This window comes from Paenibacillus sp. J31R109 (assembly GCF_059692055.1).
In genome coordinates this window covers 519,042-574,881 of sequence record NZ_JCAUAR010000002.1, presented here as the reverse complement: position 1 = coordinate 574,881, position 55,840 = coordinate 519,042, and the positions used below count along the sequence as shown (strand labels likewise).

64 protein-coding genes, 1 pseudogene, 1 riboswitch and 1 other annotated feature (2 of these 67 only partly in view) are annotated in these 55,840 nt (G+C 45.1%); of the genes and pseudogenes, 55 read left to right on the top strand and 10 right to left on the bottom strand.

The genetic code is table 11. The features are described from left to right. Positions 1-19, top strand: partial view of a hypothetical protein gene (locus tag AC58QT_RS08335; RefSeq protein WP_497408511.1) — the 3' portion only. It extends 236 nt beyond the left edge of the window; the window shows 19 of its 255 coding nt (coding positions 237-255); its start codon lies off the left edge, out of view; it ends in the stop codon at positions 17-19. On the opposite strand, the gene brfA is transcribed toward AC58QT_RS08335, so the two are convergent. After that, on the bottom strand, positions 1-216 hold the 5' portion of the coding sequence (brfA, locus tag AC58QT_RS08330) for a ribosome rescue factor BrfA (protein WP_497408510.1). Its footprint begins 3 nt before the window's first position; the window shows 216 of its 219 coding nt (coding positions 1-216); the start codon lies at positions 214-216; its stop codon lies off the left edge, out of view. The two genes, AC58QT_RS08335 and brfA, sit on opposite strands and share 22 nt — an antisense overlap. Positions 217-321: 105 nt before the next feature. Between brfA and AC58QT_RS08325 the strand changes: the two genes are divergently transcribed. Next, complete coding sequence (locus tag AC58QT_RS08325; protein ID WP_310223310.1) at positions 322-504, top strand: hypothetical protein; 183 nt, start codon at positions 322-324, stop codon at positions 502-504. Between the two features lie 60 nt (positions 505-564). Here the strand turns inward: AC58QT_RS08325 and AC58QT_RS08320 are convergent, their stop codons facing one another. Continuing rightward, complete coding sequence (locus tag AC58QT_RS08320; protein WP_310223313.1) at positions 565-750, bottom strand: hypothetical protein; 186 nt, start codon at positions 748-750, stop codon at positions 565-567. 132 nt (positions 751-882) lie between these two features. On the opposite strand from AC58QT_RS08320, the gene steA reads away from it, so the two are divergent. Continuing rightward, positions 883-2,022, top strand: a complete 1,140-nt coding sequence (gene steA / locus AC58QT_RS08315) for a putative cytokinetic ring protein SteA (RefSeq protein ID WP_497408509.1) — start codon at positions 883-885, stop codon at positions 2,020-2,022. 40 nt (positions 2,023-2,062) lie between these two features. Here the strand turns inward: steA and AC58QT_RS08310 are convergent, their stop codons facing one another. Continuing rightward, positions 2,063-2,326, bottom strand: coding sequence for a DUF2627 domain-containing protein (locus AC58QT_RS08310; protein WP_497408508.1), 264 nt, complete (start codon positions 2,324-2,326; stop codon positions 2,063-2,065). 169 nt (positions 2,327-2,495) lie between these two features. Here AC58QT_RS08310 and lpdA point away from each other — a divergent pair, with 169 nt between their 5' ends. The 4 genes from lpdA to AC58QT_RS08290 all read left to right on the top strand — a co-directional run bounded on the left by lpdA (position 2,496) and on the right by AC58QT_RS08290 (position 7,409). Then, a complete protein-coding gene (gene lpdA / locus AC58QT_RS08305) occupies positions 2,496-3,920 on the top strand; it encodes a dihydrolipoyl dehydrogenase (protein ID WP_497408507.1) in 1,425 nt (474 codons plus the stop codon). A gap of 108 nt (positions 3,921-4,028) precedes the next feature. Beyond that, a complete protein-coding gene (locus tag AC58QT_RS08300) occupies positions 4,029-5,039 on the top strand; it encodes a thiamine pyrophosphate-dependent dehydrogenase E1 component subunit alpha (RefSeq protein ID WP_497408506.1) in 1,011 nt (336 codons plus the stop codon). A gap of 1 nt (position 5,040) precedes the next feature. Continuing rightward, positions 5,041-6,021: an alpha-ketoacid dehydrogenase subunit beta gene (locus AC58QT_RS08295; RefSeq protein ID WP_497408505.1), complete on the top strand. Its 981-nt coding sequence runs from the start codon at positions 5,041-5,043 to the stop codon at positions 6,019-6,021. A 47-nt stretch (positions 6,022-6,068) separates the two neighbouring features. Further along, a complete protein-coding gene (locus tag AC58QT_RS08290; protein WP_497408504.1) occupies positions 6,069-7,409 on the top strand; it encodes a dihydrolipoamide acetyltransferase family protein in 1,341 nt (446 codons plus the stop codon). 4 nt (positions 7,410-7,413) lie between these two features. Here AC58QT_RS08290 and prli42 read toward each other — a convergent pair whose 3' ends face one another. After that, positions 7,414-7,518 carry a stressosome-associated protein Prli42 gene (gene prli42 / locus AC58QT_RS08285; RefSeq protein ID WP_497282243.1) on the bottom strand — a complete coding sequence of 35 codons (105 nt, stop codon included), beginning with the start codon at positions 7,516-7,518 and terminating at the stop codon, positions 7,414-7,416. 72 nt (positions 7,519-7,590) lie between these two features. On the opposite strand from prli42, the gene AC58QT_RS08280 reads away from it, so the two are divergent. Further along, positions 7,591-8,721, top strand: coding sequence for a M20/M25/M40 family metallo-hydrolase (locus AC58QT_RS08280; RefSeq protein WP_497408503.1), 1,131 nt, complete (start codon positions 7,591-7,593; stop codon positions 8,719-8,721). A gap of 214 nt (positions 8,722-8,935) precedes the next feature. On the opposite strand, the pseudogene mciZ reads toward AC58QT_RS08280, so the two are convergent. Further along, positions 8,936-9,010: pseudogene (mciZ, locus tag AC58QT_RS08275) on the bottom strand (Z-ring formation inhibitor MciZ); the annotation flags it as partial. A 95-nt stretch (positions 9,011-9,105) separates the two neighbouring features. Here mciZ and AC58QT_RS08270 point away from each other — a divergent pair. The 17 genes from AC58QT_RS08270 to sigF all read left to right on the top strand — a co-directional run bounded on the left by AC58QT_RS08270 (position 9,106) and on the right by sigF (position 23,426). Beyond that, positions 9,106-9,660: an NUDIX hydrolase gene (locus tag AC58QT_RS08270; RefSeq protein ID WP_497408502.1), complete on the top strand. Its 555-nt coding sequence runs from the start codon at positions 9,106-9,108 to the stop codon at positions 9,658-9,660. After that, the gene (locus AC58QT_RS08265) at positions 9,661-10,860 is read left to right on the top strand and encodes an endonuclease Q family protein (RefSeq protein ID WP_497408501.1); all 1,200 of its coding nucleotides are present in this window, start codon (positions 9,661-9,663) and stop codon (positions 10,858-10,860) included. 160 nt (positions 10,861-11,020) lie between these two features. After that, positions 11,021-11,665 carry a stage II sporulation protein M gene (gene spoIIM / locus AC58QT_RS08260; RefSeq protein WP_310223332.1) on the top strand — a complete coding sequence of 215 codons (645 nt, stop codon included), beginning with the start codon at positions 11,021-11,023 and terminating at the stop codon, positions 11,663-11,665. Between the two features lie 102 nt (positions 11,666-11,767). After that, entirely contained in the window at positions 11,768-12,238 is a 471-nt protein-coding gene (gene fur, locus AC58QT_RS08255) for a ferric iron uptake transcriptional regulator (protein ID WP_310223334.1), read from the top strand. A gap of 181 nt (positions 12,239-12,419) precedes the next feature. Next, positions 12,420-13,550, top strand: a complete 1,131-nt coding sequence (ald, locus tag AC58QT_RS08250; protein ID WP_497408500.1) for an alanine dehydrogenase — start codon at positions 12,420-12,422, stop codon at positions 13,548-13,550. Between the two features lie 59 nt (positions 13,551-13,609). Further along, positions 13,610-13,846, top strand: coding sequence for a DUF4227 family protein (locus tag AC58QT_RS08245; RefSeq protein WP_310223338.1), 237 nt, complete (start codon positions 13,610-13,612; stop codon positions 13,844-13,846). Between the two features lie 95 nt (positions 13,847-13,941). Continuing rightward, complete coding sequence (gene xerD, locus AC58QT_RS08240; RefSeq protein WP_497408859.1) at positions 13,942-14,838, top strand: site-specific tyrosine recombinase XerD; 897 nt, start codon at positions 13,942-13,944, stop codon at positions 14,836-14,838. Between the two features lie 122 nt (positions 14,839-14,960). Then, positions 14,961-16,136, top strand: a complete 1,176-nt coding sequence (deoB, locus tag AC58QT_RS08235; protein WP_497408499.1) for a phosphopentomutase — start codon at positions 14,961-14,963, stop codon at positions 16,134-16,136. Positions 16,137-16,171: 35 nt separating this feature from the next. Then, entirely contained in the window at positions 16,172-16,999 is an 828-nt protein-coding gene (locus tag AC58QT_RS08230) for a purine-nucleoside phosphorylase (protein WP_310223343.1), read from the top strand. Positions 17,000-17,018: 19 nt separating this feature from the next. Beyond that, positions 17,019-17,873, top strand: coding sequence for a purine-nucleoside phosphorylase (locus tag AC58QT_RS08225; RefSeq protein WP_497408498.1), 855 nt, complete (start codon positions 17,019-17,021; stop codon positions 17,871-17,873). Positions 17,874-18,026: 153 nt separating this feature from the next. Continuing rightward, positions 18,027-18,473: a flagellar protein gene (locus tag AC58QT_RS08220; RefSeq protein ID WP_497408497.1), complete on the top strand. Its 447-nt coding sequence runs from the start codon at positions 18,027-18,029 to the stop codon at positions 18,471-18,473. 147 nt (positions 18,474-18,620) lie between these two features. Next, complete coding sequence (locus AC58QT_RS08215) at positions 18,621-19,004, top strand: cupredoxin domain-containing protein (RefSeq protein WP_056614567.1); 384 nt, start codon at positions 18,621-18,623, stop codon at positions 19,002-19,004. Positions 19,005-19,098: 94 nt separating this feature from the next. Next, the gene (locus tag AC58QT_RS08210; protein WP_497408496.1) at positions 19,099-20,400 is read left to right on the top strand and encodes a pyrimidine-nucleoside phosphorylase; all 1,302 of its coding nucleotides are present in this window, start codon (positions 19,099-19,101) and stop codon (positions 20,398-20,400) included. 170 nt (positions 20,401-20,570) lie between these two features. Continuing rightward, positions 20,571-21,746 carry a D-alanyl-D-alanine carboxypeptidase family protein gene (locus tag AC58QT_RS08205; RefSeq protein WP_497408495.1) on the top strand — a complete coding sequence of 392 codons (1,176 nt, stop codon included), beginning with the start codon at positions 20,571-20,573 and terminating at the stop codon, positions 21,744-21,746. Between the two features lie 116 nt (positions 21,747-21,862). After that, positions 21,863-22,216 (top strand): anti-sigma F factor antagonist, encoded by a 354-nt coding sequence (gene spoIIAA / locus AC58QT_RS08200; RefSeq protein WP_310223353.1) that lies wholly within the window; start codon positions 21,863-21,865, stop codon positions 22,214-22,216. Further along, positions 22,213-22,659, top strand: coding sequence for an anti-sigma F factor (gene spoIIAB / locus AC58QT_RS08195; RefSeq protein ID WP_057312135.1), 447 nt, complete (start codon positions 22,213-22,215; stop codon positions 22,657-22,659). Before spoIIAA ends, spoIIAB begins: the two co-directional genes overlap by 4 nt. Before the next feature lie 11 nt (positions 22,660-22,670). After that, positions 22,671-23,426: an RNA polymerase sporulation sigma factor SigF gene (gene sigF / locus AC58QT_RS08190; RefSeq protein WP_028554229.1), complete on the top strand. Its 756-nt coding sequence runs from the start codon at positions 22,671-22,673 to the stop codon at positions 23,424-23,426. Positions 23,427-23,555: 129 nt separating this feature from the next. Here the strand turns inward: sigF and AC58QT_RS08185 are convergent, their stop codons facing one another. After that, positions 23,556-23,765: a DUF378 domain-containing protein gene (locus tag AC58QT_RS08185; protein WP_310223357.1), complete on the bottom strand. Its 210-nt coding sequence runs from the start codon at positions 23,763-23,765 to the stop codon at positions 23,556-23,558. Between the two features lie 191 nt (positions 23,766-23,956). Here AC58QT_RS08185 and AC58QT_RS08180 point away from each other — a divergent pair, with 191 nt between their 5' ends. The 15 genes from AC58QT_RS08180 (at position 23,957) to ytfJ (ending at position 37,744) form a co-directional block, all read left to right on the top strand. After that, the gene (locus AC58QT_RS08180) at positions 23,957-24,589 is read left to right on the top strand and encodes a stage V sporulation protein AA (protein ID WP_310223360.1); all 633 of its coding nucleotides are present in this window, start codon (positions 23,957-23,959) and stop codon (positions 24,587-24,589) included. Positions 24,590-24,594: 5 nt separating this feature from the next. Then, on the top strand, positions 24,595-25,008 hold the full coding sequence (locus AC58QT_RS08175; RefSeq protein ID WP_497282772.1) for a stage V sporulation protein AB: 414 nt from the start codon (positions 24,595-24,597) through the stop codon (positions 25,006-25,008). 24 nt (positions 25,009-25,032) lie between these two features. Beyond that, entirely contained in the window at positions 25,033-26,661 is a 1,629-nt protein-coding gene (locus AC58QT_RS08170; protein ID WP_497408494.1) for a spore germination protein, read from the top strand. A gap of 163 nt (positions 26,662-26,824) precedes the next feature. After that, positions 26,825-28,156 (top strand): diaminopimelate decarboxylase, encoded by a 1,332-nt coding sequence (gene lysA / locus AC58QT_RS08165; protein ID WP_497408493.1) that lies wholly within the window; start codon positions 26,825-26,827, stop codon positions 28,154-28,156. Between the two features lie 116 nt (positions 28,157-28,272). After that, positions 28,273-28,704 carry a peptidylprolyl isomerase gene (locus tag AC58QT_RS08160; protein WP_497408492.1) on the top strand — a complete coding sequence of 144 codons (432 nt, stop codon included), beginning with the start codon at positions 28,273-28,275 and terminating at the stop codon, positions 28,702-28,704. A 209-nt stretch (positions 28,705-28,913) separates the two neighbouring features. Next, positions 28,914-30,098 (top strand): hypothetical protein, encoded by a 1,185-nt coding sequence (locus AC58QT_RS08155; RefSeq protein ID WP_497408491.1) that lies wholly within the window; start codon positions 28,914-28,916, stop codon positions 30,096-30,098. Between the two features lie 165 nt (positions 30,099-30,263). Beyond that, positions 30,264-30,438, top strand: a riboswitch (FMN riboswitch). Between the two features lie 229 nt (positions 30,439-30,667). Beyond that, the gene (gene ribD, locus AC58QT_RS08150; RefSeq protein ID WP_497408490.1) at positions 30,668-31,777 is read left to right on the top strand and encodes a bifunctional diaminohydroxyphosphoribosylaminopyrimidine deaminase/5-amino-6-(5-phosphoribosylamino)uracil reductase RibD; all 1,110 of its coding nucleotides are present in this window, start codon (positions 30,668-30,670) and stop codon (positions 31,775-31,777) included. Positions 31,778-31,793: 16 nt separating this feature from the next. Further along, positions 31,794-32,465, top strand: coding sequence for a riboflavin synthase (ribE, locus tag AC58QT_RS08145; protein WP_497408489.1), 672 nt, complete (start codon positions 31,794-31,796; stop codon positions 32,463-32,465). Positions 32,466-32,477: 12 nt separating this feature from the next. Continuing rightward, positions 32,478-33,707, top strand: coding sequence for a bifunctional 3,4-dihydroxy-2-butanone-4-phosphate synthase/GTP cyclohydrolase II (locus AC58QT_RS08140; RefSeq protein WP_497408488.1), 1,230 nt, complete (start codon positions 32,478-32,480; stop codon positions 33,705-33,707). A gap of 75 nt (positions 33,708-33,782) precedes the next feature. Further along, entirely contained in the window at positions 33,783-34,253 is a 471-nt protein-coding gene (ribH, locus tag AC58QT_RS08135) for a 6,7-dimethyl-8-ribityllumazine synthase (RefSeq protein WP_028554240.1), read from the top strand. Then, a complete protein-coding gene (locus AC58QT_RS08130; protein WP_497408487.1) occupies positions 34,253-34,897 on the top strand; it encodes a site-2 protease family protein in 645 nt (214 codons plus the stop codon). Before ribH ends, AC58QT_RS08130 begins: the two co-directional genes overlap by 1 nt. A 16-nt stretch (positions 34,898-34,913) precedes the next feature. Then, positions 34,914-35,705: a segregation and condensation protein A gene (locus AC58QT_RS08125; protein WP_497408486.1), complete on the top strand. Its 792-nt coding sequence runs from the start codon at positions 34,914-34,916 to the stop codon at positions 35,703-35,705. Beyond that, positions 35,689-36,294 carry an SMC-Scp complex subunit ScpB gene (scpB, locus tag AC58QT_RS08120; RefSeq protein WP_497408858.1) on the top strand — a complete coding sequence of 202 codons (606 nt, stop codon included), beginning with the start codon at positions 35,689-35,691 and terminating at the stop codon, positions 36,292-36,294. Before AC58QT_RS08125 ends, scpB begins: the two co-directional genes overlap by 17 nt. Positions 36,295-36,427: 133 nt before the next feature. Further along, the gene (locus AC58QT_RS08115) at positions 36,428-37,132 is read left to right on the top strand and encodes a DUF2953 domain-containing protein (RefSeq protein ID WP_497408485.1); all 705 of its coding nucleotides are present in this window, start codon (positions 36,428-36,430) and stop codon (positions 37,130-37,132) included. A gap of 126 nt (positions 37,133-37,258) precedes the next feature. After that, complete coding sequence (ytfJ, locus tag AC58QT_RS08110; RefSeq protein WP_310223382.1) at positions 37,259-37,744, top strand: GerW family sporulation protein; 486 nt, start codon at positions 37,259-37,261, stop codon at positions 37,742-37,744. Positions 37,745-37,805: 61 nt separating this feature from the next. On the opposite strand, the gene AC58QT_RS08105 is transcribed toward ytfJ, so the two are convergent. Beyond that, positions 37,806-38,417 carry a TetR/AcrR family transcriptional regulator gene (locus AC58QT_RS08105; RefSeq protein WP_497408484.1) on the bottom strand — a complete coding sequence of 204 codons (612 nt, stop codon included), beginning with the start codon at positions 38,415-38,417 and terminating at the stop codon, positions 37,806-37,808. A 187-nt stretch (positions 38,418-38,604) separates the two neighbouring features. Here AC58QT_RS08105 and AC58QT_RS08100 point away from each other — a divergent pair, with 187 nt between their 5' ends. From AC58QT_RS08100 to AC58QT_RS08055, 10 genes are all read left to right on the top strand, one after another. After that, positions 38,605-39,363 carry an SDR family oxidoreductase gene (locus AC58QT_RS08100; protein WP_497408483.1) on the top strand — a complete coding sequence of 253 codons (759 nt, stop codon included), beginning with the start codon at positions 38,605-38,607 and terminating at the stop codon, positions 39,361-39,363. Between the two features lie 209 nt (positions 39,364-39,572). After that, positions 39,573-40,766: a D-alanyl-D-alanine carboxypeptidase family protein gene (locus AC58QT_RS08095; RefSeq protein WP_497408482.1), complete on the top strand. Its 1,194-nt coding sequence runs from the start codon at positions 39,573-39,575 to the stop codon at positions 40,764-40,766. 47 nt (positions 40,767-40,813) lie between these two features. Continuing rightward, the gene (locus AC58QT_RS08090) at positions 40,814-41,413 is read left to right on the top strand and encodes a nucleoside recognition domain-containing protein (RefSeq protein ID WP_310223390.1); all 600 of its coding nucleotides are present in this window, start codon (positions 40,814-40,816) and stop codon (positions 41,411-41,413) included. A 6-nt stretch (positions 41,414-41,419) separates the two neighbouring features. Continuing rightward, positions 41,420-41,953: a spore maturation protein gene (locus AC58QT_RS08085; RefSeq protein ID WP_310223392.1), complete on the top strand. Its 534-nt coding sequence runs from the start codon at positions 41,420-41,422 to the stop codon at positions 41,951-41,953. Positions 41,954-42,076: 123 nt separating this feature from the next. Further along, a complete protein-coding gene (locus AC58QT_RS08080) occupies positions 42,077-42,823 on the top strand; it encodes a pseudouridine synthase (RefSeq protein WP_310223394.1) in 747 nt (248 codons plus the stop codon). An 82-nt stretch (positions 42,824-42,905) separates the two neighbouring features. Continuing rightward, complete coding sequence (locus AC58QT_RS08075; protein ID WP_497282183.1) at positions 42,906-43,439, top strand: redoxin domain-containing protein; 534 nt, start codon at positions 42,906-42,908, stop codon at positions 43,437-43,439. Positions 43,440-43,488: 49 nt separating this feature from the next. Then, positions 43,489-45,150 carry a cytochrome c biogenesis protein ResB gene (gene resB, locus AC58QT_RS08070; RefSeq protein ID WP_497282181.1) on the top strand — a complete coding sequence of 554 codons (1,662 nt, stop codon included), beginning with the start codon at positions 43,489-43,491 and terminating at the stop codon, positions 45,148-45,150. Beyond that, complete coding sequence (ccsA, locus tag AC58QT_RS08065) at positions 45,147-46,406, top strand: cytochrome c biogenesis protein CcsA (protein WP_497282179.1); 1,260 nt, start codon at positions 45,147-45,149, stop codon at positions 46,404-46,406. The genes resB and ccsA overlap by 4 nt, the downstream gene beginning before the upstream one ends. A gap of 37 nt (positions 46,407-46,443) precedes the next feature. Continuing rightward, the gene (locus AC58QT_RS08060) at positions 46,444-47,157 is read left to right on the top strand and encodes a response regulator transcription factor (protein ID WP_056614488.1); all 714 of its coding nucleotides are present in this window, start codon (positions 46,444-46,446) and stop codon (positions 47,155-47,157) included. Then, the gene (locus AC58QT_RS08055; protein WP_310223403.1) at positions 47,158-49,044 is read left to right on the top strand and encodes a sensor histidine kinase; all 1,887 of its coding nucleotides are present in this window, start codon (positions 47,158-47,160) and stop codon (positions 49,042-49,044) included. It abuts the gene before it with no gap. Positions 49,045-49,167: 123 nt separating this feature from the next. Here the strand turns inward: AC58QT_RS08055 and serA are convergent, their stop codons facing one another. Beyond that, complete coding sequence (gene serA, locus AC58QT_RS08050) at positions 49,168-50,748, bottom strand: phosphoglycerate dehydrogenase (protein ID WP_310223405.1); 1,581 nt, start codon at positions 50,746-50,748, stop codon at positions 49,168-49,170. 71 nt (positions 50,749-50,819) lie between these two features. Further along, positions 50,820-51,051 (bottom strand) — a binding site (T-box leader). Positions 51,052-51,289: 238 nt separating this feature from the next. On the opposite strand from serA, the gene AC58QT_RS08045 reads away from it, so the two are divergent. Beyond that, the gene (locus AC58QT_RS08045; RefSeq protein WP_497408481.1) at positions 51,290-51,613 is read left to right on the top strand and encodes a rhodanese-like domain-containing protein; all 324 of its coding nucleotides are present in this window, start codon (positions 51,290-51,292) and stop codon (positions 51,611-51,613) included. A gap of 48 nt (positions 51,614-51,661) precedes the next feature. Here the strand turns inward: AC58QT_RS08045 and AC58QT_RS08040 are convergent, their stop codons facing one another. Further along, positions 51,662-52,585: a hypothetical protein gene (locus AC58QT_RS08040; RefSeq protein WP_497408480.1), complete on the bottom strand. Its 924-nt coding sequence runs from the start codon at positions 52,583-52,585 to the stop codon at positions 51,662-51,664. Positions 52,586-52,675: 90 nt separating this feature from the next. Between AC58QT_RS08040 and AC58QT_RS08035 the strand changes: the two genes are divergently transcribed. After that, positions 52,676-53,284, top strand: a complete 609-nt coding sequence (locus AC58QT_RS08035; protein ID WP_497408479.1) for a CPBP family intramembrane glutamic endopeptidase — start codon at positions 52,676-52,678, stop codon at positions 53,282-53,284. Next, positions 53,281-53,487: a hypothetical protein gene (locus AC58QT_RS08030; RefSeq protein ID WP_497282169.1), complete on the top strand. Its 207-nt coding sequence runs from the start codon at positions 53,281-53,283 to the stop codon at positions 53,485-53,487. The genes AC58QT_RS08035 and AC58QT_RS08030 overlap by 4 nt, the downstream gene beginning before the upstream one ends. A gap of 68 nt (positions 53,488-53,555) precedes the next feature. Here the strand turns inward: AC58QT_RS08030 and AC58QT_RS08025 are convergent, their stop codons facing one another. Then, positions 53,556-54,404 carry a polysaccharide deacetylase family protein gene (locus AC58QT_RS08025; RefSeq protein WP_497408478.1) on the bottom strand — a complete coding sequence of 283 codons (849 nt, stop codon included), beginning with the start codon at positions 54,402-54,404 and terminating at the stop codon, positions 53,556-53,558. A 172-nt stretch (positions 54,405-54,576) separates the two neighbouring features. Between AC58QT_RS08025 and AC58QT_RS08020 the strand changes: the two genes are divergently transcribed. Then, positions 54,577-54,888: a hypothetical protein gene (locus AC58QT_RS08020; RefSeq protein ID WP_310223417.1), complete on the top strand. Its 312-nt coding sequence runs from the start codon at positions 54,577-54,579 to the stop codon at positions 54,886-54,888. A 248-nt stretch (positions 54,889-55,136) separates the two neighbouring features. Further along, positions 55,137-55,742, top strand: a complete 606-nt coding sequence (locus AC58QT_RS08015; RefSeq protein ID WP_310223419.1) for a genetic competence negative regulator — start codon at positions 55,137-55,139, stop codon at positions 55,740-55,742. Positions 55,743-55,840 lie beyond the last annotated feature (98 nt).

Here is a 55,840-nt window from a genome sequence, read left to right as displayed (position 1 = left end):
GGAAGAGATAGAAAAATAAAAGGAATCATCGCCATATGAATGGTTCAAATTCCTAGATTTGTGTTTATTCTGTTGTTTGGCTTGCAGTTCAATGCGAGTAGGTGTTGTCTTGGTTACTGGATTCGTTCCGAACCAGTGTAAGCGATTCATGGTAGGATCTAATTTGCCTTCCCGTAAACTGCGTTGGCGAAGCTTTTGTGCTTGAGATCGAGACATTGTAATTCCTCATTTCTATTTGAATGTAAGTAATACTTCTATTTTAACAGGTGATAGGCAAGAGGCAATGGAAAGTTTAGTTGATAACGGAAAAAGGGGAACCGCATGCGCATTCAAATTCAATTAGCGATAGATGGCGAAACGAAGAAAACGGACGTGCTGGAGATTGCTGAGCACAAACTGGGTGAAATGACAGATGAAGAAATCGAACAAGCGATTGAAGTGAAAATTCGAACGTGGGTAGATCGCATGGTTCAGGTGGAGTGGGAAGTGCTCGAAGAAGAGTAAGCATAAAAACGGCTCCGGAAGGATGAACCTTGCGGAGCATGATGCAAGTCCTATGTATGTTTAGTGAACAATGGTGCTAACTCCAGTCTTCTGTAAGGCATGTTCCCAACTTGGGTAGTAATACAGGGCGTTTTTCATAAGATCAGGATGCAGCTTCTTCACATTTTTTTTAGCTAGTGATTCCCCTGTGCTGTGAAGCTGCACAATTTGGCCTAACACTTCATCTGCGCTCATGTTTAGCTCCATAGATGTTCCTCCTTCTTTTAAGATTATAAACAATGCTTGCCATTCACAGCTCAAAATATACATAGAAGTTTGTGGGATCGGGCAAATTAGGTAGGCCATGAGACTTACGTTAGGAAAGCAAGGTGTCTAACCATGAACTGGTCATCCTTATCTTTATTTGCCGCGAAGCCTGATTTGATCTGCAAAGGAAAAATAGCAAAAATTTTGGGCAATTGTGAATCTTATCAACAGGTGCCGAGTAGTCGAATTGTTTTACTTATTCAAGGGGACATGGATGAAGAGGATGCCCAAGAACTGATAGATCGAAAAGTGAAAGCGATCGTTCAATGTGGACATGTCATGAGCGGTGCGTTTCCAACGCAAGGCCCACTTATGATTCTACATGAGCACATTCCCATCATGGAAGTGGATGAGGTGTATGTTGAACTCTTTCTGCATGAAGCTGAGATCATTATATATCAAGATACGATTCATGTGAGCGGTCAAGATGTGCCCTGTCGTCCATTTACACGGGAGAATTGGCTAATCGCTCAACGGGCAGCTAACGAGCAGGCTGTGGAGCGCTGGGAACCCTTTGTGGAGCATACCTTAGCTTATGCGATGCGCGAAAGGCAAGCTGTTAAAGCTCCTTTGCCCAACTTGCCGCTGCGCACACAGTTCACTGGCAGGTACGTCTTTGTGGTATCCGCTGGAAAAGGCTATAAGAAGGATTTGCAAGCAGCTTGCGGGTTTATTTCGGATTTTAAGCCGGTATTGCTGGGGGTAGGTGCAGGGGCGGATGTACTTATCGCGCATGGTTATGTCCCTGATGTTGTCGTGGGGGATGCGAATCAGATATCGAATCGAGCTTGGCATTGCGGTGCTGAAATCATTATCCATACGTCCCCAAACGAACAGTCTAGTGATGGTATAGATGTGGAGCATGTTTTTCCATATACAGGTAACAGTGAAGATGCTGCTTTGTTGCTAGCTTATGAAAAGGGTGGGGAATGGCTTGTTACGGTAGGTGTACAGGCGCATATGAGTGATTTTCTGTCTAGCGGCAATGACAATATGGGGAGTGCCCTTCTTGTGCGGATGAAAGTAGGGGCTCGCCTCGTGGATATAAAAACCTTGCAAGCCTTTACCTCACGCCAGCCCGTAAATTGGCGGAGAGAAGTGATTTCAACCATTGTTCTATCCGGTACTTTTATTGGTTTAAGCTTGTTTCAATTGCAGTGGATCCTGAAGCGTGCAAGTCATGTCGTGTGGAAGCTTGTTGGGGCAGATTGAGCGCGATTAGAAAATAAAAGGACCGGACACATTGTCCGGTCTATTTATTGCGTTTAGGTTTGAAACGTGGGGCTAGATAATTCCGTTTGCGATCTCTGAAGAAGGTCCATCCGCCAATAAAAGCAACGCCGATCAGAAATAATACAAGACCTAAGAAAAATTTCCCCCATAACATGCCGCTATTGGTAACCGTATCAAATTGGGCGAAAATGGCATCTTTCATTGCGAGAAAGCCATAAGTAGCGGTTATTCCTGGAATAACTAGAAGTAGAATAGCAATAAAACGATAAAAGGGTGCTTTCATATTAACTCCTTACTTGAGATGAAACATGTTTTTTCTAACATCATACTCTGAAACGGCTAGTGTGTCTAATTCATAAATAAGACTATGACTTCGATCCCAAAAAAGGGTAATATAATAGAGACACACATATACATATAACAAGGAATTGTTTCATAGGAGGCTAACATTCATGAGTGAACATAGATATGATGTTGTGGTATTAGGCGGAGGAATCGGAGGCTATACAGCTGCAATTAGGGCTGCACAGTTAGGTAAAACGGTAGCCATCGTCGAACGTGACAAAATGGGCGGTACCTGCTTGCATCAAGGCTGCATTCCGAGTAAAGCATTATTGCGCAGCGCGGAAGTATTTGCTTCGATGAAGCATAGCGAAGATTATGGGATTTCTGCACAATCGGTGTCATTGAATTTTGATGGAGTTCTGGGACGTAAGCAACGGATTGTTGATCAACTACATCAAGGACTTCAGTTCCTAATGAAAAAGAACAAAATTACGATTCATTATGGGAATGGTCGTATTATTGGTCCTTCTATTTTCTCTCCGCGCAGCGGGGCTGTTTCCGTTGAGAAGGAAGATGGTGATATTGAGACGCTGCTTTCGAGCAATCTTATCATTGCAACGGGCTCTAGACCACGCAGCTTGCCAGGGTTAGAGATAGACGGCACTTCGATTATCACAAGTGAAGATGCCCTGCGGATGGAGAGTCTGCCGAAGTCTATTATTATTGTTGGCGGTGGCGTAATTGGCGTGGAGTGGGCTTCCATGCTGCATGATTTTGGGGTTGAGGTTACGATTGTAGAAGTCGATAAGCGTCTAGTCAACCTGGAAGATGAGGATGTTTCTAAAGAGTTGGAACGTTTGTTCAAGAAACGTGGCATTAAGCTGGAGACGGGTACGAAGTTGCTGCCAGAGTCGGTAAAGGTGACGGATGGCATGGTTACGATGCAAGTGGACAAGCAAGGTGAGGTGCACGAGCTATCCGCGGAGCGTGTTCTTGTTTCCGTAGGTCGTGTAGCGAATGTTGAAGCGATGGGGCTTGAAAATACCGATGTCAAAATCGATAAAGGTGTCATTCGCGTCAATCGCTTCATGCAGACAACGGAATCCCATATTTATGCGGTTGGGGATGTTATTGGCGGGTTAATGCTCGCGCATATGGCGGGGCATGAAGGCATTGTGGCGGCGGAGCATATCGCAGGACATCAACCAGACGAGTTGCAGACGCACCTTGTGTCCAAATGCACCTATACAAGACCTGAGATCGCAAGTGTTGGATGGACTCAGCAGCAGGCAATAGATCAAGGCCGCCAAGTGAAAGTTGGTAAATTTAGTTTCAAAGGAATAGGGAAAGCTCTAGTTTATGGAGATTCCGATGGATTCGTGAAGGTGATTGCCGATAAAGATACGAATGATATTCTTGGTGTTCACATGATCGGCCCTCAAGTTACGAACAGTATCACAGAGGCTGCGCTAGCCCAGGTGCTGAATGCAACGCCGTGGGAAGTTGGACAGACGATTCATCCGCATCCGACACTTTCAGAGGCCTTAGGGGAAGCGATGCTTGCTGTGGATGGCATTGCAATTAGCGGATAAAAATTGTAATCATAAACGTTTCCGTTTATAATATGCTTATAGAGTCAAGTACTAGGACCAGGTAATAAGTTTTAGTAACCATTTAATCTCACTAAGGAGGCAAACTCCATGTCCATTGGTCAGCTATATAAGCACAGAAGTTTAGGATTATCCGATGATGAGGCTTTGCGTATGTATACGGTCATGAGCCTTGCAACGAAATTTGATGAGAGAGCCTTCATGCTCCAGCGTGCTGGTAAAATTCCTTTTCACGTTTCAGGTATGGGACAATATGCCGGACAAGTTGGTATGGCTTTCGCGATGCAGAGTCAGAAGGACTATTTCTTACCTTATTACCGTGATTATGCATTCGTCCTATCGGTTGGTATGACGGTGAAAGATCTCATGCTCGCTATTTTTTGTAAAGCAGAAGATGTGAACAGCGGCGGCAGACAAATGGCCGGTCATTTCGGGGATCGTAAAAATCATATCGTAACGGCATCTTCTCCGGTTACAACACAAGTTCCTCATGCAGCGGGTATTGCTTTGGCAGCGAAAATGAAGAAACAGGATTTTGTCACATTCGTTTCGTTCGGGGAAGGTTCCAGCAATCAAGGGGATTTCCATGAGGGCTGCAATTTCGCAGGTGTACATAAGCTGCCGGTTATTTTCGTTTGTGAAAATAATCAGTATGCCATTTCTGTGCCTCTTCATAAACAGGTAGCAGGTAAAATTTCTGACCGTGCCATCGGATATGGCTTCCCTGGCATTCAAGTGGATGGTACGGATGTATTAGAAATGTACCGCGTTACGAAGGAAGCGAGAGAAAGAGCTGCTCGCGGCGAAGGTCCAACCTTAATCGAGATGATGTGCTATCGCATTATGCCGCATTCCACTTCGGATGATGACATGCTTTATCGTACAAAAGACGAAGTAGAAGAAAACCGCAAGAAAGACGGTATTTTGAAATTCAAGGAATATCTCATCGCTTGTGAGCTTTGGAGTGAAGAACAAGACCAAGCACTTCAAGAGCGTCAAAAGCAAGAAGTGAATGAAGCAACGAAGTATGCTGATCTTGCCCCTTATCCGAAGCCGGAAGATACGCTTCTTCATGTTTATGCGGAAGGAGATGGCAACTAAGATGGCAACGATTACGTATTTGGAAGCAATTCGTTCTGCGATGCAAGAGGAGATGCATAAGGATGACAATGTTTTCGTCCTCGGGGAGGACGTAGGCAAAGGCGGTGTACTCAACACGACGAAGGGACTTCGTGATCTATTCGGCGAAGAACGTGTGCTGGATACGCCACTGGCAGAGTCAGCGATCGTTGGTGTAGCCATCGGCGCGGCGATGTACGGCATGAAACCAATCGCTGAAATACAATTTGCCGATTTTATTTTCCCGGCAACGAATCAGATCCTGAGCGAAGCTGCGAAAATTCGCTACCGCTCAAACAATGACTGGAGCTGCCCAATCGTCATTCGTGCCCCTTACGGCGCAACTGGCGCAGGTGCGTTGTACCATTCCCAGTGTCCGGAATCGGTCTTCTTCGGCACGCCGGGTCTCAAAATCGTTGCACCTTCGAACCCGTACGATGCGAAGGGATTATTAAAGGCGGCAATTCGTGATGGCGACCCTGTCCTTTATTTTGAACATAAAAAATGTTATCTTGCGTTATCTGCAGATGTCCCAGATGAGGACTATATCGTTCCGATTGGTAGAGCAGATGTGAAGCGTCAAGGAACAGATATTACCGTCATTGCCTATGGCATGGTGGTTAATTATGCACTTCAAGCCGCAGAGGAATTGGCGAAGGAAGGTATTTCAGCGCACGTGCTTGATTTGCGTACCTTGCAGCCGCTTGATCGCGAAGCGATACTAGAAGCCGCTAGAAAAACAGGCAAAGTACTTATTACGCATGAGGACAACAAAACAGGTGGGGTAGGTGCAGAAGTATCTGCTATCATCGCGGAAGAGATGCTATTTGAGCTAGATGCGCCCATCGCGAGACTTTGTGGTCCAGATGTTCCGGCAGTAGGCAGCAATCCGCCAATGGAGAAGTTTTTCCTACTGAATGCGGATAAGCTGAAGGAAGCTATGCGTCAGTTAGCGTTATTCTAGTTCGTGTTCTTATCCGTTGATCTTTCCCGAAATTAGGAGGTACTTCTATGAACCAAACTGGCCGCCTCACCGAGGTGACTGTTCCGCATTTGGCGGAAAGTCTCGTTTCGGCTACTATCGGCAAATGGCTGAAAAAGCCAGGCGATTATATTGAACAATATGACGTTCTATGTGAGCTATTCACAGAGAAAGTAAATACAGAAATGCCGAGTCCCATTGAAGGCAAGCTGATCAAAATCATTGTCGGTGACGGTGAAACGGCTGCGGTAGGTGAAGCGATTTGTGTCATTGAAGAGCCAGCTGGCTCTTCGGCAGGCAGTACAGCTGCTCCAGCAGCTGTATCCCCTTCGACAGTCGTGTCCGAAGACGCGGATCAGAGCATGCGTGGCCGCTTCTCTCCAGCGGTCCACAGACTTGCTCAAGATAACCGCGTGGATTTGTCACGCGTACCGGGTACTGGCCTTGGCGGGCGGATTACCCGCAAGGATGTTGAGACCTTCATCGCATCTGGTGGAGCCAATGCGGTAGCACCTGCAGCGGCGGCGGTTCAAGTTGCGACGCCAACAGCTCCTGCAGCTCCAGTTGCTGCGGAAGAGCCAGTGAACCAGCCTGTTCGCAGCTCGGGCATCCATTTGTCAGCGAGTCCACAAACACCGCTGAGCGAAGCAGAAGGCCACAATCTCGATGTACGGAATGAGCATTTTATTGATGTCACGCCAATGCGCAATGCGATTGCTACGAAAATGCGCCAGAGCGTCACGGAAATTCCACATGCGTGGACGATGATCGAAGTCGATGTGACGAATCTCGTGGTTTTGCGTAACAAGGTGAAGGATGAGTTCATGCGACGTGAGGGAATCAATTTGACTTACCTAGCGTTCATGCTGAAAGCGGTCGTCAATGCGATTAAAGATTACCCGATTATTAACTCCGTATGGGCAGTAGATAAAATTATCGTGAAACGCGATATAAATATTTCCTTGTCCGTTGGGACGGAAGATTCCGTGATGACCCCAGTCATTAAGAAAGCGGATCAAAAGAATATCGCAGGATTAGCAAGGGAAATTGATGAGTTGACGAAGAAAACGCGTGCGGGGAAATTAGCGCTGAACGATATGGTTGGCGGTACGTTTACTGTAAATAATACAGGCTCCTTCGGTTCGATTCTCTCGTATCCAATCATTAACTACCCGCAAGCAGCGATCGTAACGTTTGAATCGATTGTGAAGAAGCCTGTCGTGATACAAGATATGATAGCGGTTCGTTCCATGGTTAACCTTTGCTTGTCGCTCGATCACCGAATTCTTGATGGTGTGATCTGTGGAAGGTTCCTGCAGAGAGTGAAAGAAAATTTAGAAAGCTACAACGCGGATACTAAAATTTACTAATGGTTTAAGATGTGAAAAACAAACCAGCTGTAAACAATATACTGGATAACAGCATAACGAAGAGCATAATGTAAATAACGACTTTAAACCATTTCTTATTTTGTAGCACGGGATTCACTCCTTTATCATCCAAGCTTGTACCGTTTTATTGTAACTCAAAGTGTGTATCGGAGGAAAGTACATGATTCAACAAGATCGTTTAATTAAAGAGTTCATTTCCCTAGTTCAGGTGGATAGTGAAACGCGATTTGAGCAAAACATCTGTGTCGTTCTCAAAGAAAAATTCAGTCAGCTAGGCTTGCAGGTTGTTGAGGATGACTCGATGTCCAAAAGCGGTCACGGCGCTGGCAATTTGATTTGCACATTGGAAGCAACAGACAGTAACGCAGCGATTCCAACCATTTTCTTTACGTCACACATGGATACAGTCGCGCCTGGCAATGGCATCAAACCGCAAATTGGGGAAGATGGTTACATTCGCTCAGACGGCACGACGATTCTTGGAAGCGATGATAAAGCAGGAATTGCCGCGATGATCGAAGGGATTTTAGTTCTGAAAGAACAAAATATCCCGCATGGTCGTATTCAGTTCGTCATTACTGCTGGGGAAGAGAGCGGCTTGAAAGGCGCTCGTGCGATGGAACGCAGCAGCATGGAAGCTGAATATGGTTTCGCATTGGATTCCAATGGCAACCTTGGCGCGATTGCAACGGCAGCACCTGGACGTGCGGAAATTGAGATCATTTTCCATGGCAAATCCGCTCATGCGGGAGTGAATCCGGAAGATGGGATCTCGGCCATCCAAGTGGCTAGCAAAGCCGTTTCACGTATGTCACTAGGCAGAATTGATAATGAAACGACTGCGAACATTGGCAGCTTTTCTGGCGTAGGACCACTGAACGTGGTATGCGACAAAGTGAAAATGGAAGCCGAAGCACGCAGTATCGTTCAGCATAAGCTGGAAGCGCAGATTGAAGCGATGAAACAAGCTTGTGAATCTGCCGCCGCAGAAGCGGGGACAACATGTGAGTTCCATGCGGATATCGTCTATGCATCCTATATGCATGACGATTCAGCACCGATTGTGCAATTGACGTCTCGTGCGATGAGTACGATAGGTCTTACGGCGCAAACGTTCCACTCTGGTGGTGGAAGTGACGCGAATATTTTCAACGGCATGGGCATCCCTACTGTGAATTTGGCCGTTGGTTATTTAGAGATTCATACGGTCAAAGAGCGGATCGCGATAAGTGATCTCGTCAAAACAGCCGAACTCGTTGTTGCTTTAGTGAAGGAAGCAGCCAAGGTTTAATACTTGGTTGGTCCAATAAAAAAACCGATTCGTCCGCCAATTGGCGCGGCTAATCGGTTTTCGTTTTATTATTTTGGCGATAAGCATGTTAGTTGACAGCCAAAGGGAAGGGGAGTATATGAGCAGAATGTCCCTGTACCTTCTTACTAGAACGAGCAGGTAATCCAGCTAGATAATCTACAACGGTTCGTTTCGGATCGCCTTGCTGAAGCATTTGCGCAAGCCCATGTTTGACTTCCCAGGCTTTACCTACTAGTCGAATCTGATTATCACTCACATAGCTCTTCATAGGGAGACCCTCTTTTCAGGAAAATATTTGTTATAATGAACGATATGCAAAAAGTGGACAAGTTATGCCAACTTACGAGGATGAGGTGCTCAAAAATGATAGAACATAAAAAGTTTGAAGAAGTGACAATAAGTAGTGAAATGATTTTCAAAGGTAAAATTATTTCCTTGCAAGTAGATCAGGTTAGATTGCCGAATGGCGGAACCGCTTCCCGTGAAATTGTGAAGCATCCAGGTGCGGTCGCAGTTATTCCACTCATAGGTGATAAAATGATCGTGGTAGAGCAGTACCGTAAGCCACTAGAGAAGAGTCAGGTAGAGATCCCTGCCGGGAAGCTTGACAGTGGAGAGGAGCCCTTGAAAGCAGCTTTACGTGAGCTTGAGGAAGAGACAGGGTTCCGGACAGATAACATTCGATTGGTTAGCTCGTTCTCTACGTCACCAGGGTTTGCGGACGAAATCATTCACTTATATATTGCAGAGGATCTAGTGAAGGGAACGGCGAATCCGGATGACGATGAATTTTTGGATTGTGAAGCGATAACCTTGGAGCAAGCACAGCAGTATATGCGAGAAGGCCGTATCAGCGATGCGAAGACAATCATGGCTGTTTACGCGTGGCAGCTGTATAAGCTGACTGGTCAGATCTAGATGTTGAAGGATTACTACGTAGATCTTCATATCCACATTGGTCGAACAGAGAAGGGGCAAGCTGTCAAAATAAGTGCAGCCAATAATCTCACTTTTTTCAACATTGCTCATGAAGCTGCCAACCGAAAAGGGATGGAGATGATCTCGATTATCGATACCCATTCACCTTCCGTCCAAGAAGAGATTATGATGTATTTGGATAAGGGGGAGATGATGGAGCTTGAAGGCGGAGGCATTCGCTATCGAGAGACATCGATCATCCTAGGAAGCGAAATTGAAGTTAGAGACCCTGGGATGGGTCCTGCGCACGTTTTGGCCTATATGCCTACCCTGCAGGTGATGCAAGAATTTACAACATGGATGAGCCGATACATGAAAAATGTGGAGCTTAGCTCTCAGCGTATTTATGTGCCTGCTCGTGAGCTTCAGGAAGAGGTGCTTGGCCGAGGTGGTATTCTTATCCCTGCGCACATCTTTACGCCGCACAAGAGCGTGTATGGCAGCGCTGTAAGCTCGATGAATGAGTTGCTTGATGTGAATAGAGTCCTCGCGGTGGAACTCGGTTTAAGCGCGGATTCCGATATGGCTGGATTGATCTCGGAACTCGATGATTTTACCTACCTGACGAACTCTGACGCACATTCTCTTGCCAAAATAGGTCGTGAGTACAACCAAATGCGGCTTGCTGCTCCGACCTTTGTGGAATTAGTCAAAGCTTTAGCGCGTCAGGAAGGCCGAGGGGTCACGGCGAACTACGGATTGAATTCACGATTAGGCAAGTATCATCGAACGTATTGCAGCCTCTGTGAGGCTGTACTGGATGAAGGCGCTGCAGCTGTCGAGCGTTGTATGAATTGCGGCAGTCCTAAGATCGTGCGAGGCGTGATGGATCGGATCATGGCGATCGCAGATCGTGAGAAGTCCTATCAACCTGACCATCGACCGCCTTACCATTTTCAAGTTCCCTTAGAGTATCTGCCAGGGTTAGGACCTAAGAAGCTTGAGCAGCTGCTAAGCAGGTTCGGAACGGAAATGCATGTCTTACATCATGCCAAGCCTGAAGAGCTAGTAGATGTCGTTGGGGAAGAAGTGACTTCATATATCGTAAAAGCGAGGGAAGGAATTCTATCACTTGAAGTCGGTGGCGGAGGAAAATACGGCAAAGTGAAAAAACCTTCAATCGAGGCAATTCAAGGGTGAGCGACCGTTTTTTAAATGTAGTTTTTATCGCCAATAAGAATTTGATATTCCGTATATCGGAAACTTGTAAATTAGTATGTGGAGAAAAATCATTCATAGTTTTGACTTTGTGCTCATAAGCTTGTCTTTGTAGAGGTTGTACAAGGAAGGAGTGGCGAGTGTGAATAGGAACTTAACGATGAAACAATATATGAAGGATAATTTGCCGTTATTTATATTCGTCTCTGTACTCTTTGTTATTGGCGTTGTGTTCGGTGCCGTCATGGTGAATGCTCTTTCCTTGGAACAAAGGACCGAGATGACACGTCATTTAGGCAGTTTCTTTCATGAAATCAATGAAGGTATCGAAATCGATAGCCAGCAATCGTTCAGTCAAGCCTTTGGCATGCATATGAAGTGGATTTTATTAATCTGGTTATTTGGTCTATCCATTATTGGTTTGCCGTTGATCTTAGTCCTCGATTTTCTAAAAGGTGTATTGATCGGCTTCACGGTAGGCTACCTAGTGGGGCAGATGTCATGGAAAGGCATGCTCTTTGCGCTAGTGGCTGTCTTACCACAGAATTTAATTGTGATTCCGGCTATTTTATTTTGCAGCGTGGCCGCGATGTCATTCTCTCTCTATATGATCAAACATAGAATTATGAGTCGAAGTGGTAACATTTACCAGCCCTTCATGAGATATACAACGATTACTCTAATGATGGGCGGCTGCCTCTTAGCAGCTGCATTATTAGAAGGATACTTCTCCCAATACATGATGAAATGGGTAACCCCAATGCTGGTAGGGGTTTATGGGGAATGAATTGAATTGTGATTCTGTTTGACTTTGTAAGTAAGCTCCCCCTATAATGAAAAGAGTGGCTAAAACTGGGCTAGGATGCCCACCTTTCTGAGGGGGAGGCATATGGAAACAAGGATCGAGAAAATTAAGCAACAACTGCAATCTCAGGGGTACAAGCTTACGCCTCAACGGGAAGCGACTGTTCGCGTTTTATTGGAAAATGAACAAGATCATCTTAGTGCAGAAGATGTGTTTATGCTTGTGAAGGATAAGGCGCCAGAGATCGGTCTAGCAACTGTCTACCGTACTTTGGAGCTACTGAGTGAGCTGCATGTCTTGGAGAAAATGAATTTTGGCGACGGTGTGGCTCGTTACGATTTACGTGATGATAATTCACGCCATCATCACCATCACTTGATTTGCGTGCAGTGCGGAGCCGTAGATGAAATTATGGACGATTGGCTCGGACCTTTCGAAGAACGGTTAGAGACTGAATTTCATTTTCAAGTCCTAGATCATCGACTTGATTTTCAAGGTATTTGCTACCGCTGTACCGAACGAGGGAAACCGGACTCATTGGAGAAATCCCACTAACAGTCTCCGAAAGGAAACTGTTCAAATTATGAAAATGCCTGTATGCATCACTTGCATACAGGCATTTTTGTATTTTTCTCATATCATAAATAGGAGAAAGGTCATCACGTTCCGTCACATATTTGGCAGGGGAGTAGGGGTACATTATAGACGAATGAACAGAAGGAAGAAGGTGGCGAGTGTGTCAAAACCATGCCTAGTCGTTGGAGTTCCTAAAGAAATTAAAAACAATGAAAATCGTGTCGCCTTAACGCCAGGCGGCGCAGGTATGCTGCAAATGTCCGGTCATCGTGTGTTGGTGGAAGCGGGAGCAGGCATTGGCAGTGGCTTTACTGACGAGGATTATCAACAAGAAGGTGCGACAATTATCACGGGTGCTTCTGAAGTCTGGGCACAAAGCGATATGATCATGAAAGTGAAAGAGCCGCTGCCAGCCGAATATGGCTATTTTAAAGAAGGGCAGATCCTATTTACGTATCTGCATTTAGCAGCAGCCGGTGATCTGGCCACGCAGTTAATAGAGAAGCAAGTAACGGGCATAGCTTACGAGACGATTCAGATGCCGAATGGATCACTGCCATTGCTGACGCCGATGAGTGAAGTAGCAGGCAGGATGTCCGTGCAGATTGGCGCACAGTATCTGGAGAAGTTTTATGGTGGCCGCGGCATTTTACTAGGGGGTGTCCCTGGTGTACCACCAGCGGATGTCATTATTCTAGGCGGCGGCATTGTTGGCACGAACGCAGCCAAAATGGCGCTAGGTCTTGGTGCTAATGTCGTAATCATTGAACGCAGTGCAGAACGCATGCGAGCGTTGGACGATATTTTTGGAGGGCATCTCCGCACGTTGATGTCCAATCCGTATAATATCGCGAGCGCCGTTCAGAAGGCGGATCTGCTGATAGGTGCAGTTTTGATTCCGGGGGCGAGAGCTCCGCGATTAGTGACGGCAGCGATGGTGCAGAGCATGAAACCTGGGGCGGTTATCGTGGATGTTGCAGTCGATCAAGGCGGATCCATTGAAACGATTGATCGGGTGACAACCCATAGTGATCCCACGTATGAGAAATACGGTGTGCTGCATTATGCAGTAGCCAATATGCCAGGGGCTGTACCGAGAACCTCGACGCTCGCATTGACGAATGTAACGTTGCCTTATGCCTTGGAATTGGCCAATAAAGGCTTCACGAAGGCCTTGGCGGAGAATTACACGCTGCAGCTAGGTGTGAATACCTACAAAGGCAGTGTAACGCATCCGGCGGTAGCTGAGGCGCTTGGTATGCCGTACACCAAATTGATTGACTTGTCATAATTATAGGCCGAGCCTCATATTCTGTTCCTAAGACATGGCATAGACATGGGGGCAGGGCTATGATATTTTCTTATCGAAAATTAATTGTTCGATTACAGTATATTTTGGTTTTTGTCGCGTTGACAGTCGTTTTATATCAAGTGCTGCTCGCCATTTCCGGTTGGATTCAACCTGTAAACAAGTATAAAGCGCCGACCGGTAAATCCGTCAAAGTATTCGGACAAAGTGAACATGTTTCTTTTGATTCGAATTCGATGAGTGAGCGTTTACGTTTATTCTACTGGTATGGTGAGTAAAACGAAAAATAAAGGGATTTCTTCTAGTCTCGTGGAATGCTATATGTTGAAAGTTATGGCAAGTATAGCAGGTAAACGAGGGAGAGACTGACATGATGACGAGTGAGGTGCAAACCTTCATCCGATTTTTGACGACTGAACGAGGTCTTTCACGGAATACACTCGAATCCTACGAAAGAGATCTCCTTCAATTTGTTACGTATCTTGATGTGCAAGGTATTACAAACTGGCGAGAGACCGGAAAAATGCAAATAGCAAGCTATTTATCACAATTAAAAACACTCGGACGAGCAACAGCCACCCTGTCGCGTATTCGCGTTTCATTACGATCCTTTTTTCAATATATGGTGAAAGAACGTATCATTGATTCGGATCCTTCCGTATTCGTCGAGGTGCCTAAGCTGGAAAAAAGGCTTCCCAAAATACTGAGCATTCATGAAGTTGAGAAGCTGCTTGAAGCACCTCAGGCTGAGCAAGTAAACGGTGCACGAGATAAAGCGATGCTAGAATTACTGTACGCAACGGGGATTCGTGTATCAGAACTCGTCTCCTTGAATATCGCGGATGTAAATCTGGAGATGGGCTTCATACGATGTGTGGGTAAAGCGGAGAAGGAAAGAATAATCCCTCTAAGCGGCATTGCCATGCGAATGTTGGATACGTATATGAAGCAATATCGCATGAAACTCCTGAAACGATCACCAGAAGAAGATGCCCTATTCATAGGACATCTGGGGACGCGGATGACGAGGCAGGGCTTCTGGAAGATTATGAAGCGGTATGCGGTAGAAACCCAAATTACGAATGAAATTACGCCGCACACGCTTAGACATTCTTTTGCTGCTCATTTAATTGAAAATGGTGCTGATTTGCGATCCGTGCAGGAAATGCTAGGACATTCTGATATTTCATCGACACAGCTATATGTTCAGGTGACGAAGCTCAAAATGAAGGATGTTTATAATCGAGCTCACCCTAGAGCTCATTTATAGTTCGCGTGGCAGCATAGCGGCAATTCCATTAGGAATTGCTGCTGTTTTGCATTCACGGGTTGGAAGTGGGATAATGAAGGGTGGATATCATTAACATTAGGGATTGATTTGGAGGGACATCGGTGCGCTTTGAACGAATAAGTTTAATCGTATTGGATAGCGTAGGCATCGGAGAGTTACCGGATGCTGAACAGTTTGGCGACCTTGGAGCACATACTCTTGGTCATATAGCAGAGAAAGTCAGTGGCTTTGCACTGCCCCATTTGCAGCAAATGGGTTTAGGCAATATCGCGGATATTCAGGGGATTCCCCCTGTTTCGTCACCAGAAGGTTATTATGGCAAAATGGCAGAAGTATCTGTTGGCAAGGATACGATGACAGGGCATTGGGAGTTGATGGGACTTCGTATTTCTACCCCATTTAATGTATTTCCTAACGGTTTTCCTGAAGCTTTGATCTCGCAATTCGAGCAAGAGACAGGTCGCAAGGTCATTGGAAATAAGCCAGCTTCGGGTACCGAGATTTTAGATGAGCTAGGCGAGGAACAAATGAAGACGGGTGCATGGATTGTCTACACGTCTGCCGATAGTGTGTTTCAATTGGCTGCACATGAAGAGATTATCCCATTAGATGAATTATATCGCGCGTGTGAAGTAGCTAGACGATTAACGATGCAAGATGAATTTGCAGTAGGACGCGTCATAGCTAGACCTTATCTGGGAACCCCAGGGGCATTCAAACGTACACCAAATCGCCATGATTATGCGGTTAAGCCTCCCGCGCCTACCGTAATGAATCAATTGAAGGACGCAGGATGGGATGTCATTGCCATTGGCAAAATTAATGATATCTTTGACGGCGAAGGCGTGACCAAAGCAACTTCAACGAGGAGTAATTTGGATGGTATTCAGCAGACGATTGACGTATTGGGAACATCATTCAAAGGACTTGCTTTCACAAACCTCGTTGATTTCGATTCCTTATATGGTCACCGACGTGATCCTGAAGGGTATGGACGAGCACTAGAGGAGTTTGATGCCTATGTGCCGCAGCTGAAGGCGGGGCTTGGTCCCAAGGATCTTCTCATATTAACAGCGGACCACGGGAATGACCCTGTGCATGCAGGGACGGATCACACACGCGAGTATGTGCCGATTTTACTGTATAGCCCAAGCTTCCAATCGCCTGTTTCCTTAGGAATACGGGGGACATTCGCTGATTTGGGCGCAACGATCGCCGAGAACTTTGGCCTAGAACCAACCAAGCATGGTGAGAGCTTCCTACACCTTTTGAAATAAGTAGCAGTTTAAATATGTTGAGGAGGCATGAAGACATGTCAAATACGTCGATGATTCAAGAAATTCAAGAAGCAGCAGCATTTATTAAAAAGGAAACGAATATTACACCGCAAATTGGTCTTATTCTCGGTTCAGGTTTAGGTGTTCTCGCGGATTTGATTGAGCAGCCTATCGTCATTGATTACTCTCGGATTCCGCATTTCCCGGTCTCAACGGTTGAAGGACACGCGGGGGAGCTAGTTGTGGGTTCCATTAAGGGGAAACAAGTGCTTATGATGAAAGGACGCTTTCATGCGTATGAAGGTTACGGAGCTGAGACAGTTTCGTTCCCTGTACGTGTTATGAAAGAGCTTGGCGTGGAAACACTAATCGTTACCAACGCTGCAGGCGGGATTAATGAAACTTACCAAGTAGGCGATCTGATGGTCATTAGCGATCATTTGAATATGACGTTCCGCAATCCGTTGATTGGACCGAATGATTCAGCGCTTGGCGTTCGCTTCCCGGATATGTCCGAAGCTTACAGCAAGCGTCTGCGTAAATTAGCGCACGATGTAGCGGCTTCGCAGGATTTTAAACTGCAAGAAGGGGTCTATGTGGGGCTGCTTGGTCCGAACTATGAAACACCTGCTGAAATTCGCATGTTCCGTACTTTGGGTGGAGATTCCGTTGGGATGTCAACCGTTCCTGAGGTCATTGTCGCTCGTCACGCGGGCATTGAAGTGCTTGGCTTCTCTTGTATTTCCAATATGGCATCGGGCATTCTGGATCAACCGTTATCCCATGCAGAAGTGATGGAAACGACGGAGAAGGTTAAACCGAAGTTCTTAAAGCTAGTCCTAGGCATTATCGAAGCGCTCTAAAGCAGAAAAGGAGATTATCATGACATTGTCTTACATACAACAAATTAACGAGGCTGCAAGCTTCATACAAACGCGATTAGGCAGCGTATCACCATCCATTGGACTAGTTCTAGGTTCAGGCCTTGGTGATATGGCGAATCAAGTTGAGCAGCCAATTGCAATTGATTATAGTGAGGTTCCACATTTTCCTATATCGACTGTTGAGGGGCATGAAGGTCGGTTTGTCGTTGGTACCCTAGAAGGTAAACAAGTTATCGTGATGCAAGGTCGTTTTCATTATTATGAAGGCTACGATATGAAAAAAGTCGTGTTTCCCGTGTACGTAATGAAAGCGATCGGGGTACAGACCGTTGTGATGACGAACGCTTGCGGCGGGATGAATCGTTCTTTCCATGCGGGTGATTTGATGTTGATCAGTGATCATATTAACATGACAGGTGACAACCCACTGATTGGGCCGAATCATGCAGAGTTAGGTGTTCGTTTCCCGGATATGTCCGAAGCGTACAATCGTGAATACCGCAGTCTTGCTCGTAAGCTAGCAGCTTCTATAGTCGGAGAGGACGGTACTCCGCTGCAACTGCAAGAGGGTGTGTATGCCGGAATTACGGGTCCCACCTATTGTACGCCTGCAGAATTAACGATGCTGGCACGTATTGGCGGCGATGCGATCGGTATGTCTACCGTAGGTGAAGTAATTGCAGCGCGCCACGCGGGGCTAAAGGTACTCGGTATTTCTTGTATCACAGATATGGCAATTGGTGAAGAACTTGAGCCTTTGACGCATGAACAGGTTGTGGCTGTCGCCAATCGGACGAAGCCTAAATTTATTGCTTTGGTCAAAGCCTTTGTTCGCGAAGTTCAATTGGGATAAATTGGATCAGGATAACCATGGTTTTTGCGAAATTGAGCGCCTTAAGACCTATCTATCCTATGGGACTCATGATAGAATATAGTTAATTAGAACTATATTCGAGGATCATATCTCAGAGAGATGTGACCTACCCATAGAAGGATGTGCTGGAGCATGTCAATTCCTCAACAACTTTTGGTAGCCAATTGCCCGCGCTGCGGGAAAGTGTTTCAACGTAATTTGCGAAATCAATGCATGGAATGCAGCACAAGTATGAACGATCAATTGAAGCATTGTGTCGATTATCTTCGTAGAAATTATCGTTCATCCAACGAACAAGTTTGTGCTGTGATAGGCGTTTCCAGCATTCAATTACAAATGTGGATGAAGGAAGGCAAGTTGCCGCTTTCAGATTATCCTAATTTGAGTTATCCATGTGCTTCCTGTGCGGAGCCCATTCGTGAACATAAGTTGTGTGTAAGTTGCAGCACCCGTATCACTCGTGATATTAGAAAGCTTACAGACAATGGAACCGTACAGCAGCGAATGAAGCAGCCTGAATTGAAACCTCAGGGAATCACAGGTGGATTCAAAATTAGTGATCGTTGGAATCGCGTGTAATTTGCTGTGGAATGGGCAATAGTAAGATGGAGTTCAGTTCACAAATTCGTCACGAAATAGTCAAAGTTTTGCCACGTACTAGATATGGGATTATTCTCTGATGTTAGGTAGAATAGATGAAGTGAACACACGATGAGGGGGATATGCATGCAAAAGTGGATTTTCTTTGTACTATTTATACTTGCGGGCGCATTGGGGCTGGGAGTCCTCTTTCAAGATATTTCTGATCGCCAAGAGGCACAGGAAGCTGAGGCTGCCGCTGGTAAAATGCAACAACTAAAATTGGTTGCTTCAAACTGGCAGTTCGATACGCCAGAGTACACAATCAAAAAAGGTGAGCCTACAAAAGTATCTTTATCTTTAAAAGAAGGCGTACATGCGGTTGAAATTGTTGGGTTAGATATCAAACTTGATAAAGAAAACCCTTCGAAAGAAATTACTTTCGATAAGCCGGGTACATATGAAATCGATTGTGTTCTTCCTTGCGGCGAAGGACATGCCAAAATGAAATCCAAACTAATTGTACAATAATCTTTATAGATGACAGATAAGAGGGGGCTTATTAGCTCCCTTTTTTCCATTTTCCAAAATGTGAGGTAAGATGGATGTTAAAGGAGGTATTCTCATGAGAATGGTTGATTTAATACATAAGAAACGCGTTGGTGAAGCGTTAACAGAACAAGAAATTACGTTTATCATTACGGACTACACGGCAGGACAAATCCCCGATTATCAGATGTCTGCCTTCTTAATGGCGACTTTCTTGAATGGCATGACAGATGAAGAAACATCGTTTCTTACTTTGGCCATGGCGGGTTCCGGTGAAATGATTGATTTATCTGCAATCGCCGGCGTGAAGGTTGATAAACACTCTACAGGTGGTGTGGGTGATAAGGTAAGTCTCATCGTAGGACCCGTTGTCGCTTCGCTAGGCATCCCAGTGGCCAAGATGTCTGGAAGAGGCTTGGGACATACGGGGGGGACGTTAGATAAACTAGAATCGATTCCAGGTTTTCAGATCGAGTTATCGAAGGAAGCTTTTATCGAAGCGGTGAATACGAACAAAATTGCCATTGTTGGTCAGAGCGGTAATCTAGCCCCCGCCGATAAGAAAATCTACGCCTTGCGCGATGTGACAGCGACAGTCGATAGTATCCCTTTGATTGCCAGTTCCATTATGAGTAAGAAGATTGCCTCTGGTGCAGAAGCGATTGTTTTGGATGTAAAAATCGGATCGGGTGCTTTCATGAAAACGGTGGAGGATGCGCGCGTTCTTGCACGTACGATGGTGGACATCGGAACTCGCTTGAATCGGAAAACCATCGCGATGATTACGGATATGGATCAGCCGCTTGGCCGCGAAATCGGTAATGCGAATGAAATTCGAGAGTCTATCGATGTGCTTCGCGGAACAGGCGATGCGGAGCTAACGGAAGTTGCCATTTCCGTAGCAGCTTATATGACAGTCCTGGGCAAGGTGTTTACTTCCTTCGAGGAAGCACAGGAAGCTGTTCGTGACATCATCACGAAGGGGAAGGCGTTAGACACGTTCAAGCGCTTTATCGCTAGCCAAGGCGGCGACGCACGCGTTGTTGATCAGCCTGAGTTATTGCCAACGGCCGCATATCATATGGAGGTTAAAGCACAGCAAGCTGGCTTCATTAACGAGATTCAAGCTGAGAATATCGGAATTGCGGCTATGCTGTTAGGCGCGGGGCGAGCGAAGAAAGAAGATTTAATCGATTATGCCGTCGGTCTCACACTGAATAAGAAAATTGGAGATGCAGTCCAAGTAGGTGAATCCATTTGTACCATTCATGCGAACCGACTAGATGTGACTGAGGTTGAAGCTATGATTCTTGATGCTTATCAGATTACCTCAACACAGCCAGCACAGAAGCAATTGATTTATGATGTCATTGAATAGTTCATGTTGCGAGAGAGCACTTTCCTTCGGGAAGGTGCTTTTTGTCTTTATGGCTTATTTTCACCCTCATGGAATAATTTAGAGGGAATTCGTCAACACTGATTAGCAGTCATTCATGCTGCAAAATGCCAAACTTTCACTTCATACATCTCAGGAGGGGTACAATTGCTATGCGAAAAAAAGGGCTAATCAGTTTTATTTGTTTACAACTAGGTGTGATGCTGGTCCTGCCGTCGATATATGCGGCGGAAACCAAGGTACAGCCAGTGGATCTAACACCGAATGCGTTATCGGCTGTTCTGATGGATGCGGATACCGGTACGGTGATCGCGGAGAAAAATAAGGACGCGAAGCTTCCTCCGGCGAGTATTACGAAAATTATGACAATGTTGCTGATTATGGAAGCGATCGACAAAGGCACCATCAAAATGGATGAAAAAGTCAGTGTAAGTGAATATGCTGCTTCCATGGGCGGTTCACAAATTTTCTTAGAACCTGGTGAGCAAATGTCTGTTCAGGAAATGCTGAAGGGAATCGCTATGGCATCTGGGAATGATGCTTCGGTAGCCATGGCTGAGAAAATTGCCGGCTCAGAAGAAAATTTTGTGGCCATGATGAATGAACGTGCAGGGCAGCTTGGCATGAAGAATACGCATTTCTCGAACTGTAATGGACTTCCCGTTGCGAATCACTACACAACAGCTAATGATATTGCCGTTATGTCGAGAGAACTGCTGAAGCACGAAGGAATTACGAATTTTACAGGTGCTTACCAAGATTATTTACGCAAAGATTCACCTAAGCCATTTTGGCTTGTGAATACCAATAAACTTGTGCGCTTTTATAGTGGTGCTGATGGTTTGAAAACGGGCTATACCAGCGAAGCTAAATTCTGTCTGTCTGCAACTGCAAAACGAGACAATTTAAGGGTCGTGGCTGTCGTGTTAGGTGAACCTAATACCAAAACGCGTAACGCCGAAGTGACGAAGCTGTTTGATTATGCTTTTGCTCAATATACGAATTACCCTTTATTCAGAACAGGCGATAGCTTGGGTCAGTTTACGATAAATAAAGGGCAAGTATCGACGGTCCCTTTAGTTGCGAAGCAAAACTACAGTATCTTAATGAAAAAAGGGACGGACACGGCGAATATCCGACATGAATTGCAGTTAGATCCTAGCTTGCGAGCTCCTGTAAGTGAAGGTCAGGCGATTGGTAAAATTATGGTGTACAACGGCGATACAGTCTTGGCAGAGTACCCGTTAGCGTCTCCTCAAGCTGTAGATAAAGCCTCTTGGTGGAAGTTGTTCAAGCGGACAACCTCAAATCTATTTCACACGGATTAGCTAATCGACGATTATTTTGCCTACTTTTAGCGGTTTTCTTCTAGTTTTGTCGGAGGGCAGGAAATACAAGAAGCCTTGTAGAAACTAGTGTTCATGACCTGAAGGGAGTGAACATATTGGGCCTGCAAATCGAGTTTGAGCAAGGTAGAAGAGCGCTGATTGTAAGATTGAAAGGCGAGTTAGATCATCATGCAGCGGATAGTGTGAAGGCGAGGATGGAAGATGCGATTGCCAAGGAGCAGACGCACCACTTAATTCTTAGTTTGAAAGACCTCTCCTTTATGGATAGCTCAGGGCTAGGCGTCATCCTTGGTCGTTACAAGCAAATCACGAGCAAGGGCGGCAAAATGGTCGTCTGTGACGTGTCACCGGCCGTTTATCGTTTGTTCGAGCTTTCGGGTATGTTTAAGATTGTATCGATTCAAGATAACGAGCGTAATGCAATGTCCAGTTTGGAGGTTGCTTTATGAGTGAACGTAACTTTATGACGTTGCAGTTTGCCAGTCGTTCCGAAAATGAAGCCTTCGCGCGAGTAGCAGTGGCTGCATTCGTTTCCCAATTAGATCCAACCTTAGATGAATTGACGGATATCAAAACGGTTGTGTCAGAAGCCGTAACGAATTCGATTATACATGGTTATAACAATAATAAGGATGGTGTCATTACCATTTCGGCAGAAATTGATGATGACACCATTCGGTTAACGATTGAAGACAAGGGTGAAGGTATTGCTGATCTTGAGCAAGCGAAGGAGCCCCTGTACACGTCGAAACCAGAACTCGAACGTTCTGGAATGGGGTTTACCATTATGGAAAATTTCATGGACGAAGTGGAAGTTGTGACGGCCGTAGGCATCGGAACGAAAATAAACATGTTGAAGCGAATTGAATCTAAAAAAGCTTTATACAATTAGGGGTAGGATCTATGGATGTTGATCTGAAGCATGCTTCTCATAGTTATTTAGACGATTCGGAAGTCAAACGGTTAATCGCCCTCAGCCAATCCGGAGATGGACTCGCTAGAGAAACACTTGTCAGCTGCAATATCCGCTTGGTGTGGTCCGTGGTTCAGCGCTTTTTGAACCGTGGGTACGAAGCCGAAGACTTGTTCCAGATCGGGTGCATTGGACTGCTTAAGTCTGTGGACAAATTCGATCTATCTTATGATGTCAAATTCTCAACGTATGCCGTCCCGATGATAATCGGGGAGATCCAGCGGTTCTTGCGGGATGATGGCACGTTAAAGGTAAGCCGCTCGCTGAAGGAACTTGCGAACAAAATTCGCAAGACGAAAGATGAGCTTTCCAAACGATTAGGAAGATTGCCAACCATTAAAGAGGTCGCTGAGGAACTTATGATAACGCCGGAGGAGGTCGTATTCGCGCAAGAAGCGAATAAACCGCTTTCGTCGATTCATGAGACGGTATTTGAGAATGATGGTGATCCCATTACACTCATGGACCAAATTTCGGATGAATCCGGGGAGAAATGGTTTGAGAAGTTAGCTTTGAACGAGGCGATTGGGACGCTTTCTGAGCGAGAACGACTCATTGTCTACCTCCGTTATTTCCGTGATCAGACGCAATCTGAGGTAGCTAGCAGGCTTGGCATCTCGCAAGTACAGGTATCGCGTTTGGAGAAAAAGATTTTACAATCGATTAAAGATCAGATTGCGCAATAACTTCCCTTACAAGGGGATAATAAACCGTGCTCCTAAGGGAGTACGGTTTTTTACCTGTTTAGACAGTTAGCCGCTAATTCCCCAAGAGCTTCTCGTGGGTGATGAGCGGCTTGTTCCCTGATTGATAATCTACCGAGCTGAATAACGGTCTACGGTATAAAATCTTACGCAATAGATCCCGCATAAACCAACGAGGGAATAGACGATACGACTTAACCCTGAAGATTCACGGTGTGAATCCCCTCCCAGTAAGGCAGAAACTAAATCCCATTCGAAAAGCCCAACTAGAAGCCAATTCAGCGCACCAATGATGACGAGTGTTAGCGCGAATTTTGCCATGTTATCACCTTCTTTATATGGAATAAGTAATCGTATTCCCTATTTAACATGCCTTGCCAAAACAGACTTTATGCAAGGAGAATTTACCAGATCTCGAATTGATTACGCGAAGGAATGATTTTGCATACTATTTCTATACATGGACGACTGCAGCCAGAATTGTCATTGTTAAGCTCTGAGAGGGGTGAACCATGGTCCAGGCAGTTAACAAATATTTGTATATTCGACTTCGTCGCAAAGCGCGAGTACGTAAAGGTCATATCGTGAGACTGCACCATATTGCACAGCTATTTGTGGAGCCTGAATATGAACAAGCTCTGAACGAATTGGTCATTCATCAACCCCAGCAAGAGGACGGGAATCGGGTGCTTATCGATATGCTTTTGATCATTCGTAAAGTGAAGAAACGCTTTCCAGAGCTGCAGGTTGAACATTTTGGTGAACCACATGTGCTGTTAGAAATATACACCGATAATAAGAAAGCAAATCCGCTTCTTATCGGAATCGTATGGCTGCTTTTATTTATTGGTTCAGGACTGGCAATTATGAATTTCCATGCAGATGTCTCGATGCTTGACGTTCATCAGCGTATTTATGAGTTGATGACGGGTAAAAAGGTGGAACATCCGCTTATTTTGCAAATCCCCTATTCGATTGGTATCGGAGTAGGGATGGTTCTCTTCTTTAATCACTTGTTTAAGAAGAAATTTAATGAAGAGCCGAGTCCACTCGAAGTTGAAATGTTTATGTATCAAGAAAACATTAATCATTATGTGATAACAGAAGAGTATTCGAAAATCCATGATGAAGGTGAATCGAAGTGATTAGGCTGCTTGGGGAGGCTTTCCTTGCTGCTTTTATCGGGTTAGCTGGAGGGATTACGGTTGGCAGTGGTATGGTTGCCTTCTTAGTTGTGCTGGATATCATTCCTAGATTGGCACAAATCACTCGGTCCTTTAACAAAATCCGCGCTTATGAAGCAGCAGTTGTTCTTGGTTCATTAGGGTTTACTTGGGTGGATTTCAGTGACTTACATATGCATTTATTTCCTATGGGGGCTGCGCTGTTTGGTTTATTTGCGGGCTGTTTTGTAGGCTTACTTGCCGCAGCACTGACTGAAATCGTCAATGTTCTGCCGATATTGGCCAAACGAGTAGGGATGGATTCCTATCGAATCATGTTACTGATGGCTATGATTCTCGGTAAAGTAGTTGGCTCCTTATTTGAATGGATATTTTATTAACGGGCGGAGGAAGGTGGCACACAAATGAAATTTATTGTTAAAAATGGTCCATCTAGTGAAGAAGGAAACACAGAAGAATCTCAGGAAGAAATGAAGCGGGATCATCATGATGAACCACTCGCCGTTGATGCCGAAGGGAATCTATCTGCTTATAATCCGATTACGAATATGACGCCAGAAGAAAAACAATTGAAGATTGAAGAAGATATTCCGAAGAATCTTCATGATGTGCAGCGTGTCTTGGAAGAGCGGGTCGGATTAAATCGAAGTTTTGATCTTGTGATGAGAGAGATGGTATTTGGCGCAAAACGCGTTGGCATCTTTTACTGCAACGGATTCGCCAAAGATACGGTATTGACGGACATTATCACTCGTCTGACTTATGCAGATAGTGAGGCAGTAGCCCATCATACCTTGGAAACTTTCATTGAAAAACTGATTCCACATATTCAAGTAAAGCATTATACGAAAATGTCTGAGATCGTGGGACAAGTGTTAATGGGTGGGACCGCCTTCTTTATCGAGGGAGTAACAACGGCCATCGCAGTTGATGCCAAAACCTTTCCTATCCGGTCGATTGCTGAACCTGATTTAGAGCGAGTCGTGCGAGGTTCGCGCGATGGTTTTGTAGAAACCCTTTTAACAAACGTAACCTTGGTTAGACGCCGTATTCGCGATGAGCGTTTTAAATTAGAAATCATGCAAATCGGAAAGCGAACCAAGACAGATGTCTGTATTGGTTATATAAATGATATTGCGGATGCGAATCTCGTCCAAACGATTAAAGATAAAATGAAACAAGTCGATATTGATGGACTGCCATTAGGTGAGAAACAATTAGAAGAAATGATCGTTAATAAGGGCTGGAATCCCTATCCGATGGTGCGCTATTCAGAGCGGCCCGACGTAGTTTCTGCGCATCTATTAGAAGGTCATGTCTGTGTGTTTGTGGATACTTCACCCAGTGTCATGATCTTACCGACGACCTTTTTCCATCATGTACAGCATGCGGAGGAATATCGAAATACGCCTTTCATTGGTACCTATTTAAGGTGGGTTCGGTTTGCTGGGATTATGATGTCCATCTTCTTGCTCCCACTTTGGTATTTGATGGTGATGGAGCCCTCCTTAAAACCAGCGGGCCTAGAATTCCTAGGTCCACAGAAGGAAGGAACCTTACCGCTCCTCCTGCAATTCTTAATTGCAGATATAGGGATTGACCTCATGCGAATGGCCGCCGTGCATACCCCGTCACCGCTTGCAACCGCGATGGGCTTGGTGGCGGCAATCCTAGTTGGAGACATTGCGGTAAAGACAGGGCTCTTTATCAATGAAGTCATCCTCTATCTGGCTCTGGCTTCCATTGGGATGTTCGCAACACCGAGCTATGAATTAGGGTTAGCCAATCGAATTGTAAGGCTAGCGTTATTAATAACGGTGTCTATTTTCGGAGTTCCCGGCTTTGTCATTGGTTCCACCTTATGGCTCATCCTTTTGGCTGCGAAGAAGTCGTATGACGCGCCTTATATGTGGCCATTTATCCCATTTAATGCCAAGAGCTTTTTCTCAATCTTACTGCGCCGTCCGGTACTCGCTAGCAAAACAAGACTAAGCATAACGAAGCCAATAGATGGTACTCGTCAACCTGAATAATAAGATGCGGGAAGGGCTGGAATGATCCAGCCCTTTTTTGTTTGTTCTAGGCACATGTATTGTCAAATACGCGTGCACTATGGTACTTTTATTAGTATGTATGCGACCTCTTTAGCGGAATTTGGCATAGGGAAGGTTCAAGTAGAGAGGGGAAAATATAGCTATGTATTTACATGGTACCAGTAAAATAAATGACCAAGGCCATCTCGAAATTGGCGGTGTCGATACGACGAAGTTGGTTGCCGAATATGGCACGCCTCTCTATGTATTCGATGAGTCACTTGTGCGTCAGCGCTGTCGTGAGTTCGTTGAAGCTTTCAGTGCTTCTGGGCTGAAGTTTCAAGTAGCCTATGCGAGTAAAGCATTTTGTGTCATGGCTATGTGCCGCATTGTAGAAGAAGAAGGAATGTCGCTGGACGTTGTATCCGACGGCGAGCTATATACAGCTCTTCAAGCTGGGTTTCCTGCTGAACGGATTCATTTCCATGGTAATAACAAAACGATTTCAGAAATGGAAATGGCGATTGATGCCAAAATTGGCTGTTTCGTCGTTGATAACTTTATCGAGCTGCAAATGTTAAATGCGATTGCGGCGGAGAAACGCCAAAAGGTGAAAATTTTATTGCGGATTACGCCAGGGGTTGAGGCGCATACGCATGAATATATTTCAACAGGTCAAACAGATTCCAAATTCGGTTTCGATTTGGGGAACGGCTCCGCATTCCGCGCAGTTCAAGAATCTTCACAGCTTTCCAATTTAGACCTATTGGGCATTCATTCGCATATTGGTTCACAGATTTTCGAAGTAGAAGGATTCCGTATTGCTGCTGAGAAGATGGCTGAGTTCGCCATTCATGTGCGTACAGAATTAGACGTCACGTTTAAAGTAATTAACCTTGGCGGTGGCTTTGGTATTCGTTATGTTAGCGAAGATACACCACTTCCAGTGGCTGTATACGTCAAAGCGATTACAGATGCGATCAAAACAAACTTCGGCAGCAACGGTTACCCGCTTCCTGAGATTTGGGTTGAGCCCGGCCGCAGCATCGTTGGTGATGCAGGTACAACGCTTTACACGGTCGGTACAACAAAGGATATCCCTGGGGTACGCAAGTATGTCGCTGTGGATGGCGGAATGACGGACAATCCGCGTCCTGCGCTTTACGATGCTGTTTATGAAGCGGGACTTGCTAATCGTGCGACTGAGCAGCCAGTTGAGGTTGTTTCAATTGCCGGCAAATGCTGTGAAAGTGGCGACATGTTAATCTGGGATGTGAATCTGCCGAAGGTAGTGGCAGGTGATATTCTAGCGGTGTCGAGTACGGGGGCTTACAATTACTCGATGGCTAGCAACTATAACCGCATTCGCAGACCGGGTGTTGTTTTCGTCAAAGACGGCCAAAGCGACCTTGTCGTGAAACGTGAATCTTTTGATCAAATCGTTGGCAATGACGTGATTCCGTCGAGAATGAAACAGGTAAGCAAGACGGTCTAATCCTTTTATACTACGAGCAGGAGGCCCTTCGTTAATGAGGGTTCCTTCTGCTGTTTGTGTAATGCTGTCATTCATAGTAGAATAAGATATTATTTCCTAAAGGAGTGAACCACACAATGGCAAAACAAGCAAAAATTCAACTAGCAGGTGGCGGAGAGGTTATCATCGATCTTTTTGAGAAAGATGCACCGAACACTGTCGCTAACTTTGAAAAACTAGCAAACTCTGGTTTCTACAACGGACTTAACTTTCACCGCGTTATTCCAGGATTCGTAGCACAAGGTGGTTGCCCAACTGGAACAGGTACTGGTGGCCCTGGTTACCAAATCAACTGTGAAATCAACCCGAACAAACATGAGCGTGGCTCCCTAGCTATGGCACATGCAGGTCGCAACACAGGCGGAAGCCAATTCTACATCGCTTACCAACCGCAACCACATTTGGATGGCGGACACACTGTGTTCGGTAAAGTATCCAAAGGTATGGAACTTGTTGATGCTTTCAAAGGCAAAGACAAAATGGAAAAAGTAGAAGTAGTAGAAGTATAATAACAAGCAAACACAACTGCTCGGACTTCTGTCTGGGCAGTTTTTGCTTTTATGTGAGGTAAAAGGGCTGCTTGAGAAGTACAAAGCTTGGGAATCTATTGATGAGAGCGGGCTTAATGCGAATAGATGGATTTTCACTACGTTAGAACACACGCCCATATGGATACGTCAAACTTAAAAAGGGAATACGTATGGAAGGTGATATTTGTATGAGAAAGATTTGGCTTTGGTGTGTAGGAGCAGGTTCAGGGATGGTTATACTAGGTTTATTAACTTGGACACGAGCAGATCTCCCGATGTTAATTGTTCAAAGTCCGCAAGATACAGCATTGATCTCTGAGGTAGATAGGCCTGAAACGTCCTCAGGAACGGTGAGAAGATCTCTGATTGAGCAGCTCACCGTTGAGCTTAGCCAAGTCCATGAACCTATCCGTGATATGACGGAATGGCTTCAAATACGAAGATCGTCATACGATTCCCAGAAAGAGCCGTTAGACGTCATTCGGACAGACCTGGATCAAGATGGTTTTTTGAATGAATGGGTTACCGTGCTAGCGGAGGATATCCTAGATGAGCAAACAGGCGTTATCCGAGCGCGTAAGTCATATGGGGTTGTTATTCATTTGAAAGACGACCAATATACACTCCAGAGTTTGAGTTTTTCATCTGTGAATAATGGCCGAGCAAAAGTTATGACCATAGAAGACCTGACAAGTGATGGCAAGCCTGAAATCGTTTGGGTGTCATCAAATAACGGGGCACATACCACCTTCTCCGAATACACAGTGTCTTCATGGGCAACCGGAAAACTTGAAACCTACATGGGAACAGCAGTAATAGCTAGTTTAACCCATGCAGTAGTTCAAGATAGGAGGCTTCAGCTATCAGGTGGTCTAATTGATTCTGTTGGTGCTGGACCATGGCAGCAGGAATTCACGGAGTCGTATGCCATTGTTCAAGATAAGCTCAAGCGGATCGGGCGAGTCTATGCGCAATCACCTACACCTTACCACCGTCTGATAAGTGGCATGTGGGCTGAATCACACGGTTATCAGGAGCAAGCGATACGTGATTATTCGGAAGCCGCCGAGATGAAAGCTTTGTCATATCAAGATTATGCTTTTATTTTTGAAGGTGAATGGGTACAAGGTGGAATAAATACCGTGAAGGAAGCCGAGTTCGACCGTACGATCAAACGCTTCGGTTTACTACGGAAGGAACTTTTAACGGCAGTGTCCAAAGGTGTTGACCATCAAACGGCTTGTTTAGCGGCACAAAAGAAAACTGGCTTCGACATAACCTGGCTAACGTTCCTGAACGCACCAGCAGGCTATGCGAATCCGCATTGGGAAGAAGCAACAATTTGCTCAGATATTGCGTTGTTAAAGCCGTGAATTCATAGTGAAATCAACCATATGGAGTTCCAAATCCATGAATTCCGACAAGTTTTATCAGAAAAAATGAAAAAAGACCTTGCAATTTTCATGCATGAGTGATAAATTTTTGTTTAATAAAGAAAATAAGTAGCTAAGGTTAGTTACTATTTCTTTTATAGTATGCAAAACCTTCGGGGCGTGGTGAAATTCCACACCGGCGGTGATTCGCACACATGAAGATGGTTGCGATCAGTCCGTGACCCGTTGTGAAGCTAGCGGTATCTGACAACAGCTTCGCTACGGTTGACCTGGTGTAACTCCGGGACCGACAGTATAGTCTGGATGGGAGAAGGAAAATGCGAATGCCAATTCGCTAGCATGCTTGTTCATTTTTTCACATTAACAAAAATTCGGCAGGTCTGTCTGTAGAGACGACTTCGTCGGTATTGTTTGATTTGAAGAAAAATGCAACAGGCGTATTAGCTGGTGTTTATTCGTGTTATCTAAACAATCTCTGGCCCCCATCCGAAAGCGGAAGGGGCTTTTTTGCGTTAGATTCAAAAGGCGTAAGAAGGCGGTGAACATCCATGCAGCTATTGAACGACGAAGCCTATATGAGACTCGCGTTACAGATGGCAGAGAGCGCACTCGGTCAAACCGGGATTAATCCTGTTGTAGGCTGTGTGCTTGTTAAAGAGGGCCGGATCGTTGGCATGGGCGCACATCTCCAACGTGGTCATGGGCATGCCGAAGTGCTGGCGTTGCAAATGGCAGGTGCAGAAGCGAAAGGAAGCACAGCTTATGTGACGCTTGAGCCATGCAGTCATTACGGTAAAACACCGCCCTGCAGTGATCGCCTCATCGAGGCTGGCGTATCCCGTGTCGTTGTCGCGGTGACAGATCCGAATCCATTAGTTGCCGGCACAGGCATAGCCAAACTGCGTGCGCATGGTTTGGAAGTCAGTGTAGGCTTGCTTGGTGAAGATTCCGCGAAGTTGAACGAAGTGTTCAACAAATTCATTGTCACACGTATGCCATTCGTGACGATGAAGACCGCGAGCACACTGGACGGCCGCATCGCGTCCAAGACCGGCGACAGCAAGTGGATCACATCCGAAGCGTCGCGTGCTTTCGTTCATACCCTGCGCCACCGGCATCAGGGTATCCTCGTCGGCGTCCAGACGATCATCGCCGACGACCCGCAGCTGAGCACGCGAGGCGACGTACCGGCTGTGCAGCCGGTACGCATCATCGCGGACTCGCAGCTGCGAGTCCCGCTCGGCGCCCGCGTGCTCACCGAGCAGGATCGTCAGCCGACGATCCTGCTCGCAAGCGCACAGGCGTCCGCGGAGCGGCGTGCCGCGCTGGAAGCGCGCGGCATCACGATCCTCACCTGCGGAGACGGCCCGCAGGTGGATCTGACGCTCGCCATGCAGCAGCTGGGCGAGCGCGAGATCGGCTCCATCCTCCTCGAGGGTGGAGGCCGATTGAATGGCGCCATGCTGGAGCGGCGCCTCATTGATAAGCTGGTGCTGATGTTTGCGCCGAAAATTATCGGCGGTGGCGGGGCAGCACCTGTCAACATCCACTTCGACGGCTACGCGAAGATGGATGACGCGATTACGCTCGACCGACTGCGAGTCGAGCAATTCGGACCGGACATTTGTATGACCGGTTACCCGATGTATAAGAGCTAGAGAATGGAGGAGTGGCATGTTTACCGGCATTGTTGAAGAAATCGGCCACATGCGCCGCATTCATAGTGGTGGGCAAGCGATGGTACTTACCATTGGCGCCAAAAAAATATTAGAAGATGTTCATCTCGGAGACAGTATTTCTGTGAATGGAGTATGCCTTACCGTCATTTCCTATGATAGTGACTCATTCTCCGTGGATGTCATGCCTGAAACATATCGAAAGACGAATCTTCGCAAGCTACAGTCTGGCACGCGTGTGAATTTGGAGAGAGCGATGGCCGCGAATGGTCGATTTGGCGGACACATCGTACAGGGGCATGTAGATGCAACAGCAACCATTGTTTCTCGAACTCCGGAAGAGAATGCTGTCGTGTACCGATTCGAGCCTGAGAATCCGCATATTTTTCGCTATATGATTCCGGGGGGTTCAATCACGATTGATGGCATTAGCCTTACGATTGTAGATGTCACAGAACATGATGTATCGGTATCGATTATCCCGCACACCCTTGCACAAACCGTTCTACATGACAAAAAAGCTGGAGATACTGTCAACATTGAATGTGATGTGCTCGGCAAATATATGGAACGACTGCTTAAATTTGGTCCTGCGGAATCTTCTGTTCGCGGGGAGTCTAAGAAAAGCACACTGACTGCAAGCTTTTTAGCAGATAATGGCTTTATGTAAGGAGAGGTGTATATGACACAACCCATTAGGTTTAACACGATCGAAGAAGCCCTTACGGATTTGAAGTTAGGGAAAGTAGTTATTGTTGTGGATGACGAGGATCGGGAGAACGAAGGCGATTTTATTGCCCTGGCAGATAAAACGACCCCAGAAGTGATCAACTTCATGATCAAAGAAGGACGTGGACTTGTCTGTACTCCGATTACTGAAGATAGAGCGAGAGAGCTTGATTTACCGCCGATGGTAGCGCGTAACACGGATTATCATGGTACTGCTTTTACGGTTTCGGTTGATCATACAGATACAAGTACCGGGATTTCGGCCCATGAGCGTTCTAGAACGATTCAAGGTTTGATTGATCCAACGACGAAGCCTCAGGATTTCCGTAGGCCTGGTCACATTTTTCCTTTGATCGCCAAAAAAGGCGGTGTTCTCCGTAGAGCTGGTCATACGGAGGCAGCGGTTGATCTTGCAATTCTTTGTGATTCGTACCCAGCGGGTGTGATTTGCGAAGTTATCAAAGAAGATGGCACAATGGCTCGTGTTCCTGATCTTATGGAAATTGCCGCGAAGCATGAATTGAGCATCATTACGATCCAGGATTTGATTCAATATCGGAATCAACAGGAAAATTTAGTGAAGCGAGAAGTCGAAGTGGATTTGCCTACCGATTTTGGTACATTCAAAGCAATCGCTTATACGAATCAATTGGATGACAAAGAACATGTAGCTCTTGTAAAAGGGACGATTGACCCATCCAAGCCTACGTTGGTGCGTGTCCATTCCGAATGTTTGACTGGCGATGTGTTCCACTCTCACCGTTGTGATTGCGGTCCACAGTTAGAAGCTGCGTTAAAACAGATTGATGCAGAGGGCAATGGTGTATTATTATATATGCGTCAGGAAGGTCGCGGCATCGGTTTAATCAATAAATTAAAGGCATATGTCCTTCAAGAGCAGGGATTAGACACGGTAGAAGCGAATATTAAGCTTGGATTTGCTCCTGATCTTCGTGATTATGGCATTGGTGCTCAAATCTTAAAAGATCTTGGTATTACGAAGCTTCGCCTATTAACGAATAATCCGCGCAAAATCAAAGGCTTGGAAGGCTATGGCCTCGAAGTGGATGAGCGTGTTCCGATCCAGATGGAAAGCAAGAAGGATAACCTGAATTATTTGCAAACGAAACAACAGAAGTTAGGCCACATGCTGAATTTCAACGATGTCGGCAAGGGCATTTAATTTTAGTTACGAGTAGATTCTATAGATCGCATAACAAACCACTAATACGCTTTAACAGAAAAGGAGATTCTTATCATGGCTACAATTTATGAGGGACATTTAATTTCGCAAAACTTAAAATATGGGATTGTTGTAGGTCGTTTCAACGAATTCATTACTTCCAAGCTGCTTGGCGGCGCACAAGACGCGCTTAAACGTCACGGTGTGGACGAGAACGAGATTGATATCGCTTGGGTTCCTGGTGCATTTGAACTTCCTCTTATTGCTCAAAAGATGGCGGAAAGCGGTAAGTATGACGCAGTGATTACCCTTGGTGCTGTTATTCGTGGTTCAACGCCGCATTTTGATTATGTGTGCAGCGAAGTAGCCAAAGGTGTTTCTGCGATTAACTTGAAAACTGGCGTGCCTACGATTTTCGGTGTATTAACAACGGATTCCATTGAGCAAGCTGTAGAACGTGCAGGAACGAAAGCAGGCAACAAAGGTTGGGAAGCTGCCGTAACTGCAATTGAAATGGCGAATTTGACGAAGCAATTCACTTCGTAATGCTGGCTTATTACCATTTGGAAACATTGCTGCCCAGGCTGTTTGCCTTCCTAATAGCCATGACCCTGCATGATACCGCTCATGCAGGAGTTGCCTGGTGGTTAGGAGATCGAACAGCCCGAGACAGCAAAAGATTATCGCTAAACCCCTTGGCACATTTAGATGTCTTGGGGCTAGCGATGATTATATTCGGACCCTACGGATGGTCAAAGAAAATTCCAGTAGAGCCTAACCATTTTCGCAAGCACAAAAGGCTTTCGCATACCCTAGTTTACCTAGCGGGACCTGTGACGAATCTCGTACTTGTTCTGTTTTTTTGGTGGTTATATTTTTATTTACCTTCACTTTTGGGTTCTTCAGCAGCAGAGTCGATGGCCATCGAACAATGGCGTGTTTATTTGCAATATTGTGTAATTGTTAACTTAATGATTGGACTCATACATATGCTGCCGCTTTATCCGCTGGACGGATGGTACATCTGGAGAGGCTTCGTTTCTCCTCCGAAACAGCGCTGGATGGCAAGACATGAAATAAAAGGACTTATTCTTGTAATCGTTTTAATGGTTACCCCGATTGGTCAATTAGCGCTTAGTCGCATTTATCCATATGCCGTACAAGTAATTATGCATCTTTATTCACTATGACAAGGGGAAGAACGACATGAAGGTTACGTATAAGTTAGAAGTATTTGAAGGTCCCCTTGATCTATTGTTGCATCTGATTGATAAAAATGAACTCGACATTTACAATATTCCGATCAAAGACATTACAGATCAATACCTTGGGTATGTACAAGCCATGCAGGAGCTGGAGTTAGATATTACGAGTGAGTTTCTAGTTATGGCAGCCACGCTGCTCTCCATTAAAAGCAAAATGCTCTTACCTAAGCCGCCTGTCATTGAATTTGACGAATATTTTGATGATATGGATGATTCGTTAGACCCGCGCGCAGAGCTCGTTGCCAAGCTGATTGAATATCGGAAATATAAATCGATTGCGGATATGCTTCGTGACAAAGAGGTAGAGCGCAGCCTCGTATACACACGTGAACCAGAGGATTTAACCTCGTATTTGCCGGAGCTTCAAGAGAATCCGGTGGAAGGGCTGGATGTTGCTGATTTACTGATTGCTTTTCAACGAACACTGCGTAAACTTTCAAACCGTAACGTCGTAGCGCGGATTAGGCGCGATGAGATCTCGGTAAAGGATCGAATTCGTGAGGTTGTTGATTTGCTCAAAATAAAAGGTGGTAAGCTATTATTCTCCAAGCTATTCGATTATGAGATGACGCGAGAAGAGATAGTCGTCACTTTTCTAGCCATTCTGGAGTTGATGAAAATGAAGAAAATTACATGCTACCAAAACCAGCTTTTTGAAGATATCGTCATTCAAGCCAAAGAGGAGGGATCCGACCTTGACACTCAACTTCCAACAGATGAAATCGATTATTGAAGGACTTCTCTTCGCTTCTGGCGATGAAGGTCTAGATCTCAAGCAACTTGCTGAAGTGATGGAGCTTGATGCTTATGTGATTAAAGATTTACTGAAAGATATGCGAACGGATTTCAAACGAAAAGGGCGCGGCGTCCAAATTGTAGAGGTTGCGGGAGCTTACCAGCTGACAACGCTGGCGGAGCATGCTCCTTATTTTGAACGACTAGCCTATACGCCGTCACGTTCTTCGCTCTCACAGGCTGCCTTAGAGACATTGTCCATCGTTGCGTACAAACAGCCTATCACGCGCGTAGAGATCGAAGAGATCCGCGGCGTCAAGTGTGACCGTGCACTCGCTACCTTAACGGGGAAAGATTTAATTACGGAGGTTGGACGAGCCGACGCGGTGGGAAGGCCTATCTTATATGGGACATCCAAACAATTCTTAGAATATTTTGGTCTTAACTCGATTCAAGAATTGCCAGACTCAGCAAATTTCCAAGGTAATTTTGACCTAGAGGAAGAGACACGCATGTTATTCGATCGGTTAGGTGGAGACCAGAAGCAACTAACACTGGACGATGTGAGTGACGAGCACTCCGAATAGAACGTGAACTAAAGCTTATCCAAACATGCATTTCATTTCCTCTAAGAGGTCATACTAACTCCACCTGCGAGAAGCTTTCTTCCTGTAGGTGGAGTTTTTTACATGCCGTTTTATTTTGACTGAGGAGGCGTAAGTGTTGCTGTGGGTAGGATTGGCCGTCTTGGTTGTTATTATTGCCAGTATCGTTGTGCTGTGCAGTTTTATGCGCGGTGAGTTTTATTTCTCCCGAGTTAAAGATAACGATACGCTTTCCGTGGAGATGCGGGGGTTGTTTGGACTCGTGCGATATCGGTATGTGATCCCTATCATTCAATTCAAAGGATTCACCCAAGGGATTTTAATTAAGTCAGAAACTGTAACGAAACATGATGCTAAGCTAAAAGATGAAACGAGAGATCATATTACCAAAGATAAAGTCATTACCTTCTACAAGGAATCCAAAGATGTCCTTGTACATACGTTGAATTTATATGGCTGGATGAAGCAAACGTTGGCCAAAGTGGAGTGTACGGAGCTGAAATGGATCACTCGGGTAGGACTAGGTGATGCGCCAGAAACGGCGATTACGACAGGGGCGGTATGGGGAATTAAGTCATCGCTGCTGGGGTTCGCCATTCGATATGTGAAGTTGATTGCGAAGCCGCGTGTAGATGTCATTCCACAGTATAACGAGAAGCAATTTGCGACGGAGTTTCGATTTGCTGGTCGTATCCGCGTATGGTTTGCCGTTACTGCAGGCATACGGTTATTGTACCGAGCAGCTAAGGTCAAAGGGGGTATCCGCAGCTGGATCCAGTTCGCGCTGAAGGCCAGAGCTAGATTTAAACCTGCATCCTGAGTCGTACATAACCCCATGCCAGTAAGGGCACTCTAGAACTGAACCATATTTGTTCTTTTGAGTTCTTGTTGCTTGAGCTTTCGATGCCAGTATGTATGGCGAAAAACGCTAAGGAGGAATATGAAGATGTCCGAACACCCGATTCAAGGCCTCATGAAAGTCGCCATGGAAAATATAAAAGAAATGGTCGACGTAAACACAATTGTCGGTGATCCGGTCGAAACGCCAGATGGAAGTGTCATTATGCCGATCTCCAAAGTGGGATTTGGTTTCGCGGCAGGTGGCAGTGAGTTTGTGACAGACTCTGAAATCGAAATCGAAAGCGGGTCAATGAACCGTGGAGATGCACTTAATGCTAAAGTTGCGTTGCCATTCGGTGGCGGTAGCGGTGGCGGGGTATCCATTACACCAATTGCTTTCCTAGTCGTGGGTAAGAATGGTGTGAAGGTCGTGCCGCTAGACAACCAAACGCATATTCTGGAGCGTCTCATCGATTCTGCACCGCAGGTTGTGGACAAGATTCAAAGTATGATCAAAGGGATGTCAGCGAAGCCGTCTGTACCTGCTTCAACGAACGTCACCAACGTCGAGAATCAGAATTTTATCGTGTAGCATCTGGTCATCATGAGCTGTCCTTTGTGGACAGCTTTTTTCTTTGTGATTTGTCCTGGCATCAATCCATCGTACCTTTCACTGCCGTTTTGGCAGACGTTGGTCGCCAATTTACCAATCGGATAAGTTGATCCTGCATATACGCGGGTGAATATTTAAAATCACTTTCGACCCAATGGAAAATGAGACCGAGCAGCGCATGTATCGCATAAATACTGAGTAGTTCTTGATCAATAGCGCTATCTTGTTCGGAATAGATAAGTTCTTCTTGTGTGATTTTTTTCAAGGCGGTAAACATCTTCTCTTTTAATTTAGGAAGTACATCACTTTTGGTTAAGACGGTATACATACCAGCGTTTTGATAAAAGTGTTCAAATATTTGGACTGAAGTGGCCGTCAATTCATTGATGCGGAACACTTCTACATGTTCATAGGGTGCGCGGAAGGATTGAAGTAATTGCAAGGTCAAATTGTCAATGACTTCATCAAGCAGTTCTTCTTTGCTTTCGTAATTGGCATAAAAAGTGCCTCGATTATAGTTGGCACATTCTACAATTTCAGTAATCGAAATGGTGGAGAACGGTTTTTGAGCCATAAGCGAAAGCAGTGCTTCCCTTAAAGCTAGTTTGCTTCTTACGACGCGGCGATCCGTTTTTTTGGTGTTTTCCGACATTTCGGCTCATTCCTTTTTGACGATAGTGAACACATCCGAGCATTTTGTACAGTAGCTAACAAAAGCTCGTTTTTTACTGATTGTTTCAAACTTGAACCTCTATTATACTCCAATTGTAAGAAGTTCTATAGGCACATTTCAAAGAAGAATTCGCATCGAAAATACGGTTCATTTGGAGGAATAATAGATGAAACTTACAGGAAAAGTAGCTATTGTTACAGGTGCAGCGTCAGGTATGGGGAAAGCCATAGCAGAGTTGTTTGCGACGGAAGGTGCGCAAGTTGTCGTTTCCGATCTTCGGGTAGAAGCGGCTCAAACTGTTGTATCGGGCATTGCAGAAAAAGGTGGTTCTGCCATCGCTGTTGCCGCCAATGTTGCAAAAGAAGAAGATGTACAAGCTTTAATAGATGCGGCAGTGAAGGAATACGGCACCGTCGATATTTTAATAAATAATGCTGGAATTATGGATAATTTTGTTCCTGCTGGAGATGTAACGGACGAGCTATGGGAGCGTGTATTTACAATTAACACGACGGGTGTTATGAGAACAACACGTAAAGTCCTTCCTATTTTTACGGAAAGAAAAAGTGGTGTGATTGTGAACATTGCCTCTGCAGGAGGACTGAATGGGTCTAGAGCGGGAGCAGCCTATACAGCATCCAAGCATGCGGTCGTTGGCTTCACGAAAAACGTAGGGTTTCAATATGCCAATCTAGGAATTCGCTGCAATGCGATCGCACCTGGTGGTGTAAGCACGAACATTGGGACAACAATTACTTCGCCAAATCCGTTCGGGATGGAAAGAGCGATGGCTGGGATGGGCTTGAATCCACGTGCTGGTGAGCCAGCGGAAATCGCAAAGGTAGCCTTATTCTTGGCTTCCGATGATGCTAGCTTTGTCAATGGGACAGTTGTTACGGCTGATGCGGGTTGGACAGCTTACTAAGCTATACAACATCTAAATATAAAAAGTTTAGCCTGTTGATTATTCAACAGGTTTTTTTGTTGTTTTAGCTCAACTGTCGCTTCCCTTGGGATAGCATCGAATTCTCGGACATATCCCTCGTCCAACCGCATATACTTGTACAAAGTTTTATCTGTAGATTCGAACTAACATGTGTACAAGTTCGCTCGTGTGGGAGGATAACCAAAACGATGAAAACCAAACGCCAGTTCTTCTTCATTTGCTGTGCCTTGATTGGAATATTAATCGCGCCATGGTCCTATGTAGACGCCGCGCCGCCAAGCATTCATACCAATGCCGTTGGTGCTTCGCTCGTTGATGTGGAGTCAGGTCGGGTCCTTTATAGTGAAAAAGGGGACACGCCTATGCGAATAGCCAGCTTGACCAAAATTATGACCGCGATCATTGCCATTGAGCAAGGTGATCTGGGGAGTATGGTCAAAGTCAGCAAGAACGCATTTGGGAAAGAAGGGTCTTCGATTTATTTGAAGCTTGGGGAAGAAATGCGACTTCATGACATGCTCTATGGACTCATGATGCGTTCGGGCAATGATGCGGCTACTGCAATTGCAGAGCATATCGGTGGAAGTGTAGATGGCTTTGTCTATTTGATGAATGAAAAAGCGCAAATGCTGGGGATGGATCATTCCCATTTCACGAATCCATCAGGGCTGGACGAAGGTGAGGGTCATCGCTCAAGTCCGAACGATATGGCGAAGCTGACAGCTTATGCACTTAAAAATAGTGTTTTCGCCGACATTGTGTCTACGAAGTTGAAGAGAGTACCTAACCCGAATGAAACATGGGATTACTCCTGGTTGAACAAGAATAAGATGCTCTCCATGTTCGAAGGAGCTGACGGTGTAAAAACTGGTTATACGAAGCTGGCAAAGCGTTGCTTAGTATCTTCAGCTACTAGAGACGGGCAGCAGCTTGTCGTTGTTACTTTGAATGATGGCGATGACTGGGCAGATCACGCGAGATTGCTTCAATACGGCTTTGCGAATTTCCCACTGCAGACGTTAGTGAAGAAAGGGGATGCGATCGAAGGAACCCCTTGGGTGGCAAGCCGAACCTTTAAATATCCACTTGCAGAAGGTGAATATGTGAGCCTATCCCACAAAGTGACTTCGGTCGATCCGATGACAACAGAGTATCGTCTAGCGGAGCGCGGCTCTTTACAGATCTTATTAAAGAACAAGTTGATCCAAACAATTCCGATCTATGATAAGACGAATCCGTTGTTAGCCGTACCGGAGAAAGCGACGTTTTCATTTCAACCCAGCTCTCCATATAAAGAGACAATACTGACAAAGTATGGGTATATCTGCCGAATGCTTGTACAGGGACTGTTTAATCTTTCTGGCTCTCAATGGGCGGATTGATCGGTGGCAAGAATAGGGCAAAAGTCGCGTTGTAAGGAGGCTAAGCTATGGTGAATTGGATTTGGTTGTTTTTTATCGTCGTTGGTTTCCTCGTCGCGGCGATTAATGGAGATATCGAGTTGGTTACACAAGCGGCTTTTGATGGGGCCAAGAATGGGGTAACGGTCTGTTTCGGATTAATTAGTGTATTGGTATTCTGGATGGGCATGATGCGAATAGCCGAAGATGCGGGTATTTTACAAAAGCTAGCTAGACTTCTTCAACCAGCAGTACGTTTCCTTTTCCCAAGCGTTCCTAAGAACCACCCTGCAATTGGCTATATTATGTCGAATATGAGTGCGAATATCCTAGGTTTAGGCAACGCAGCTACACCGATGGGTATTAAAGCGATGCAGGAGCTGCAGAAGCTCAATCCTAACAAGGATGAAGCTAGTACGGCAATGGCTACACTGCTTGCACTAAATACGTCGAGTATCACGCTAATTCCAACAACACTTATTGCGATTCGTATGAATTTCAATTCCATGAATCCAGCAGAAATCGTAGGCACTACACTTATTGCGACTATCATCTCAACAACAGCAGCCATTTTCGTAGATCGATGGTATCGTAGATCGCGCTCACCTATCCCTCCGCTGAAAGGATGAACCGGCATGTACGCACTCGTTTCGCTCATTTCGGCATGGGCAATCCCAATCATGATCGTATTCATTCCCTTATACGCCGCATACCGTAAAGTACCCGTCTATGAGTCATTTGTAGAGGGAGCTAAGGACGGCTTCGACACGGCGATCAAAATCATTCCGCACTTAGTGGGGATGATGGTGGCGATCTCTGTGTTTCGCGCTTCTGGCGCAATGGACATGCTGATCGGCTGGATGCGGCCTTTCTTCGAAAGTATCGGCGTGCCTACGGAAGTGCTGCCTTTAGCTATTTTGCGACCGATCACGGGAGCGGGTTCGTTGGCTTTTACCACCGATTTGATTGAACAATTTGGACCGGATTCAATGATTGGACGTATAGCATCAACGGTGCAAGGGAGCACGGATACGACGTTGTATGTGATAACGGTCTATTTTGGCGCTATTGGCATTCGAAAAGCCGGTTATGCGCTTAAAGTTGGATTAATTTCCGATGCGGTTGGCTTTATTGCATCCCTTGTTATTTGTTATTTGGTATTTTCTTAAATCGTTGTGTGTCTACGAGGCCGCTCAAAGTCAACATTCTGTCACCTTCTGTCAGTTAATGTGGGTTGCCGCTTGAGATTTGCGGTTAAGTCCGTTATCATTAGCTTGAGGTGAAAGCGGATAATGGAAAGACTGCAAAAAGTATTAGCCGAAGCTGGGATTGCATCCCGCCGGAAATGTGAAGAGATCATTACAGCGGGACGCGTGCAAGTGAACGGTGAAGTCGTCACAACGCTGGGTGTGAAAGTGAATACAGAAGAAGATGAAATTAGGGTCGATGGACGTGCGATAGGTCAACAGAAGAAGATCTATGTCATTTTAAATAAGCCCAAAGGTGTTATTACGAGTGCAACGGATCCAGAAGGACGTAAAGTCGTTACTGATTTCTTGCCAGGGATCAGAGAGCGTGTATATCCGGTCGGACGATTGGATTATGATACGGAAGGCTTACTCATCCTAACGAATGACGGAGAGTTTGCTCATTTATTGACACATCCTAAGCATCATGTACCGAAGACCTATCAAGCGACTGTCAAAGGTGTGCCACACGGCACGTTATTAGATAAGCTCAAAATGGGCATACAGTTAGAAGATGGGATGACAGCTCCTGCAGAAGTTGAGTATGCGGATGTGAACATGGAGAAGAATGAGTCCGTCGTTCAGATCACAATTTATGAAGGAAGAAACCGCCAAGTTAGACGGATGTTTGAGGCGATTTCATTCCCAGTTATCAAATTAAAGCGGATTAAATTTGGTCCCATCTTCTTAACAGGTCTGCCAAGAGCGAAGTATCGTCACTTGACGCCCAAAGAGGTTGAAGAGCTTAGGAACGAAGCTCTAAGGACACATAACGTTCAAAAAGGCCAATAAGAATTGGCCTTCTTTTCGTTATAATAAGGGTATAATTCGATATCCAAAACTAACATTGTCGACAAAGCGAAGGTGATTAACAGTGGGTCGTAATAAGAAGTGGGTACAGATTGGGATATTTGCAATCGTGCTCATTATTGGTGTGTTTACGATTATTACAAATTTGTCTGCTTCAGCAAGCAAGAAGTACCCGCAGCAAGGGGAGAAAGCTACAAACTTTTCCTTGGTAGGGTTAGATGGTAAGACGCATGAGCTTTCCGATTACAAAGGGAAGGTCGTGTTAGTGAATTTCTGGGGCACGTTTTGTCCACCATGTAAAGAGGAAATGCCTGATCTTCAGAAGCAATATGATAAGTGGAAGAGTCAAGGTGTCGTTTTCTTGGAAGTGAATGTGGACAAGAATAAAGTAACGGTTCAGAGTTTTATGGAACAATACAATCTCAATATGCCGGTGCTGCTCGATGCCAATGAAGTTGTACGTAAGTTGTACGGCGTTATGGACTATCCAACCACCTTTTTCATAGGGGCAGATGGCAAAATTGCTGTGAAAAAAATTGGCCAAATGGAAGAGGCTTATATTGATGAGACCTTGGCTAGCTTGGTTAATAAATCTTAAGTAGTAAAAGAAATGTCGCACGCAGGCTCAATGTTTTTAGGAGGTCATCATGTTCTACAATACCAAATGCGATTGCGGTCATCAGAATCCCACAGGGACTACGCTGTGTGAATCATGTGGCAATCCGTTGATCGATGTCGATGGCAGAGATATTCTGGAAATGCGCTATGATGGCATGGCTCGACGCTCTCAGAAATCCAATCCCTCTCTGCTCGATAAAGTCTGGAATTTCTTCTCCTCGGTCAAAATAGCCGTATGGATTATTTTCATTACAACACTAGCTTCGGCAGTAGGGACAATTTTTCCACAAGAGAATACATTTTTGGACATGGATCCAACCCAATACTACAGCGATAATTACGGAACGTTAGGGAATATCTATCACGCGCTAGGTTTTTCTCATACCTTCAGTTCATGGTGGTTCATCACGTTACTATTCATGATTGGAACCTCACTTGTCATTTGCAGTCTGGATCGTGTTCTTCCGTTATATCGGGCGCTTTCCAAGCAGCAAATACGTAAGCATATCAATTTCCTTACTAGACAAAATGTTACCTACGTAACAGACTTGCCTGCTGGTACGGATGAGATCGCATGGACGAATAAGTTAGGTACACTTTTACGCAAAAAAAATTACCGCGTACATACAGATGGTTCAGCGCTTCTTGCTGAAAAATATCGTTTTAGCCGTTGGGGTCCCTATATTAATCACATTGGACTCATTATCTTTCTCATCGGTGTGCTGATGCGAGGCATTCCTGGTTGGCATATGGATCAATATATGGGCATTCTCGAAGGCGAAACGAAGCCTATCCCACATACTTCGTACTACATCAAAAATGAGAAATTTACACTTACGTTGTATGATGAGCAAGATCTGCCTGAAAGCATAAAATCGAAGGGTCAGATTGTGCCCAAAACGTATGAAACACAAGCCATCTTGTACCATTGTACAGCGAATTGCAAAGATGGGTCAGAGGCGCCAGTACTGGAAGAAGTCCATAAATCCAATATCATTGTGAACCATCCTTTGGATTACAAGGGGCTGCAAGCTTATCAGTTTGACTATAAAGCAACGCCATTACTGATCTCCGTGAAACCAACGTTAAGCAACCCAACAACGGGTGAGACCTATGGCAGCTTTGATTTACCTATGAATAACCCCAAGGATTCCTATCAAGTAGGACCGTATAAGCTTACGTTAAAAGGCTTTTTCCCGGAGTTTGGCATGGAGAAGGGGCAACCAATCTCGAAATCGAACGAACCGAAAGCACCTGCTTTTATTTTTAGCATTACGGGGCCGGGGCTAGCGGAAAAAGGCGAACCTTATCTATATTTCCCAAGACAAATTGATAAGGAAACATTCTCGCAAGATACCATTAACGGAGCAATTAGCCAAAAGTTGAAGATAGCAGTGGGTTCTATGGAAGGTGTTCAGTTTGCCAATTACACGACCTATTTGAATATCCGCGTAGATAAAGCAATGCCATATATCTGGGTTGGCTCCGCGATCTTTATGATCGGGGTCATCATGGGCTTCTATTGGCAACATCGACGCATCTGGATTCGAATTGATGAGGGTAAGCTTACACTCGGCGGTCACACGAACAAGAACTGGTTCGGACTTCGCAATGAAGTTGCCGCCGCATTAAATAAGAATGATTTAGAAGTTCAGCCGAAAACATTAGCAAATGGAGGAAACCAGGGGTGAATGTAAACTCTGTCAGCAGCACCTTTCTACTCATCGCTTTTTTTGTATACTTGCTCGCATTCTTCCTGTTCGTCCTATCGATTACCGGTAAAAGATGGAGCAATCGGAAGCCAGAGGATCACACGAGGCAGTGGGGCTTCGTCGCTTTTATAACGTCAGTCATTGGTTTTGCTTGTCATGTGACGTTCTTCTTCACAAGATGGGCAGAAGGGGGGCATATCCCTACCTCCAATATGTATGAATTTATGACTTTCTTAGGGATGATGATCATGTGTGCCTTCTTGATCGTATATCTCATTTATCGGACACCGGTTTTAGGGGTCTTTGCCTTACCGATTGGTTTTATCATTATTGCTTATGCATCTGTATTCCCAAGTGAAGTACAGCCATTAATTCCTGCGCTGCAGAGCTACTGGCTTAAAATTCATGTGACGACGGCTGCAACTGGAGAAGCTTTCTTTGCAGTAGGTTTTGCTGGCGGCTTGATGTATCTGCTGCGTGCTGTCGACTATCAAGGAACGACGAAGACTGATAAAAAGGAACAAAGGGGTGTTGAGCTAACCCTATTCTTTATCCTTATGCTCGTGGCATTTATTGCGTCGATTTTTACATTCAACGGATCGGGTTACAAAGCAGTCTTCTCCAAAGATGTGATTGTGACCAACGCGCAAGGTGTTCAGGAAACGAATCATACAACTGAAACGTATGTATTGCCTCCAATTGTACAACCGTATGATACACAAGTCGTGGAGATGAAGTCATTCTTAGGGATGTCAGAGCCATTATTCACAGCGCCATCCTGGATGGAAGGGGCAAGTGCGGGACGTAAATTGAATACCGTGATTTGGTCCATTCTCGGAGGTTTAATTCTCTATTGGCTAGCACGCCTAGTTGCGCGCAAACCTTTAGGAGCGGCGATTGGTCCCGTTGTAAAAGGAATGGATGCAGAAGATTTGGATGAAATCAGTTATCGCGCTATTGCGATTGGTTATCCGATCTTTACACTGGGTGCACTGATCTTTGCAATGATTTGGGCTCAGGAGGCATGGGGCCGCTTTTGGGGATGGGATCCCAAGGAAGTATGGGCATTGATAACTTGGTTATTCTATGCTGTATTCCTACATCTTCGTCTTTCAAAAGGTTGGCAAGGTAAAAAATCCGCTTGGTTAACGGTTATAGGATTTATCGTGGTTATGTTCACCTTAGTAGGTGTGAACTTAGTGATTGCAGGACTGCATTCGTATGCAGGTGTTTAATATCAAGTACGTACATTAAAAGAGGATGTGACGCTCCATGGAATTGAAGCCAAGTATACTCGTTGTAGATGATGAAGAACGTATTCGCCGATTGCTGCGCATGTATTTAGAGAAAGAAGGTTATCTCATTGAAGAGGCGGAGGACGGAGAAACCGCATTGCGGATGGCGACGGAAACCGACTTTGATTTAATCTTGCTCGACGTGATGCTGCCTGGCATCGATGGGATTGAAGTGTGTGCACGCCTTCGTCAAGTGAAGTCCACACCAGTCATTATGTTGACTGCGAAAGGTGAAGAGACGAATCGTGTGAGTGGATTTGAAGTGGGAGCGGATGACTATGTGGTTAAACCGTTCTCGCCTCGTGAAGTGATCTATCGGGTGAAAGCGATCCTACGCCGCTCATCAGCAACTGCTTATCTATCCAAAGATGCAAGCTCCAGCAATAATATTGTATTCCCGAACCTGATTATCGAGCATGATGCACATCGTGTGACAGCGGGTGGTCAGGAAGTTGCTTTAACGCCGAAAGAGTATGAATTGCTGCATTACTTAGCTGTATCTCCGGATAAGGTTTTCTCTCGTGAAGAGCTGTTGAAGGATGTTTGGAATTACGAGTTTTTTGGAGATTTACGTACGGTAGATACACATGTAAAAAGACTTCGTGAAAAATTAAATAAAGTATCCCCGGATGCTGCCGCAATGATTACGACCGTATGGGGTGTAGGCTACAAGCTAGAGGTGCCTAAATAAGTGTTTATTTTCAGGAGTGTCGTCGGGAAATTGTGGTTAACGATTATTGGCCTAGTTGGGGTTGTTTTGCTCATACTGGGCTTTTTTCTTGTCAATTATATGGAAAATTATTTCTCAAATGCAACGGATCAACGCGATGATATGAGAAAAACGGCAATTAAGTTTTCGGAAGAAGCAACGACACACATGTACAATGAGCAATTCTATCAATTAAGTAATGAGCTGCTCAGCTTTCAAGACTCAAGAATGCTTGTGATTTCTACAGATATGAAGGAAATGGTCATTCCACGAACGAACGGGAGTCAGTTAGCTGAATTCCATGTTTCTGATTTCTATACAGCAGAAGAATTGAAGCCTGTGTTTACGGGACAAACCATTGATAAGCAAGTCAATAAATCGCGTACAGGACGCTTTGATGCTGGATCGGAATACCTCGTTGTAGCAGTGCCTCTATTCAATTTGGAGGGGGGCATTGTAGGGGCAACCTTGTTGTACCAATCCCTTCAATCATTAGAAGCTACGCAATCGTATATGTTAAGATTGTTTGTTTATGTTTCCATTGTTGGTTTTCTCATGACAACTTTCTTCGCCTTCTTCTTGTTCTCGCAAATTACAAGGCCGCTGCAGCAATTGAAGAAAGCAGCTGATTTTATTACACATGGGGAATATGGAAGGCGTGTCCCTATTTTATCCAAAGATGAGATTGGTGAGCTAGCCAAAACGTTTAACCACATGGGCGAAAAGGTACAGGAAAGCATTCAAGCCCTTAGTCAGGAAAAGGAACATTTATCAAGCATTCTAGGAAGTATGACTGATGCGGTCATCACCCTGGATGTGAATGGATCTGTTATGCTGAGCAACCCGCAAGGGGAGAAGATTGTAGAAGAGTGGAGCACAATTGAGTGGTCTGATGATGAGGGAGAGCCAAGACGTTTCCCGAAACCGGATACCGCACTTGGCGATTGGGGACTCATGAGCTACAGTAATCCGAATACGAAGCCTATTCCTGTGCCGTTGATTCCACTTTTTGAAGCGGTTGTCGATGAGTCGGCAGAAGCTGCTACCAAGCTTCATGTAAAGAATGGCGTCTGGTCCGTGGCTATGACGCCACTGTACTCGCAAGACCAGGTGCGCGGCGCTGTGGCTGTCCTCCGGGATGTGACGGAGGAGGAGCGGCTGGATAAGCTGCGCAAGGATTTTGTAGCGAACGTCTCACACGAGCTGCGTACGCCGATCTCCATGCTGCAGGGCTACAGTGAAGCCCTGCTCGATGATATTCCCTCCACGCCGGAGGAACGCGTGGAGTTGGTGCAGGTCATTCACGACGAATCGCTCCGTATGGGGCGCCTCGTCCGTGATCTGCTTGATCTGGCGCGGATGGAGGCCGGCCATCTCGAGCTTTCCTTCAGGGAGGTCGAGATCGACTCCCTGGTGCGTCGCGTGCACCGCAAATTTGCGGTGCTGGCCAAAGAGCGCGGCATCGCGCTTAGCGTGTCGCTGCCGGAAGAGCCGCTCATCCTGCAGCGTGCGGATGAGGATCGCTTGGAGCAGGTGTTGACGAACCTGCTCGACAACGCGTTCCGCCATACGCCTGCAGAGGCGCGTATTGCCATGAAGGCGGAGGCATGCCTCTCGAAGGATCGGCCTGCGATCCGTATTGAGATCGCTGACGAAGGACAGGGTATCCCTGCCGAAGACTTGCCATTCATATTTGAACGCTTCTACAAGGCGGACAAAGCGCGTACGCGCGGATCCTCAGGTGGGACTGGACTTGGCCTCGCAATCGTCAAGAATATCATTGATTCCCATCATGGTACAGTAACGGTACAAAGCTCATGGGGGCATGGCAGCACGTTTACGATCTGCTTGCCTTGTGAACACAAATAAACAGAAAATTGTGCGAATTTCGACACAAAAAATAGGCGTTTGCTAAGAATACTTAGCAAACGCCTATTTCATGTGTAGAATATTCAGATAAAATCTTGTTGTTCGTGAAACAATTTGTGCTTATTAGAGCGTAAGTGCACGAACATTCACGATTTCATCAAGCTTTGTCAATTCAGCCAACACTTCTGCAGGAGCTGTTTTATCAATCGTCAGAACCATGATTGCGGATCCGCCGATTACTTTACGACCCACTTGCATGGTCGCGATGTTAACTTGGTTGCTTCCTAGCAATGTACCAACGCGGCCGATAATACCTGGTTTATCGTTGTGGGAGATCAGCAGCAAGTTACCTTCAGCAGCGAAGTCAACTGGGTATTGATCAATACGCACGATACGCTCGCCGAAACCTGCAAGTAATGTACCTGCAAGAGTTTTCTCTTCTTGCTTCGTTTTAACCGTTACAGTAACAAGGTTAGTGAAGCTGTTGGATGCGTTTGATTTTTGCACGACGATATTCACTCCGCGTGATTTAGCCAGATGCATCGCATTGATAATATTGATGGATTCCAATTGGTTTTGGAAAATACCTTTTACGATATAACGATTTAACGGACTTGTATCCACATCCATCAAATCACCTGCATAGTTAATGATGATTTCAGAAACAGCACCTTGGGCAATTTGACCAAGAACAGAACCGATTTTCTCACCAAGACTAAAGTATGGTTGCAGCTTGTTAAGCACGTCAGCAGGAACTGGAGGCATGTTAACAGCGTTCTTAAATGGCTCGTTGCGAAGAATGTGAAGAACTTCTTCGGATACGTCGATCGCTACGTTCTCTTGTGCTTCGATTGTCGATGCGCCAAGGTGAGGTGTTACGATCACTTTCGGGTTGTTTAAGAAAGGGTGATCTTTCGCAGGCGGCTCTACTTCGAATACGTCGAATGCTGCTCCTGCCACGATGCCTTGATCAATCGCTTCAACTAGTGCTAGCTCATCAATAATACCGCCGCGCGCACAGTTAATGATACGAATGCCTGGCTTCATAAGCTCGAATTGTGTTCTGGAAATCAAGTGGCGCGTTTCAGGTGTAAGTGGTGTGTGAACCGTAATGAAATCCGCTTGAGCAGCGATCTCGTTAACCGTACCAAGCTTAACGCCCATTTTCTCTGCGCGCTCTTCTGTCAAGAATGGGTCATACCCGATAACGTTCATGCCAAATACTTTCGCGCGTTTCGCAACTTCACTACCGATACGTCCCATTCCGAGAATACCTAGTGTTTTGTTACGAAGCTCAACGCCGATGAATTTACGATCCCACTCGCCGCCAACTGTTTTCTTGTACGCTTGTGGAATCATACGAGCTGTTGCCATCATCATAGCGAATGTAAGCTCGCAAGTTGCGATTGTGTTTCCATCAGGAGCATTGATTACGATAATTCCGCGTTTTGTCGCTGCTTCCAAATCGATATTATCGACACCTACACCAGCGCGGCCGATGACTTTCAACTTCGTTCCGGCAGTCATGATTTTCTCGGTTACTTTCGTTTGGCTACGAACTAAGAGGGCATCGTACTCACCGATGATTGCGATGAGTTCGTCTTCGGATAGACCGGATTGCTTAACCACTTCAACATCAGTTGCATCATAAAGCATTTGAATTCCCATGTCACTAATTGGATCGGATACTAGAACTTTGAACATACTTCGTTTCCTCCTTAGATTTGAACATAAAAAAACTCCCAGCCCTCGGATACAGACAGTTAGCCTGTAGCCAAAGGGACGAGAGATTGCTTTCGTGGTACCACCCTAGTTCGCTGCCCATTCGCATGGGTAGCCTCATTTGGTCTTGCGACCTGGAACTGTAACGTGTTCCTATCCCGATTGCATCTACTAAAGTTCAATGCAATAACTCTGGAGTGCTCCGCAATAGTTCGCTACCGATTCTCACCTACCATCGGTTCTCTGAAAGCTACTTTACCTGCTTGGCTCCGTCAACGCTGTACTGTGATATAGAATTTTTAATAGATTACCATGCGTTCGAAATCGTGTCAATACATGTCGAACGATTTTCACTTTTACGTCATAAATGTTCGGATTGACAATCATTCAGAAGCTTTTCGTTTATTTTATAGCATGAATGTTAAGAAAGCAATGAGTTTTTGTTCATATTTGAGCCAATATTTCGTGTATGGTACAGTGAATGTTAAGATCTTATTTTAAAAAATCAGGAGTGTGTACGGAAATGGAAATCAATCGCATTTATCCGCAAATTTTTCTCCAAGAGATAGAAAAGAAATCGCTTGGCAATAGTGTAATTATTGATGTAAGAGAACCCCATGAGTGGGAGTACTATCATATGGAAGAAGCAAAGCTCATTCCGATGCAGCAAATACCGCTGCGTATGGGGGAGCTTCCAGATGATGAAGACATATATATTGTATGTGCACATGGGGTTCGTAGTATGCGTGTAGCTGAATATTTGAAAGAGAATGGGTTTGATCGCATCATCAATGTTGATGGAGGAATGGCAGCCATTGCCATGTTCCGCGGCTTCCAATACGACTAAACTGAAAAAGCTGAGGATGCGGGTTAACAACCACATTCTCAGCTTTTATTAATTTACATCTGAAAAGAAGGGTAATTGAGGTAACATCTCATTGGTATACCATTTTGATTTCCCTTTGACAAAGTCGCCTGTTCGAACCGCATTGGTACTTAGCAATAATTCCATCGTTTGATTTACATCGGTTACATTTAATTTCTTAGCTTGACCTGAGGCGATGAACTCGTCAATTCTTATCGTTAAATCCTGAGGATAAAATGGCGAGAAGGCTTTGTTTTTCAATAATTTAGCGGTGATATAAACATTCTTTACATTCAAATTCATGGATCGCCACTGATCGAGATTAGCCGTATTGTTGGAATCGAAATATTCAATATCTGGATCCAATGTGCCATTCCACACAAGAATGGAGTCAAAATAATTTTTTTGAGCGGTTAAAGCTTGTGTCTTGGCTTCAAGAAAATAAGCGTCCTTGTGAATCGCATCAATCAACTGTGAATGGCTTTGGGCGTTCGCTTTCGATTGGTATGTATTTAATGCATCTGTGAAAAGCTTTAAGCTCTTTAAATAACCTTGGTGTGATTGAACCAGCAGTGGTGAAGACGCAGGCATATTTTTGTTTTGTAATGTATTGTATTTGTCCGCAGCAATCTTACTTAGCTCTTTCAGGACAGCGGAAGCGTCCACAGCGGCATTATCCATCTCAATTTGACTCAGCAATTCAAACCATTTATTCTGAAATTCCCTAAAGGGTAAAAAGATGGTATGGTAATATGACACTAGCACTTGTTGGTCATAAGCACCTACTTCCGGGGCGGCGGCGGCTTTACCAGCGTTCATTATTTTATCATACTTCAAATCCGCTTTTGATTGTCCTAATCGTAACCCATAGAAAAATGCGCCAAGGATACAGACCAGCATAAAGATAAACATGAGGGCAAATAAATAATCAGTGCGAGTAAGACGCTTCTCCATAAATCTAGCTCCTTGTTGTCTTTGATATTTGTTTTAGTATAGGTCAATCAGCATTAAAAAGGAATATTATAAGGAAATGAGGTACTTCCTTTGAAAAAATTCGATTTCAAGAACCTTCGTATTGGGAAAGTTGACATTAGTGAGCTGAATGACAAGACTTTATTACTAAATCTTTACTTTACACAACTGCTTACGCTTATTATCGGAATAATCATCTTATTATTTCAGAGCAATTCTAAGATTCTTTCTGCTTTGTCCTTTCAAGGTGGATGGAAAGTTGTTATTTGGGGATGCTTATTTGCTATAGTGGTGCTTGGTGTGGACTTGCTTATTTCAAGATGGGTACCCAAGGAAGTTGCGGATGACGGCGGCATTAATCAAATGATTTTTGGAAATAGAGCCCTTTGGCATATTGCACTTATCTCATTTATCGTATCTGTCTGTGAAGAAGTCCTATTCCGTGGTGCGATTCAACATGCATGGGGGCCTTACTGGACTAGTATTCTGTTCGCTGCGATTCATGTTCGGTATCTTCAGCATTGGCTTATGACAGGCATGGTTTTCTGTATAAGCTATGGCTTAGGTTGGATTTACCTTCATACGGGAAGCCTATGGACACCGATAATTGCTCACTTTATGATTGATATGGTGATGGGATGCATACTTCGTTTTAGCAAGGAGGAAGATCAAGTTTCATGAGTGTAGGAGATAGAGTAGCTTCGCGATCGAATCCTGGAGTGGAGGAGAATCAGGAGGATGAGACCTATTTACCGCCGCGTAGAGCCGTACATCCTTCAGAACAAGGTAAATGGACGAATCTTTTTTATATGACCCTGCTATGGCTGTTTATCGCGTTGGTGGTGAGTCTAACTGTTTGGGGGATTAAATATTCTTCGTTATGAGACCATAAAAATGAGCCATACGCTTGCACGAAAGTTTCGTGGCATCCGTATGGCTCTTATTTTCATTTCTACCGCATTTCAAGCTCGATCGCATTCGGATCTACAAATGTATAGCCTTTTTCCTCCAGCTTTGTAAGCAGCGTATCGAGGGCGCTCACGGTCCAAGGGAGTTCATGCATGAGAATGTTGCTGCCATTGTGAAGCTGTTGCAACACATTCTCAATGACTTTGCTTGAATCATTATTTTTATTCGTCATATCCCAGTCCAACGAACCGTTAGACCAAGTCATATAGAGCATTTTGTTGTTTTTAATTTTCGTTTTCAAATAATCGTTGCCCGAACCAAATGGGGGACGGAAAAACTGAGGGGACTGCCCGATAATGTCTTTCACAGCTTGTTGCACATCATCCACCTGTTTATCAATCTTCTCATTCGTCATATCTTTCAGATTCTCATGATCCCAAGCATGATTGCCGATGATATTTCCACTCTCATGAACAAGCTTAACGAGCTCTGGCTTTTGCTTAATGCGATAGCCGTTCATGAAGAAGATTGCTTTCGCTTTGTGTTTGTTCAGAATTTCAATCAGAGATTGATTCATCGCCTGATCTTTCGGGCCATCATCAAAGGTTAACAGGACGACTTTCTTATTGCCATTCGGGTCATTCGGTACAATATCATAATTCTTGTTCATATGATAGGTCTTCTGAACGACTTCGGGGGCAACGGGTGTTGGAGTCGGCGTAGGTGCCGCGGTTGGTGTTGGACTGGAAGTTGGGCTTGGACTAGCTGTTGCTTCTGTTGTTGGGGCCAAGCTCGATGAGGCAGCAGGGCTCGTTTCTGTTTGATTTGAACTGCAGGCAGCTAACAAAAGCATCACCGACAGGAGCAAGGTACTTGCTTTCTTTTTCATCATATGTCTTCTCCTCAGATCCTTACATGGTAGTCATTTCTTATAGTACCACAAGTATATACATATTTCGCAGATGTCAATTCTCCTATGTTTACCTTCTGATTTGACGTATGCTCCCTTCTAAACTCGCACAACCTAGGAAGGCTTCATACTACTTATCATGGAGGGAGATCCAATGAAATTAGGCACATTTATGCTTGGTGGTATTGCAGGGGCGGCTGCGGTCATTTATCTCAATCGCAAAAGTAAATCGATGCTCTTCTCAGCATTTAGCTCATCCAATCAATCGATGGGCAATGTCATGGATAAGGCGAAAGAAACGTTCGCGAGCAAATCTTTTGGAGAATCTGCCTCCCGAAATTTCTCCTCGACGAGTACAAATGGCTTGAATCAAGTGGAGAAAATTGTGAAAGAAGACCCGCATTTGAAGGCAACCGTTAGCGAAATTCTGCAAGATAATAAAATAAGCAACGCTACAATTCAATAATAATAAGCTCGCAGCGCAGTCTGGCATACCCACGGGGCCGGCTGTGCTTTTTCTTTTTATACATAACTATCGCGTGCAATTGGTTTGAATTAGTGTTAACATGATAGGTGAAAACAATAGATGGATGCATGTCCATTTATTAATGAATGGTTCACCTTTTTATTTTTCTAACATATTCTGATTGAAATAAGGTGACCATGCTTTCGATGCAAGCTTTCCTAGTGGAGAGCTCAAAGGAGGATCCTATCATGAAAATAGAACGCTTAAGTCAGGATAAGATACGGATTTTCCTAACATTCGATGACTTAACTGAACGTGGAATTCAAAAAGACGACATGTGGAGAGAAATTCCAAAAGTACACGAGTTGTTTAGTGAAATGATGGATCAAGCCTATTCGGAGCTCGGATTTGACCCGTCCGGTCCGCTTGCTGTTGAGGTATTCGCACTCCCAGCACAAGGAATGGTTGTTATCGTAACCAGAGGTAAGCTTGATTTGTATGCAAGTTCGGATGCATATGACGATCACGAAGCTGAAGAAGTGTACGAAATGGAAGTTACGCTTGAACAAAGCGATTTAATCTCCTATGCTTTCCGTGATTTTGAAGATCTGCTGCGTGTATCCAAAGTAATCAATCCCCTTCTGATGGAAGGCGGTACCCTGTATTCGTACAAAGGGAAATATATTTTACAGCTTGAGCCTGTAGATCTTGAAGAGACGAAGTATCAAGCACTCATTGCTGTCCTATCTGAGTTCGGTGAAGCTTCCTCTATTACGTTAGCCGTCCTCGAAGAATACGGAAAGACGATTATCGCTGATGATGCTGTGAAGGTGCTCTGCCGTCACTTCAAGTAAGCAGGACTCACGTCCTCATGCAGTCCAATGAAACAAGCATCTCCCAAAAACAACCGTTTTTGAGGATGCTTGTTTTGTTTTCCATAATACGCAACTAA

What these genes read in the sequence shown, in the direction of transcription:
- AC58QT_RS08080 (WP_310223394.1), top strand. Translation starts at nt 42,077, where the DNA reads ATGGAAAGACTGCAAAAAGTATTAGCCGAAGCTGGGATTGCATCCCGC.
- AC58QT_RS08325 (WP_310223310.1), top strand. Translation starts at nt 322, where the DNA reads ATGCGCATTCAAATTCAATTAGCGATAGATGGCGAAACGAAGAAAACG.
- ribH (WP_028554240.1), top strand. Translation starts at nt 33,783, where the DNA reads ATGGCTACAATTTATGAGGGACATTTAATTTCGCAAAACTTAAAATAT.
- AC58QT_RS08185 (WP_310223357.1), bottom strand. Translation starts at nt 23,765, where the DNA reads ATGGCAAAATTCGCGCTAACACTCGTCATCATTGGTGCGCTGAATTGG.
- AC58QT_RS08280 (WP_497408503.1), top strand. Translation starts at nt 7,591, where the DNA reads ATGATTCAACAAGATCGTTTAATTAAAGAGTTCATTTCCCTAGTTCAG.
- AC58QT_RS08045 (WP_497408481.1), top strand. Translation starts at nt 51,290, where the DNA reads ATGGAAATCAATCGCATTTATCCGCAAATTTTTCTCCAAGAGATAGAA.
- lpdA (WP_497408507.1), top strand. Translation starts at nt 2,496, where the DNA reads ATGAGTGAACATAGATATGATGTTGTGGTATTAGGCGGAGGAATCGGA.
- AC58QT_RS08100 (WP_497408483.1), top strand. Translation starts at nt 38,605, where the DNA reads ATGAAACTTACAGGAAAAGTAGCTATTGTTACAGGTGCAGCGTCAGGT.
- AC58QT_RS08125 (WP_497408486.1), top strand. Translation starts at nt 34,914, where the DNA reads ATGAAGGTTACGTATAAGTTAGAAGTATTTGAAGGTCCCCTTGATCTA.
- ytfJ (WP_310223382.1), top strand. Translation starts at nt 37,259, where the DNA reads ATGTCCGAACACCCGATTCAAGGCCTCATGAAAGTCGCCATGGAAAAT.
- AC58QT_RS08215 (WP_056614567.1), top strand. Translation starts at nt 18,621, where the DNA reads ATGCAAAAGTGGATTTTCTTTGTACTATTTATACTTGCGGGCGCATTG.
- AC58QT_RS08230 (WP_310223343.1), top strand. Translation starts at nt 16,172, where the DNA reads ATGTCAAATACGTCGATGATTCAAGAAATTCAAGAAGCAGCAGCATTT.
- resB (WP_497282181.1), top strand. Translation starts at nt 43,489, where the DNA reads ATGTTCTACAATACCAAATGCGATTGCGGTCATCAGAATCCCACAGGG.
- fur (WP_310223334.1), top strand. Translation starts at nt 11,768, where the DNA reads ATGGAAACAAGGATCGAGAAAATTAAGCAACAACTGCAATCTCAGGGG.
- AC58QT_RS08025 (WP_497408478.1), bottom strand. Translation starts at nt 54,404, where the DNA reads ATGATGAAAAAGAAAGCAAGTACCTTGCTCCTGTCGGTGATGCTTTTG.
- ribE (WP_497408489.1), top strand. Translation starts at nt 31,794, where the DNA reads ATGTTTACCGGCATTGTTGAAGAAATCGGCCACATGCGCCGCATTCAT.
- AC58QT_RS08085 (WP_310223392.1), top strand. Translation starts at nt 41,420, where the DNA reads ATGTACGCACTCGTTTCGCTCATTTCGGCATGGGCAATCCCAATCATG.
- AC58QT_RS08170 (WP_497408494.1), top strand. Translation starts at nt 25,033, where the DNA reads ATGAAATTTATTGTTAAAAATGGTCCATCTAGTGAAGAAGGAAACACA.
- AC58QT_RS08180 (WP_310223360.1), top strand. Translation starts at nt 23,957, where the DNA reads ATGGTCCAGGCAGTTAACAAATATTTGTATATTCGACTTCGTCGCAAA.
- steA (WP_497408509.1), top strand. Translation starts at nt 883, where the DNA reads ATGAACTGGTCATCCTTATCTTTATTTGCCGCGAAGCCTGATTTGATC.
- lysA (WP_497408493.1), top strand. Translation starts at nt 26,825, where the DNA reads ATGTATTTACATGGTACCAGTAAAATAAATGACCAAGGCCATCTCGAA.
- AC58QT_RS08090 (WP_310223390.1), top strand. Translation starts at nt 40,814, where the DNA reads ATGGTGAATTGGATTTGGTTGTTTTTTATCGTCGTTGGTTTCCTCGTC.
- spoIIAB (WP_057312135.1), top strand. Translation starts at nt 22,213, where the DNA reads ATGAGTGAACGTAACTTTATGACGTTGCAGTTTGCCAGTCGTTCCGAA.
- AC58QT_RS08320 (WP_310223313.1), bottom strand. Translation starts at nt 750, where the DNA reads ATGGAGCTAAACATGAGCGCAGATGAAGTGTTAGGCCAAATTGTGCAG.
- AC58QT_RS08300 (WP_497408506.1), top strand. Translation starts at nt 4,029, where the DNA reads ATGTCCATTGGTCAGCTATATAAGCACAGAAGTTTAGGATTATCCGAT.
- ribD (WP_497408490.1), top strand. Translation starts at nt 30,668, where the DNA reads ATGCAGCTATTGAACGACGAAGCCTATATGAGACTCGCGTTACAGATG.
- AC58QT_RS08160 (WP_497408492.1), top strand. Translation starts at nt 28,273, where the DNA reads ATGGCAAAACAAGCAAAAATTCAACTAGCAGGTGGCGGAGAGGTTATC.
- AC58QT_RS08105 (WP_497408484.1), bottom strand. Translation starts at nt 38,417, where the DNA reads ATGTCGGAAAACACCAAAAAAACGGATCGCCGCGTCGTAAGAAGCAAA.
- scpB (WP_497408858.1), top strand. Translation starts at nt 35,689, where the DNA reads ATGAAATCGATTATTGAAGGACTTCTCTTCGCTTCTGGCGATGAAGGT.
- AC58QT_RS08030 (WP_497282169.1), top strand. Translation starts at nt 53,281, where the DNA reads ATGAGTGTAGGAGATAGAGTAGCTTCGCGATCGAATCCTGGAGTGGAG.
- AC58QT_RS08310 (WP_497408508.1), bottom strand. Translation starts at nt 2,326, where the DNA reads ATGAAAGCACCCTTTTATCGTTTTATTGCTATTCTACTTCTAGTTATT.
- AC58QT_RS08220 (WP_497408497.1), top strand. Translation starts at nt 18,027, where the DNA reads ATGTCAATTCCTCAACAACTTTTGGTAGCCAATTGCCCGCGCTGCGGG.
- AC58QT_RS08130 (WP_497408487.1), top strand. Translation starts at nt 34,253, where the DNA reads ATGCTGGCTTATTACCATTTGGAAACATTGCTGCCCAGGCTGTTTGCC.
- AC58QT_RS08245 (WP_310223338.1), top strand. Translation starts at nt 13,610, where the DNA reads ATGATATTTTCTTATCGAAAATTAATTGTTCGATTACAGTATATTTTG.
- AC58QT_RS08095 (WP_497408482.1), top strand. Translation starts at nt 39,573, where the DNA reads ATGAAAACCAAACGCCAGTTCTTCTTCATTTGCTGTGCCTTGATTGGA.
- AC58QT_RS08290 (WP_497408504.1), top strand. Translation starts at nt 6,069, where the DNA reads ATGAACCAAACTGGCCGCCTCACCGAGGTGACTGTTCCGCATTTGGCG.
- AC58QT_RS08205 (WP_497408495.1), top strand. Translation starts at nt 20,571, where the DNA reads ATGCGAAAAAAAGGGCTAATCAGTTTTATTTGTTTACAACTAGGTGTG.
- AC58QT_RS08020 (WP_310223417.1), top strand. Translation starts at nt 54,577, where the DNA reads ATGAAATTAGGCACATTTATGCTTGGTGGTATTGCAGGGGCGGCTGCG.
- AC58QT_RS08140 (WP_497408488.1), top strand. Translation starts at nt 32,478, where the DNA reads ATGACACAACCCATTAGGTTTAACACGATCGAAGAAGCCCTTACGGAT.
- sigF (WP_028554229.1), top strand. Translation starts at nt 22,671, where the DNA reads ATGGATGTTGATCTGAAGCATGCTTCTCATAGTTATTTAGACGATTCG.
- AC58QT_RS08155 (WP_497408491.1), top strand. Translation starts at nt 28,914, where the DNA reads ATGAGAAAGATTTGGCTTTGGTGTGTAGGAGCAGGTTCAGGGATGGTT.
- AC58QT_RS08295 (WP_497408505.1), top strand. Translation starts at nt 5,041, where the DNA reads ATGGCAACGATTACGTATTTGGAAGCAATTCGTTCTGCGATGCAAGAG.
- AC58QT_RS08270 (WP_497408502.1), top strand. Translation starts at nt 9,106, where the DNA reads ATGATAGAACATAAAAAGTTTGAAGAAGTGACAATAAGTAGTGAAATG.
- xerD (WP_497408859.1), top strand. Translation starts at nt 13,942, where the DNA reads ATGACGAGTGAGGTGCAAACCTTCATCCGATTTTTGACGACTGAACGA.
- AC58QT_RS08015 (WP_310223419.1), top strand. Translation starts at nt 55,137, where the DNA reads ATGAAAATAGAACGCTTAAGTCAGGATAAGATACGGATTTTCCTAACA.
- AC58QT_RS08225 (WP_497408498.1), top strand. Translation starts at nt 17,019, where the DNA reads ATGACATTGTCTTACATACAACAAATTAACGAGGCTGCAAGCTTCATA.
- serA (WP_310223405.1), bottom strand. Translation starts at nt 50,748, where the DNA reads ATGTTCAAAGTTCTAGTATCCGATCCAATTAGTGACATGGGAATTCAA.
- AC58QT_RS08040 (WP_497408480.1), bottom strand. Translation starts at nt 52,585, where the DNA reads ATGGAGAAGCGTCTTACTCGCACTGATTATTTATTTGCCCTCATGTTT.
- AC58QT_RS08265 (WP_497408501.1), top strand. Translation starts at nt 9,661, where the DNA reads ATGTTGAAGGATTACTACGTAGATCTTCATATCCACATTGGTCGAACA.
- AC58QT_RS08210 (WP_497408496.1), top strand. Translation starts at nt 19,099, where the DNA reads ATGAGAATGGTTGATTTAATACATAAGAAACGCGTTGGTGAAGCGTTA.
- AC58QT_RS08060 (WP_056614488.1), top strand. Translation starts at nt 46,444, where the DNA reads ATGGAATTGAAGCCAAGTATACTCGTTGTAGATGATGAAGAACGTATT.